Origin of the sequence: Pseudomonas maioricensis, assembly GCF_022790535.1 — a bacterium.
Taxonomy (GTDB): Bacteria; Pseudomonadota; Gammaproteobacteria; order Pseudomonadales; family Pseudomonadaceae; genus Aquipseudomonas; species Aquipseudomonas maioricensis.
Genome location: NZ_LOHG01000014.1, coordinates 57,672 through 115,099, shown reverse-complemented (window position 1 = coordinate 115,099; position 57,428 = coordinate 57,672). Strand labels below are relative to the sequence as shown.

The following is a 57,428-nucleotide window of genomic DNA, read 5'->3' as shown; positions in this document are numbered from 1 at the left end:
TACCGCCAGTGTCGGTTTCGCCCAGAGCGCGGGTCTGATCCTCGGCGGTTCGATCAGCCAGAACAACTTCCTCGGTACCGGTAACAAGGTCAGCATCGGCCTGACTCGCAGCGAATACCAGAGCCGCTACAACTTCAGCTATGTCGATCCGTACTGGACCGCTGATGGTGTGAGCCTGGGTTACAACGCATTCTACCGCACCACCGACTACGACGATCTTGATGTTGACGTTGCAAGCTATGCGGTAGACAGCCTCGGTGCTGGTATCAGCATGGGCTACCCGATTAACGAAACTTCGCGTCTGACTTACGGCCTGACCGTGCAGCAGGACGAAATCAAGACCGGTACCTACACCGTTGACGAAATCTTTGACTTCGTGGACAAGGAAGGCGACAAGTACCTGAACTTCAAGGGTTCGATCGGCTGGTCCGAGTCCACTCTGAACAAAGGTGTACTGGCGACGCGTGGTCACTCGCAAAGCCTCGTGCTGGAAACTACATTGCCGGGCAGCGACCTGTCGTTCTACAAACTCGACTACCGCGCCCAGTACTTCCACCCGATCACCGACAATTACACTCTGCGTCTGCACACAGAGCTGGGTTATGGCGACGGCTACGGTTCTACCTCCGGTCTGCCGTTCTACGAGAACTACTATGCCGGTGGCTTCAACTCGGTTCGTGGTTTCAAGGACAGCACCCTGGGGCCGCGGAGTACGCCTAGTACCGGTACCAAGCCAGGCACCGCGGCTGACCCGGACCAGGATCCACTTCCGTTCGGTGGTAACGTACTGGTTCAAGGTGGCGTAGAGGTCATGTTCCCTCTGCCGTTCATCAAAGACCAACGCTCCCTGCGTACCTCCTTGTTCTGGGACGTGGGTAACGTGTTCGACACCAACTGCAATTCCAACCGGACGCTCAACGGCAAGAAAGTTGAATGTAACGACGTCGACTTCTCCGGTATGGCCAGTTCCGTTGGTGTAGGTGTGACCTGGATTACTGCGCTCGGTCCTTTGAGCTTCGCTTTGGCGATGCCGATCAAGAAACCGGATGACGATACTGAAACCCAGGTTTTCCAATTTTCCCTTGGTCAGACTTTCTAAGCGTCTGATTTTAGATAACGACAGCGAATTCTGTAGGAGTGCATCGTGCGTAAGTTGACTCAATTGGTACTGCTGGCAACCGTTCTGGCAGCAGGCCCGGCTTTTGCCGACATGAAAATTGCCGTTCTGAACTATCAAATGGCTTTGCTTGAATCTGATGCGGCCAAGAAATACGCCGTTGATGCCGAGAAGAAGTTTGGTCCGCAGCTGACTAAACTGAAGACTCTGGAAAGCAGCGCCAAGGGCATCCAGGATCGTCTGGTAAGCGGTGGCGATAAAATGGCCCAGCCGGAGCGCGAGCGCCTTGAGCTTGAGTTCAAGCAAAAAGCCCGTGACTTCCAGTTCCAGTCCAAGGAGCTGAACGAAGCCAAAGCTGTTGCCGACCGTGAGATGCTCAAGCAGCTCAAGCCTAAGCTGGATCAGGCAGTGGAAGAAGTGATCAAGAAAGGTGCATTTGATCTGGTCTTCGAGCGCGGTGCAGTGATTGACGTCAAGCCACAGTACGACGTTACTCGCCAGGTCATCGAGCGCATGAACCAGCTGAAGTAACCTATGACCGCGACTATCAAGCTCGGCGAGTTGGCCGAGTTCCTGGGGGCCACGCTACGTGGTTCTCAGGATAAAGAAATTACCGGGCTGGCCACCTTGCAAGAGGCCGGTCCAGGTCAGGTCAGCTTCCTGGCAAATCCGCAATACCGTAAATTCCTCGTTGATACTCAAGCCGCGGCAGTGCTGTTGAAGCCTGCTGACGCGGACTCGTATGCTGGCGATGCATTGCTGGTGCCGGATCCGTATCTGGCCTATGCGCGTATTTCCCATCTGTTCGATCCTAAGCCCAAGGCCGTTGCCGGAATCCATCCGACAGCAGTCATCGCTGATGACGCTCAGATCGATCCCGCTGCGAGCATCGGTGCTTTCGCCGTGATCGAGAGCGGAGCACAGATCGCGGCAGGCGTTACCATCGGTGCCCAGTGTTTCATCGGTGCCCGGTGTGAAATCGGTGAGGGCGGCTGGCTCGCTCCACGGGTTACGCTTTATCACGACGTGCGCATCGGTAAGCGGGTGGTCATTCAGTCGGGTGCTGTTCTGGGTGGTGAAGGCTTCGGCTTTGCCAACGAGAAGGGTATCTGGCAAAAGATTGCCCAGATTGGTGGTGTTCTGATAGGCGACGATGTGGAAATTGGCGTGAATACCGCCATTGACCGCGGCGCGCTTGCTGACACCCGCATCGGCAACGGAGTGAAGCTGGATAACCAGATTCAGATCGCTCACAACGTACAGATTGGCGATCATACGGCGATGGCCGCGTGTGTAGGGATCTCCGGAAGCACCAAAATCGGCAAGCACTGCATGCTTGCTGGTGGTGTCGGGCTGGTTGGGCATATCGACATCTGTGATGGTGTTTTTATCACCGGCATGACGATGGTGACCCATTCGATTACCGAGCCAGGTTCTTACTCATCGGGGACCGCAATGCAGCCTGCAGGCGAGTGGCGTAAAAGCGCTGCACGTATTCGCAAGCTCGACGAAATGGCGCGTCGACTGCAAAAACTGGAAAAGATTGTTGAGGCAGTGACCTCAGGCGTTAATGCTTCATCAGATGGCTGATACTTTTTTCATATCAAGCGCGCACTGCCGATAAATTGCTTCCTTGATTTGCAGAGGAGTGCAGCGCAATTGCCGCGCACTCCCAATCTTGACTACAGGCTTCCCCTCGAAATGATGGACATCAACGAAATTCGCGAATACTTGCCACACCGCTACCCGTTCCTTTTGGTGGATCGTGTCGTTGAGCTCGATGTAGAGAGCAAAAGTATTCGTGCTTATAAAAACGTCAGCATCAATGAACCGTTTTTCAACGGGCACTTCCCTGCGCATCCAATCATGCCAGGTGTGTTGATCATTGAGGCGATGGCACAGGCGGCCGGTATCCTTGGCTTTAAAATGCTGGGTGCCAAACCTGCTGATGGCACACTGTATTATTTCGTGGGCTCGGACAAACTGCGTTTCCGCCAGCCTGTGCTGCCGGGCGACCAGTTGATTCTTGAAGCGAAGTTTCTCAGCTGCAAGCGTCAGATCTGGAAGTTCGAATGCCAGGCTTCGGTCGACGGCAAGCCGGTTTGCTCCGCAGAAATCATCTGTGCGGAACGTAAACTATGAGTTTAATTGACCCTCGCGCAATCATCGATCCGACAGCCGTCCTGGCTGACAATGTGGAGGTCGGCCCGTGGTCGATCATCGGAGCCGGTGTGGAAATTGGCGAGGGTACAGTGGTTGGGCCTCACGTGATCCTGCGCGGCCCGACCCGGATCGGTAAACACAATCGTATCTACCAATTCTCATCGGTAGGCGAGGACACACCCGATCTCAAGTACAAAGGTGAGGCGACGCGCCTGGTCATTGGCGATCACAACGTGATTCGTGAGGGTGTGACGATTCACCGTGGGACTATTCAGGACCGTGCTGAAACCACGATCGGCGACCACAACCTGATCATGGCTTACGCACACATCGGTCATGACAGCGTCATTGGCAACAACTGCATTCTGGTCAACAACACCGCGTTGGCGGGCCATGTGCATGTTGCGGATTGGGCGATTCTGTCCGGTTTCACCCTGGTCCATCAGTATTGCCATATTGGCGCCCATAGCTTTTCCGGTATGGGGACGGCTATTGGCAAGGACGTTCCTGCATTTGTTACCGTGTTCGGCAACCCTGCCGAAGCGCGGAGCATGAACTTCGAAGGCATGCGCCGCCGCGGCTTCACCGAAGACGCCATTCACGCGTTGCGCCGGGCCTACAAAGTGGTCTATCGCCAGGGATTGACGGTTGATCAGGCTATTGCCGACCTGGCTGAGCCTGCTGCCCAGTTTCCAGAGGTCGCTCTGTTTCTTGAGTCTATTCAAACCTCGACCCGCGGCATCACCCGCTAATCATGTCCAGCGTATTGCGTGTCGCTTTAGTGGCTGGCGAGGCGTCGGGGGATATTCTCGGCTCTGGCCTCATGCGTGCCATCAAGGCGCGTCATCCTCATGTCCAGTTCATCGGTGTCGGCGGTCCGCTGATGGAAGCCGAGGGCATGGTGTCGTACTTCCCGATGGAGCGTCTGTCGGTGATGGGGCTTGTCGAAGTGCTGGGGCGGCTGCGTGAGCTGATGGCCCGGCGCAAGCTGTTGATTCAGACCCTGATCGATCAGAAACCTGATGTCTTCATTGGTATCGACGCGCCGGACTTCACACTCAATATCGAGCTTCAGTTGCGTCGTGCCGGAATAAAGACGGTGCACTACGTCAGTCCGTCTGTGTGGGCGTGGCGGCAGAAGCGGGTCCTCAAGATTCGTGAGGGCTGCGACCTTATGTTGACGCTGCTGCCTTTCGAAGCTCGTTTTTACGAAGAGAAAGGTGTGCCGGTCAAGTTCGTTGGGCATCCGCTTGCGGATACCATCCCGCTACAGGCCGACCGTGCTGCCGCGCGCGCCGAGTTGAGCCTTGGCGATGGCCCGCTCGTTGCGTTGATGCCGGGCAGTCGCGGTGGTGAAGTGGGGCGTCTGGGCGGCCTGTTCTTCGATGCTGCCGAGCGTCTGCTGGCTGCGCGCCCTGACGTTCGTTTCGTCCTGCCGTGCGCCAGTCCGCAGCGTCGCGCGCAGATCGAACAGTTACTGGTGGGTCGCGAGTTGCAGGTGTTGCTGCTCGATGGCCGCTCCCACGTGGCGCTGGCCGCCTGCGATGCGGTATTGATCGCGTCGGGCACCGCGACACTGGAAGCACTGCTTTACAAGCGTCCAATGGTGGTTGCCTATCGTCTGGCACCGCTGACCTTCTGGATACTCAAGCGTCTGGTGAAAAGCCCTTACGTCTCGCTGCCCAACCTTCTTGCGCAGCGTCTGCTGGTGCCAGAGTTGTTGCAGGACGACGCCACCGCTGAAGCGTTGGTGCAGCAGATGCTGCCGTTGCTCGATGATGGCGCTGCGCAGACTGCGGGCTTTGACGAAATACACCGGACCTTGCGTCGCGATGCATCCAATCAGGCCGCCGAGGCGGTGTTGAGCCTGATTGGCCATTCGCCTTCACTGTGAGTTCGCGTTCAATGCAAATGGGTCTGGATTTTAATCTGGTCGAGGAACTGGTTGCTGGCGTTGATGAAGTGGGCCGTGGTCCGCTGTGTGGTGCGGTGGTAACAGCAGCAGTGATTCTCGACCCGCGCCGCCCGATTCTGGGGCTCAATGATTCGAAGAAGCTGACCGAGGCCAAACGGGAACTGCTGTTCGATGAAATCTGTGAGAAGGCGCTGTCCTGGCATATTGCCCGGGCAGAAGTCGAAGAGATCGACGAATTGAACATTCTGCACGCCACCATGCTGGCCATGAAGCGTGCTGTGGAAGGCTTGATGATCACGCCGAAGCTGGCCTTGATCGATGGTAACCGCTGCCCTCAGCTGTCTGTACCCAGTGCGCCGGTGGTGCAGGGCGACTCCAAGGTCCCGGCGATAGCCGCTGCGTCGATTCTGGCCAAGGTCAGCCGTGACCGTGAAATGGCGGCCATGGAGCTCAAGTATCCGGGTTACGGGATTGGCGGACACAAAGGATATCCAACCCCAGTGCATCTTGAGGCTCTTGCGCGCCTGGGGCCGACGCCCATTCATCGGCGTTCGTTCGGGCCTGTTCGCGCCGCTTATGCGGCTCGTGATGCAATGATTCAGTCAGCGTTGTCCTCATCGTCGATTTTCCCATTGAGCTGACAGTGGGCTGATGTTTTGCCAAAGGCCCGGTACAATCCGGGCCTTCGTTTTTGTTCTAGCGCTATAGGATCTCCATGCCGGCTTCTTTCGTTCATCTACGCCTGCACACCGAATATTCGCTGGTCGATGGCCTCGTACGGGTCAAACCGCTGGTCAAAACCCTTGCGGCCATGAATATGCCTGCCGTGGCGGTGACGGATCAGAACAACCTGTGCTCGCTGGTCAAGTTCTACAAAGCGTCCATGGGCGCCGGGATCAAGCCTATCTGCGGTGCGGACCTGTGGTTGTCGAACAAGGACGAAGACGCAGCGCTCAGCCGTATCAGCCTGCTGGTCATGAACGCCAAAGGCTATCGCAACCTGACAGAGCTGATCTCCCGTGGTTTTATCGATGGTCAGCGCAACGGCCAGATCATCATTGAGCGCGAGTGGGTGGCTGAGGCCAACGAAGGCCTGATCGCATTGTCGGCGGCAAAAGAAGGCGAGATCGGCATGGCACTGCTGGGTAACAATCCAGCCGATGCTGACCAGCTGCTGCGCGAGTGGATGGCGGTTTTTCCTGATCGTTTCTATATCGAAGTTCAGCGTACCAACCGCCCCAACGATGAAGAACACCTGCACGCTGCAGTGGCCCTGGCCGAGCGCCATGGCGCGCCGCTGGTGGCAACCAACGATGTACGCTTCATCAAGCAGGAAGATTTTGAGGCGCACGAAACCCGCGTGTGCATCGGTGAAGGCCGAGCGCTGGATGACCCGCGCCGTTCGCACAATTACAGCGATCAGCAGTACCTGAAAAGCGCCGAAGAAATGGCCGAGCTGTTCAGCGACCTGCCGGAAGCGCTGGAAAACTCGGTGGAAATCGCCAAGCGCTGCAACATTGATGTGAAGCTGGGTACTCACTTCCTGCCTGACTATCCGATTCCGGATGGCATGACCATCGACGAGTACTTCCGCAAGGTCTCGTTTGACGGCCTGGAAGAGCGCCTGGCGGTGCTTTGGCCCAAAGACACGACGCCCGACTATGAAGCCAAGCGTCAGGTTTATGTCGACCGGTTGAATTTCGAGCTGGATATCATCATCCAGATGGGATTCCCGGGTTACTTCCTGATCGTTATGGACTTTATCCAGTGGGCCAAGAGTAACGGCGTGCCGGTGGGTCCGGGCCGGGGGTCGGGCGCCGGATCACTGGTGGCCTATGTACAGAAGATTACTGACCTTGACCCGCTGGAATATGACCTGCTGTTCGAGCGGTTCCTGAACCCGGAACGGGTATCCATGCCCGACTTCGACGTCGACTTCTGCATGGATGGTCGTGACCGTGTGATTGATTACGTGGCCGAGAAGTACGGCCGCAACGCGGTAAGCCAGATCATTACCTTCGGTTCCATGGCTGCCAAGGCGGTGGTGCGCGACGTGGCGCGGGTGCAGGGCAAGTCCTACGGGCTTGCTGATCGCCTGTCGAAGATGATCCCGTTCGAAGTCGGCATGACCCTGGAGAAAGCCTACGAGCAGGAGGAGATTCTCCGCGACTTCCTCAAGGTCGATGAAGAGGCTGCCGAAATCTGGGAAATGGCGCGCAAGCTCGAAGGCATTGTGCGTAACGTTGGTAAGCACGCCGGTGGTGTGGTTATCGCCCCGACCAAACTGACTGACTTCTCGGCGATTTATTGCGACGAAGAGGGCAGCGGTCTGGTGACCCAGTTCGATAAGGATGATGTCGAGGCTGCGGGGCTGGTGAAGTTCGACTTCCTCGGTCTGCGGACCCTGACCATCATCGACTGGGCCCTGAAAACGATTAACCGTGACCGTGCCAAGGTCAACGAAGAGCCGCTGGATATCGCCTTCATTCCACTGGATGACGCACCGACCTATCAGTTGCTGCAGAAAGCCGAAACGACTGCGGTGTTCCAGCTTGAGTCGCGCGGTATGAAAGAGCTGATCAAAAAGCTCAAGCCCGACTGCCTGGAAGACTTGATCGCACTGGTTGCCCTGTTCCGTCCCGGCCCGCTGCAATCGGGCATGGTTGACGACTTTATCAACCGTAAACACGGTCGTGCCGAGCTGTCCTACCCGCACGTCGATTACCAGTACGATGGGCTGAAACCGGTTCTGGCGCCGACCTACGGCATCATTCTGTATCAGGAACAGGTGATGCAGATTGCGCAGGTCATGGCCGGTTATACCCTCGGCGGCGCGGACATGCTTCGTCGTGCGATGGGTAAGAAAAAACCTGAGGAAATGGCCAAGCAGCGAGGCGGTTTCATTGAGGGTTGCAAGACCAACAATATTGACCCGGATCTGGCGGGTAACATTTTCGACCTGGTGGAAAAATTCGCCGGTTACGGCTTCAACAAGTCTCACTCGGCCGCATATGGCCTGGTCTCCTACCAGACCGCGTGGCTGAAGGCGCATTACCCTGCACCGTTCATGGCTGCGGTACTTTCGGCGGATATGCACAACACCGACAAGGTCGTCACCTTGATCGAAGAAGTGCGGATCATGAAGCTGCGCCTGGACGCGCCCGACGTGAATACCTCCGAATACAAGTTCACCGTGAGCGAGGATGGCCGCATTATTTATGGCCTCGGCGCGATCAAAGGTGTGGGCGAAGGCCCGGTTGAGGCCATTACCGAAGCGCGTGAGGCCGGTCCGTTCAAGGATCTGTTTGATTTCTGTGCGCGGGTCGATCTCAAGCGCGTCAACAAGCGGACTCTTGATGGTTTGATTCGCAGCGGCGCGCTTGATCGCCTCGGTCCTTACTTCGAGACTGAACCTAAAGCGTATCAGGCCAACATCGACCGCAATCGCGCGGTGCTGCTGGCGTCGCTGGTGGAGGCGATTCAGGCCGCCGAGCAGACTGCACGCAGTCATGACAGCGGTCACTCGGACCTGTTTGGTGGCTTGTTCGTCGAAGAAGATACCGACGTTTATGCCAATCACCGCAAGGCCAAGGAGGGGAGTCTCAAAGACCGGTTACGCGGTGAGAAAGAGACTCTCGGCCTGTACCTGACCGGGCACCCGATTGACGAATACGAAGGCGAGATTCGCCGCTTTGCACGGCAAAGAATCATTGATCTCAAGCCTGCTCGTGATACCCAGACCGTCGCCGGCCTGATCATTGCGTTGCGGGTCATGAAGAACAAGAAGGGCGACAAGATGGGGTTTATCACCCTTGACGACCGCTCTGGACGAATAGAAGCTTCGCTGTTTGCCGAAGCGTTCCATTCGGCGCAGGCCTTGCTGCAGACTGACGCCATGGTGGTGGTCGAGGGTGAGGTCAGCAACGACGATTTCTCTGGCGGTCTGCGCTTGCGAGCCAAACGGGTGATGAGCATCGAAGATGCACGCACCAACCTGGCTGAAAGCTTGCGTCTGACCGTGCGCGCCGAAGCGCTCAAGGGCGATCGGCTGCGCTGGCTGGGCGATTTGTGCAAGCGCCATCGTGGTGCTTGTCCGATTACCCTTGATTACACAGGGCTGGATGCCAAGGCCTTGCTGCAGTTTGGCGAAGCGTGGCGAATTGATCCTGCAGACAGCTTGATTCAGGCTCTGCGTGACCAGTTCGGACGTGAGAACGTCTTCCTGCAGTATCGCTGAAACCATCAGCCCAGAATTTTTTAAACTCGACCTGAATGCGCCTGTTCCCGTAAGGTAAGGCGCTAACGGATCAACCGGCCGGCCTCTTGGCCGTCGACCCAAGACGGATGCCTATGAACCCGAATTTTCTTGATTTCGAACAGCCGATCGCTGACCTGCAAGCCAAGATCGAAGAATTGCGCTTGGTGGGTAATGACAACTCGCTGAACATCGGCGACGAAATCTCGCGACTGCAAGACAAGAGCAACACGCTGACCGAAAGCATTTTCGGCAACCTGACCAGTTGGCAGATTGCACGTATGGCGCGTCACCCGCGTCGTCCGTACACGCTGGACTACATTCAGCACATCTTCACCGAGTTTGATGAGCTGCATGGCGACCGTCACTTCTCTGACGACGCTGCAATCGTCGGTGGCGTTGCACGTCTGGAAGGTCAGCCAGTTATGGTGATCGGCCATCAGAAGGGCCGTGAAGTGCGTGAGAAGGTTCGTCGTAACTTCGGTATGCCGCGTCCTGAGGGCTATCGCAAGGCCTGCCGTCTGATGGAAATGGCCGAGCGTTTCAAGATGCCGATCCTGACTTTCATCGACACGCCGGGCGCTTACCCGGGTATCGACGCGGAAGAGCGCAACCAGAGCGAAGCCATTGCCTGGAACCTGCGGGTCATGGCGCGTCTGAAAACGCCGATCATCGCCACGGTTATCGGCGAGGGTGGTTCGGGCGGTGCGTTGGCAATCGGTGTCTGTGATCAGCTCAACATGCTGCAGTATTCCACTTACGCGGTGATCTCCCCGGAAGGTTGTGCTTCTATTCTGTGGAAAACCGCCGAAAAGGCTCCTGACGCAGCCGAAGCCATGGGCATTACGGCAGAGCGTCTGAAGGGTCTGGGTATTGTTGATAAAGTGATCAGCGAACCGCTGGGTGGTGCACATCGTGATCCTGCTGCCGCTGCACTGGCAATCCGTCAGGAATTGAGCAGCCAACTGGCAATGCTCAAAAAGCTGGACAACGATGCGCTGCTGGCTCGTCGTTATGATCGCTTGATGAGCTACGGTTTGTAATCTTTTTGTTGGAGCGAGGCTTGCCCGCGAAGGCGTAATTGCAGCTTATACATACGCTGACTGATACTCCGCTTTCGCGGGCAAGCCTCGCTCCAACAGGTTAGACGACGCCGATGTCCCAATTCAGGCCGCCCGGTCATGATCTCCCCGCCAGGCTTCTTCAAGCCCTGGCACCCTGGCGCAATGCGCCGGCCTGGCACATCGGGTTCTCCGGCGGCCTGGATTCAACTGTCTTGCTTCACCTCCTGGCCGAACTCGCAAAACGCGAAAACCTGCCTCCTCTAAACGCTATCCATGTTCACCACGGCCTGCAGGTTGTAGCTGACGCATGGCCGCTGCATTGCCAGCAGATTTGCAAGGCGCTGAGCGTTCCTTTGCAAGTCATCAGCGTGCAGGTGGAGCCCGGCGCCAGTCTTGAGCAAGCCGCGCGCGATGCGCGTTATGCCGCCTTTAGCGAGTGCCTTGCTGAAGGTGAAGTACTGTTAACCGCGCAGCATCAGGACGATCAGGCTGAAACCCTGCTGTTCCGCTTGTTGCGCGGAGCGGGGGTTCGGGGGCTGGCGGCCATTCCGGTGAGCCGCGCGTTGGGGCAAGGGTATTTGCTCAGGCCTTTGTTGAGTATTTCCCGGGACGAGCTGGAAGCTTACGCCCGTCAGCATCATTTGCAGTGGGTCGAAGATCCCAGCAACGAAGACGTCCATTATTCGCGTAACTATCTGCGCAACCAGGTGCTACCCGTATTGAAGTCCCGCTGGCCGCAGGCAGCGGCGAGTATGGCTCGCACGGCTAGCCATCTGGATGAAGCGCAGCAGCTGCTTGAGGAACTGGCCCGGGCCGATCTGGCGTCGGCGGAGTCAGCCCATGCATTCGCGTGGCTCACGCTGCCCTCGCTGTCTTTGGCTGAGCTGGCTGATCTGTCGCCCGCGCGTCAGCGCAATGCATTGCGCCACTGGCTGGCACCGCTGACCCGTCTGCCAGACAGCGGTCATTGGGCTGGCTGGGAAACGCTTCGCGACGCAGGGCAGGGAGGGCGTCCTGTCTGGCGTCTCACTGATGGCGAATTGCACCGCGATCAAGGGCGCATCTGGTGGCTTTCCGATGACTGGTTGCAGCCGATGCAAACCGCCGGGATCTGGACCGATGCGCGTCGGCCGTTGGAGCTGCCGGGTAATGGTCAGCTTTTCATTGAGGGTGACGTACCTTCTGGCGCCCTGGAGGTGCGTTATCGTCTTGGTGGGGAAATTCTGAACCTGCCCGGCCGAGGGCATCGCGACCTGAAACGGCTGCTCAATGAGTGCGAAATACCGTTATTTGTCCGCGGCCGATTGCCGCTGCTGTTCCGCGAGGGCGAGTTTTTGGCCGTGGCGAACCTGCCCGCACTCAATGTTTGCGGCCCTGAAAGCTGGATGTTGCACTGGGTGCCACCGACGAATGACCAAAGTTTGAGCTGAAAGCCCAATTCCGGTAGACTACGCTCCCTTCTTGATACAGCTTCTGTGGATCCTTTTGGATCGACATGAGTTGCCGGTTACCAACCAGTCTTTGCTGGATGATTCTTAAATGTGGCGCGCAATTGACAGGCTTTTTCAGTCAGTCCGTTTCAACGCAGCAGTTCGGGAGTTCACCGTGAATTTTGTCGGTAATCGGGGGCTTCGGCCTTCCTTCGCTTTCCCCGGCGGCTCTGACCGCTTTAACGCAGACTTCTAGGGTTTTTCATGACGCGCTACATCTTCGTCACGGGCGGTGTTGTTTCTTCATTGGGGAAAGGCATTGCCTCGGCTTCATTGGCGGCCATCCTGGAGGCGCGGGGACTTAAGGTCACCATGCTCAAGCTTGACCCCTACATCAACGTCGATCCGGGTACCATGAGCCCGTTCCAGCACGGTGAAGTGTTCGTCACCCATGACGGCGCTGAAACCGACCTGGACCTTGGCCACTATGAGCGGTTTATCCGCACTACGATGACCCAGAACAACAACTTCACCACTGGCCGTGTGTACGAGCACGTCCTGCGCAAAGAGCGCCGTGGTGATTATCTGGGCGCGACCATTCAGGTCATTCCGCACATCACCGACGAAATCAAACGCCGGATCATCAAGGGCGCAGGCGACGCCGACGTCGCTCTGGTCGAGATCGGCGGCACCGTGGGTGACATCGAATCGCAACCGTTCCTGGAAGCGATCCGTCAGTTGCGCTTCGAAGTAGGCGCCAAGCGCGCCATGCTGATGCACCTGACACTGGTTCCCTACATTGCTACCGCTGGTGAAACCAAGACCAAGCCGACTCAACACTCGGTCAAGGAATTGCGTTCCATCGGCCTGCAGCCTGATGTGTTGGTATGCCGTTCTGATCACCCGATCGATATTTCTTCGCGTCGCAAGATCGCTCAGTTCACCAACGTTGAAGAGCGTGCAGTTATCGCGCTCGAAGACGCCGACACTATCTACAAGATTCCGGGCATCCTGCACTCTCAGGGCCTGGATGATTTCGTCGTTGAGCGCTTTGGCCTGCAGTGCAACAGCGCCGACCTGTCCGAGTGGGACGCCGTCGTAGACGCCAAGCTCAATCCGGAACACGAAGTCACCATCGCCATGGTTGGCAAGTACATGGAACTGCTGGACGCGTACAAGTCGCTGATCGAAGCGATGAGTCACGCTGGCATCACCAACCGTACCAAGGTCAACCTGCGTTACATCGACTCCGAAGACATCGAGAACCAGGGCACTGCGCTGCTGGAAGGCGTTGATGCGATTCTGGTTCCCGGCGGCTTCGGTTTGCGCGGTGTTGAAGGCAAGATCACTGCTGTTCAGTTTGCTCGTGAGAACAAGGTGCCGTATCTGGGGATCTGCCTGGGCATGCAAGTAGCGGTCATCGAATACGCTCGTAACGTATTGGGCTGGAAAGACGCCAACTCCACCGAGTTTGACCGTAACGGCGCACACGCTGTTGTGGGTCTGATCACTGAGTGGGCTGACGCTACCGGCGCAGTTGAAACCCGTACTGAAAGCTCCGATCTGGGCGGCACCATGCGTCTGGGTGCTCAGGAATGTCAGCTTGAGCCAGGTTCGCTGGTGCACGATTGCTACGCCAGCGACGTGATCGTCGAGCGTCATCGTCATCGCTACGAAGTGAATAACAACCTGCTGCCGCAGTTGCTGGAAGCCGGCCTGAAAGTGTCGGGTCGCTCCGGTGATGGCGCGCTGGTAGAAGTGGTTGAAGCACCGGATCATCCATGGTTCGTGGCTTGCCAGTTCCACCCTGAGTTCACCTCGACACCTCGCGATGGCCATCCGCTGTTCAGTGGCTTCGTCAAGGCAGCACTGACTCAACACAAGAAAAATTCTTGATTCGGGAAATCCAGAACATGGCTCAGAAAACTATCCGCGTCGGCTCGATCGATATTGCCAATGACAAGCCAATGGTGCTTTTCGGTGGCATGAACGTCCTCGAGTCCCGGGACATGGCCATGCAGATCTGCGAAGAGTATGTAAGGGTTACCGAAAAGCTCGGTATCCCTTACGTGTTCAAGGCCAGCTTCGATAAAGCCAACCGCTCTTCCATGCACTCTTATCGTGGCCCTGGCCTGGAAGAGGGCATGCGGATCTTTGAAGAAGTCAAAAAGACCTTCAATGTCCCGCTGATCACTGACGTGCATGAACCAGAGCAGGCCAAAGTGGTGGCTGAAGTCTGCGACATCATCCAGCTGCCTGCTTTCCTGTCACGTCAGACCGATCTCGTCGTCGCCATGGCCCGTACGGGTGCCGTGATCAACATCAAGAAAGCCCAGTTCCTCGCGCCTCAGGAAATGAAACACATCCTGAGCAAGTGCGAAGAAGCCGGTAATGATCAGTTGATCCTCTGTGAGCGCGGCACCAGTTTTGGCTACAACAATCTGGTAGTGGATATGCTCGGCTTTGGCATCATGAAGCAGTTCAACTACCCGGTATTTTTCGATGTAACCCACGCCTTGCAGATGCCAGGCGGTCGTTCGGACTCTGCTGGCGGTCGTCGTGCCCAGGTATTGGAACTGGCGAAGGCTGGCATGAGTCAAAACCTCGCTGGATTGTTCCTTGAGGCTCATCCTGATCCGGACAATGCCAAATGCGACGGCCCTTGCGCCTTGCGTCTGGACAAGCTGGAGCCATTCCTGGCTCAGCTAAAGGCTCTGGATGAGTTGGTCAAAAGCTTCCCTGCAGTAGAAACCGCTTAAATCGGACTTCTCCGGCAGGTTAGCCTCCGGTAAAGTGCCGCACGCTTACATCCCCCGACCCCAGGTCGGGGTTTGTCGCTCTAAGGTCTGCCCTGTAATGAGCCCTTGAGCGACAGGCATTTCCCAGCTGCGTCGTTTTCGTCAATCTTGGAGTGTTTACAACAATGGCAAAAATCGTCGACATCAAAGGTCGTGAAGTTCTCGACTCCCGTGGCAATCCCACCGTGGAAGCAGATGTGCTCCTCGACAACGGCATCATCGGTAGCGCATGCGCACCGTCCGGTGCTTCAACCGGCTCGCGCGAGGCGCTGGAGCTGCGTGATGGCGACAAGAGCCGTTACCTGGGCAAGGGCGTTCTCAAGGCGGTAGCCAACATCAACGGTCCGATTCGCGACCTGTTGCTGGGCAAGGATCCGGTTGATCAGCAAGCGCTGGACCGCGCCATGATTGCGCTGGACGGTACTGAAAACAAAGCCAGCCTGGGTGCAAACGCCATCCTCGCTGTGTCGCTGGCTGCTGCCAAGGCCGCTGCCCAGGATCAGGACCTGCCGCTTTACGCGCACATTGCCAACCTGAACGGTACACCGGGGGTTTACTCGATGCCGGTTCCGATGATGAACATCATCAATGGTGGCGAGCATGCCGATAACAACATCGACATTCAGGAATTCATGATTCAGCCTGTCGGCGCCAAGACCTTCTCTGAAGGCCTGCGCTGGGGTACCGAGATTTTCCATCACCTCAAAGCTGTGCTCAAAGCCCGTGGCCTGAACACTGCCGTGGGTGACGAAGGTGGTTTTGCACCTGACCTCAACTCCAATGCCGATGCACTGGACGCTATCGCCGAAGCTGTTGCCAACGCTGGCTACAAGCTGGGTACCGATGTGACCCTGGCACTGGACTGCGCGGCAAGCGAGTTCTACAAGAACGGCAAATACGTTCTGAGCGAAGAAGGCGAGTACGACTCTGCCGGTTTTGCTGACTATCTGGCCGATCTGGTCAGTAAGCACCCGATCATCTCCATTGAAGATGGCCTGGACGAGTCCGATTGGGACGGCTGGAAAATTCTCACCGACAAGATCGGCGACAAGGTCCAGTTGGTAGGTGACGACCTGTTCGTGACTAATACCAAAATTCTCAAGGAAGGCATTGAGAAGAAGATCGGTAACTCTATCCTGATCAAGTTCAACCAGATTGGCACGTTGACCGAAACGCTGGAAGCCATTCAGATGGCCAAGGCTGCCGGTTACACCGCCGTTATCTCGCACCGTTCTGGCGAAACCGAAGACTCCACGATTGCCGATCTGGCGGTGGGCACCTCGGCAGGCCAGATCAAGACCGGTTCGTTGAGCCGTTCTGACCGTATCTCCAAGTACAACCAGCTGCTTCGCATCGAAGAGCAGTTGGGTGCCAAGGCTGTTTATCGCGGTCGTGGCGAGTTTCGCGGCTGATAGCGAGATGGTAAAAAGACAGCCGGTGCTGTGAGACTCTTCCGGTTTTCCGGAGGATTCGGCAGTATCGATGCGGACTTGCGGTAATTGAGCCTGGCGCTGCCAGGCTCAATGCCCTTAGTCCCTTTTTCGTATTGCTAGCTTCATGTTGTTGGCCCTGCTGTCTTTTTTTACTGGGTACCTGATATTCAATGCGCAGTCCTAACTGGTTGTTTCTGGTCTTGATCCTGATGCTCGCGGGCCTGCAATATCGCCTGTGGGTTGGCAACGGGAGCCTGGCGCAGGTTGCTAGCCTCAATCAGCAGATTGCCGATCAGCATGCCGAGAACGAAGCGTTGCTTGAGCGCAATCGTGTCATGGACGCAGAAGTGCTTGAATTGAAAAAAGGTATGGAGACCGTCGAAGAGCGTGCCCGTCATGAGTTGGGTATGGTCAAAGACGGCGAGACGCTTTATCAGTTGGCACAATGAAGTGGGCCCTGTGAAGCTGACCCTATGACGAAGAGCGTCCTCCCTGCCTTCTGGGCAGTGATTCCTGCCGCGGGTGTTGGTGCCCGTATGGCCGCAGACCGTCCCAAGCAGTACTTGCAACTGGGCGGCCTGACAATTCTTGAACACAGCCTTCTTTGCTTTCTCGAGCACCCCCGGCTTAAAGGGTTGGTGATCAGTCTGGCTGTGGATGATCCTTACTGGCCGGACCTGCCCTGTGCACTGGATTCGCGTATTGCGCGAGTGGATGGCGGCAAAGAGCGTGCAGATTCAGTGCTCAATGCGTTGCTGTATTTACATGCGCAAGGTGCTGGAGATGAGGATTGGGTGTTGGTTCACGACGCCGCGCGACCCAATCTTGCGCGTTCAGATCTTGATAACCTGCTAAGTGAGTTGGCCGATGACCCGGTGGGTGGGCTATTGGCGGTTCCTGCTCGCGATACGCTCAAGCGGGCTGGTTCTGACGGCCGAGTCACCGAAACCGTGGATCGCAGTTTGATCTGGCAGGCGTATACACCACAGATGTTCCGTCTCGGCGCGCTGCATCGGGCGTTGGCTGACGGGCTGGTTTCCAACGTCGCGATTACCGACGAAGCTTCCGCCATCGAATGGGCGGGGCAGTCACCCCGGCTGATCGAAGGTCGTTCCGACAATATCAAAGTCACTCGCCCCGAGGATCTTGAGTGGTTGCGCCAAAGGCGCAGCGAGTTCAATCGCTGATTAGCTAATTTTCTGCATGTTTACTGATGCTTTTGATTTTGCATTATCACGACGAACATCAACCTCAAACACACCGCGGAAATAGCGTCGGAAGGCTGAGCGCAGGTGTCGTGGTGTGGGTCGCTCGGCATGGATGCCGAGCTAGCGCCGTTGGGCCATGGTTGGCCCGTCGGCGCGTGCCCACACCACGGTAATGGAAGGCGGAACCCCCGCAGGGCGGGGGCTGACGTCGCGATAAATGGTTTCCCCCCTTTGCCGAAACAAAGGGGGTCGACCGTTAGGGCGAGACCAGTCTCAGCCGCGATGTGGGTATCGTTGAATCAATTTGATATGGGTGCCCCATATTCGCCGAATCCAGGTGCCTACCGATACTCATCCCGCATCGCCAACCCGTCTTTCAGATAATCCACCAGCTTGCGCACCTTTGGCGAAAGGTGCCGTTGCTGCGGGTACAACGCCCAGACCGCAGTGTTGGGCGGTTGATGGGGTTCCAGCAGCGAAACCAGCGCGCCGCTGTTCAAATGGCTCAGCACGTAATAATCCGGCAATTGGCACAGCCCCACGCCGTGCAGCGCAGCATCCAGCACCGCCTGCCCACTGTTGCAGCGCCAGTTGCCTTGTACTCTCTGAGAGAACTCCCGACCGTTTTGCTGAAGCAGCCAGGTATCACTGCTGCCGATCAGGCAATTGTGTCGACTTAGCTCCGACACACTATGCGGCCGACCATAACGCTCCAGATAAGACGGGGATGCGCATAAGTACATCCTTCGTGGTGCAAGGCGGGTAGCGACCAACCGGGAGTCCTGCAATCGGCCTAGACGTATGGCCAGATCAAGCCCCTCATGAACCATGTCCAGAGTGTCATTGTTCAACTGGATCTCCACCCGGATCTGCGGATAGAGGTCCATGAAACGCGTCACCAGCGGCGTGATAAATCGTTCGCCGTAGGCCACTGCACAAGTCATGCGCAGCAGGCCTTTGGGTTCGCTGGCCAGATCGCCAATCGCGCGCAAAGCTTCCTCACGTCCATCCTGCAGACGCTGGCAATGGTGCAGGAATGTCTGGCCCGCTTCAGTCAGCGCGACTCGCCGTGTGCTTCGATACAGCAGTCGGGTTTGCAGACGCTCTTCCAGCCGGGCGATCTGGCGACTGATGTGCGAGGACGAGACACCCATACGCTCGGCGGCGGCTGTGAACTGACCGCATTCAGCCACCGCGACGAACTCATCCAGGCCTTCCCAGCGATTGGTGTACATCGATTATCCCTGTTCAGCAATAATGTTTTGCTTTTGACCGGATTATTAATCAACTGGCACTGCTTTACACTCCTTCCACTGTTTTCAGCTTCTATTTTTAACTTCATTGGAGAAAGATCGATGATCAAGTCACGTGCCGCAGTTGCCTTTGCCCCTAACGAACCGTTGCAAATCGTCGAAGTCGACGTCGAAGCACCGAAGGCGGGTGAAGTGTTGATTCGCACGATTGCCACCGGTGTTTGCCATACCGACGCCTACACCTTGTCGGGTGCCGATTCTGAAGGCGTGTTCCCGTGCATTCTCGGTCACGAAGGTGGCGGTATCGTCGAAGCGATTGGCGAGGGTGTTACTTCGCTGGCAGTGGGCGATCACGTCATCCCGCTTTACACCGCTGAATGCCGCGAGTGCAAATTCTGCCTGTCGGGTAAAACCAACCTCTGTCAGAAAGTGCGCGCCACTCAAGGCAAGGGTCTGATGCCTGACGGCACTACCCGTTTCAGCTACAACGGTCAGCCGGTTTATCACTACATGGGCTGCTCGACATTCTCCGAATACACCGTGGTGCCGGAAATTTCCCTGGCGAAAATTCCGAAAGAAGCACCGTTGGAAAAAGTCTGCCTGCTGGGCTGCGGTGTCACCACTGGCATCGGTGCAGTACTCAATACCGCCAAAGTCGAGGAGGGCGCTACTGTCGCCATCTTCGGTCTGGGTGGTATCGGTCTGGCTGCAATCATTGGCGCGAAAATGGCCAAGGCCTCGCGCATCATCGCAATCGACATCAACCCGGCGAAATTCGACGTAGCCCGTGAACTGGGGGCTACCGACTTCATCAACCCTAAAGATCATGAAAAGCCGATTCAGGACGTGATCGTTGAGTTGACGGATGGCGGTGTGGATTACAGCTTCGAATGTATCGGTAACGTGAACCTGATGCGTGCTGCGCTGGAATGCTGTCACAAAGGCTGGGGCGAGTCGGTAATCATCGGCGTTGCGCCTTCGGGCCAGGAAATTGCTACCCGCCCATTCCAGCTGGTGACCGGTCGCGTCTGGCGCGGTTCGGCCTTCGGTGGCGTCCGTGGTCGTACCGAGCTGCCGAGCTATGTTGAAAAAGCTCAGAAAGGCGAAATTCCGCTGGATACTTTCATCACCCATACCATGGGTCTGGAAGACATCAACAAGGCATTCGACTTGATGCACGAAGGCAAAAGCATCCGCACAGTCATTCACTTTTAAGCAGTTGCAAGCTTCAAGCGACAAGCTACAAGAGGGTTCCGCGCCTCTTGCAGCTTGAAGCTTGTAGCTTGTGCCTGGGAGTTTACGACCATGGCTCTAGAGAATATTTCCTGCCAGAAAAGTTTTGGCGGTTGGCACAAGCGCTACAAGCATCATTCCGAGGTGCTTGGCTGTGACATGGTGTTTGCCGTTTATCTGCCGCCACAGGCGGAGCAGGGCGGTAAGTTACCGGTTCTGTATTGGCTCTCGGGCCTGACCTGTACCGATGAAAACTTCATGCAAAAAGCTGCCGCTCAGCGGGTGGCAGCAGAGCTGGGCTTGATCATTGTCGCGCCTGATACCAGCCCGCGCGGACCGGATGTTGCCGGTGATCCTGATGGTGCATGGGATTTTGGTCTGGGTGCCGGGTTCTATCTCAATGCTACGCAGCAGCCTTGGGCGAAGCATTACCGTATGCACGACTATGTAGTGAACGAGCTGCCCGCTCTGGTTGAGGAGCATTTCCCTGCTTCGCAGGCTCGCGGGATCAGTGGTCACTCCATGGGCGGTCACGGTGCTCTTGTCTGCGCATTGCGTAATCCCGGGCGCTACAAATCGGTATCGGCATTCTCACCGATTTCTAATCCGATGGATTGTCCGTGGGGCCAGAAAGCTTTTTCCCGCTACCTGGGTGAAGAGCGTTCGCGCTGGCGTGAATGGGATGCAAGCGTGCTGATTGCCGATGCACGCGAGAAGTTGCCGATGTTGGTGGACCAAGGCGATCGCGATGATTTCCTTGCTAATCAGCTTAAACCCGAGGCACTGGTTCAGGCGGCCAAAGCGGCTGGTCATCCCCTGACATTGCGTATGCAACCGGGCTATGACCACAGCTATTTCTTCATCGCCAGCTTCATCGAAGACCACCTTCGGCATCATGGCGACGCGTTGAACAGCTAAGCGTCGACAAAGTAGGTAGAATCACGCCCTGACTTTTTCCAGGGCGTTTTTTTATGCGTATTGGCCATGGCTATGATGTGCACCGTTTCGCTGAAGGCGATTTCATCACCTTGGGTGGCGTGCGCATCGCGCACCGTTTCGGTCTGCTTGCCCATTCCGATGGCGATGTACTGTTGCACGCCTTGAGCGATGCACTGCTCGGCGCCGCAGCGCTGGGTGATATCGGCAAGCATTTCCCTGACACCGATCCGCAGTTCAAAGGTGCTGACAGCCGTGCGCTGTTGCGCCACGTATTGAGTCTGGTGCGGGGCAAAGGCTGGAAAGTCGGCAACGTAGACGCAACGATTGTCGCTCAGGCGCCCAAAATGGCTCCCCACATCGAATCCATGCGTGCATTGATCGCCGAGGATCTCCAGATCGATCTGGATCAGGTAAACGTCAAGGCCACCACGACTGAAAAGCTTGGCTTTGCCGGTCGCGAAGAAGGCATCGCGGTTCACGCCGTCGCGCTGTTGCTGTCCGCATGACCGAAGTAGAACTGCTCGGTCCGCAAGCGTATGGTCCGCCGCTGGGGAGTGCGGTGCTCAAAGAGACTGCCGAAGATTTTCAGGTCGACGAAGTCCTTGATATCCCGTTGTCCGGCGACGGTGAGCACCTCTGGTTGTGGGTCGAAAAACGCGGCCTCAACACTGAAGAGGCAGCCCGTCGCCTGGCCCGTGCTGCTGGCGTACAGCTCAGGACTGTCAGCTATGCCGGCCTCAAGGATCGTCAGGCGTTGACCCGGCAGTGGTTCAGCATCCAGTTGCCGGGCAAGGCCGACCCTGATTTGAGCTCGGCAGAAAACGAAACACTGAAAATTCTCAAGAGCACCCGACACAAGCGCAAGCTACAGCGCGGTGCTCATGCGGCAAACGGCTTCACCCTGCGTCTGACCCGGTTGAACGCCGACAAGGAAGCGCTGAACATTCGCCTTGAGTCGATCGCCAAGGCGGGGATCCCCAACTACTTTGGTGCCCAGCGCTTTGGGTATCAAGGTGGCAATCTGGGTGAGGCGCGTAGCTACGCCATGCGTCAGGCGTTGCCGGAACAGCGGGCAGTGCGTTCCCGGTTGCTGTCCACGGCCCGCAGTTATCTTTTCAATCAGGTGCTTGCTGCCCGTGTCGCAGATGGTTCCTGGCAGGTTGCGCAAGTCGGTGATCTGCTGGCTTTCACCGACAGCCGTAGTTTTTTTCCGGCTGGCGTGGATGAGTGCAATGATCCGCGACTCGCGATTCTTGATCTGCATCCGACTGGCCCGCAATGGGGAGAAGGCCCATCGCCAGCCTCCGGAGCCACGGCAACGCTGGAGAATGACGTCGCCAATCGTGAGTCTGCACTGCGCGACTGGCTGACGAGAGCGGGAATGGAGCACGAACGGCGCATCCTGCGACTGCCCATTGGGCGGTTGACGTGGCATTATCCCGAGCCTGACATTCTGCAACTGGAATTCGTCCTTCCGCCCGGATGCTTCGCCACTGTACTGGTGCGCGAACTTGTTGATCTGGCGCCGGTTGGGCAGACGGACAGCTCATGCGTATTCTGATTTCTAACGATGATGGGGTCGCCGCGCCCGGTCTCGCCGCCTTGTATGCGGCGCTGGCCGATTACAGCGAGTGTGTGGTGATCGCCCCCGATCAAGACAAAAGCGGCGCCAGCAGCTCGCTGACGCTCGACCGCCCTTTGCATCCTCATGCATTGGCGAACGGTTTCATCAGCGTCAATGGCACGCCGACCGATTGCGTGCACCTGGGGCTGAACGGGTTGCTGGAAGTGCAACCGGACATGGTGGTGTCGGGGATCAACCTGGGCGCTAATCTGGGCGACGACGTTTTGTATTCCGGGACAGTGGCCGCAGCCCTTGAGGGGCGGTTCCTGGAGAAACCTTCGTTTGCCTTTTCGTTTCTGTCGCGTCAGCCGGATAACCTTGCCACCGCAGCGCATTATGCGCGCGTGTTGGTCGAGGCTCATGAACAGCTCGATTTGCCGCCTCGCACAGTGCTGAACGTGAATATTCCAAATCTGCCGCTTGACCGTATCCGGGGCATCCAGTTGACCCGGCTTGGGCATCGGGCGCGAGCCGCAGCGCCGATCAAGGTAGTCGATCCTCGTGGACGCGCCGGCTACTGGATCGCGGCGGCAGGTGACGCTGAGGATGGCGGCGCCGGGACAGACTTTCATGCAGTGATGCAAGGCTATGTTTCAATCACTCCCTTGCAGCTGGATCGTACTTACCAGGACGGGTTCGCTAGCCTGAACAAATGGCTGGAGGGCCTTCTTTGATGTCTCGCGAGCAAGATGATCTGTTACGTCGTGGAATCGGGATGACCTCCCAGCGGACTCGAGAACGTCTGATTCAACGTCTTTACGAGGAAGGGCTTTCCAACGCGCAGGTGCTGGAAGTCATTCGCAAAACGCCACGGCATTTGTTTGTCGATGAAGCTCTGGCTCATCGAGCCTATGAAGATACAGCGCTCCCGATCGGCCACAACCAGACGATTTCACAGCCTTACATGGTGGCGCGCATGAGCGAGCTGCTGTTGGCGGCAGGTCCTCTGGACAAGGTGCTGGAGATCGGAACCGGTTCCGGCTACCAGACCGCTGTCCTTGCGCAACTAGTCGAGCGGGTGTTCTCGGTTGAGCGAATCAAGGTATTGCAGGATCGCGCCAAGGAACGTCTGGTCGAGCTTAATCTGCGTAATGTGGTATTCCGCTGGGGTGATGGTTGGGAAGGTTGGCCTGCACTGGCACCCTACAACGGAATCATCGTGACCGCCGTCGCAACGGATGTACCTCAGGCGCTGCTTGACCAACTGGCACCTGGAGGGCGGCTGGTGATCCCGGTGGGGTCAGGCGAAGTACAGCAATTGATGCTGATTGTGCGTGAGGAAAACGGGTTCTCCCGGCATGTGCTTGGCGCCGTGCGCTTTGTACCTTTGCTCAATGGTCCGCTGGCTTGATAGCTGTTCACTGAATTCTGGGGAATGCGGCCTGTCTATCTCATGGCATCAAGGGCCAGTCTCTGGAATGAACCCGTGACACGGCTATTCTGATCGCATCAATTTGATTCAGAACAGTTAAGCAGTAGCTGCCAGTCGTTATTACGGCACAATAGGCATCTTTAATTCAGTCACCAGTAAAGGGAGTGGCGGGTGAGTCGCACAGTCATTCGGCAGCGTAGTTATTCAACAAGTTTTCAGCGGCTGGTGATTGGCATTGCGCTCAGTGTCCTCTTGGTCGGATGCTCCAGCTCGCCCTCCGGTGGCGTGCGTGTGGTCGATCGTAATAACAATGCTGCGCCTCAACGTCCGACGGTGACGACAGGGCAATACGTTGTCCGTCGCGGTGACACGCTCTTCTCCATCGCCTTCCGTTACGGCTGGGATTACAAGGCGCTGGCGGCACGTAACCAGATTCCAGAGCCCTATACGATTCGTCCGGGTCAGACGATTCGCTTTGACGGCCGTTCAAATTCAACATTTTCAACGGTTGCGGCAGCGCCGGGAGGTGTGCGCCCACCTGTTGCTTCCACAACGACTTCGACCACAACCAGCCCTTCTGGCTCGGTAAAAACCACGGTTATTTCCAAGCCAGTGACGGTTGTTCCTCCTCCGGCGAACGAGTCAACAGGGCCCGCCGGGCCGTCTCCGAAAGGCTGGACATGGCCGTCTAACGGCGTTTTGATCGGGAAATTTTCTTCAAACGGTAGTTTGAATAAAGGCATTGATATCGCTGGAGATTTGGGACAGCCTGTTTTGGCTGCGTCTGATGGGTCGGTGGTTTACGCCGGGAGTGGCTTGCGGGGCTACGGCGAATTAGTCATCATCAAACACAGCGATACCTACGTCAGTGCTTACGGTCACAACCGTAGGCTGTTGGTACGGGAGGGGCAACAGGTCAAGGCAGGGCAGACGATTGCCGAGATGGGGTCAACAGGAACTGACCGGGTGAAGTTGCATTTTGAGATTCGCCGCCAGGGCAAACCTGTAGATCCGCTGCAATTCCTGCCGCGTCGTTGATTGTTGCCAGCCTGTTCCTAGCGTAGAGGGACAGGCTCAAGCGTTGCCATGGAATTGGCGTCGCTGGAGCTTGAGGTCGAACTCACCAAAGGACTATAACAATGGCTCTTAGCAAAGAAGCGCCGGAGTTTGACATCGACGATGAGGTTCTCCTTATGGAGGCCGGCATCGTTCTGGAATCGGAGCTTGAAGCGGACGAGAAGCAGACCCCTGCTGCCTCTGCGCCCCGTACCAGAGCAAAAAACTCCACATCGCTCAAACAGCACAAATATATCGACTACACCCGGGCGCTTGATGCTACCCAGTTGTACCTCAATGAAATCGGGTTTTCCCCGCTGCTTTCTCCGGAAGAAGAAGTCCATTTTGCGAGGCTCTCGCAAAAGGGTGATCCGGCTGGTCGTAAGCGCATGATTGAAAGCAACTTGCGACTGGTGGTGAAAATTGCCAGACGTTATGTCAATCGTGGGTTGTCGTTGCTGGACCTGATTGAAGAGGGCAACCTCGGGCTTATCAGAGCGGTCGAAAAATTCGATCCGGAACGTGGATTCCGTTTCTCAACCTACGCAACATGGTGGATTCGTCAGACCATTGAGCGTGCGATCATGAATCAGACCCGAACCATTCGGCTGCCTATTCATGTCGTCAAAGAACTCAACGTCTATTTGCGGGCTGCCCGTGAATTGACGCAAAAACTCGATCACGAACCCTCTCCTGAAGAAATCGCCAACCTGCTTGAAAAGCCGGTGGGTGAGGTCAAGCGCATGCTTGGTCTGAATGAGCGCGTTTCCTCTGTCGATGTTTCTCTCGGTCCGGACTCCGACAAGACATTGCTCGATACCCTGACCGATGATCGCCCCACCGATCCTTGTGAGTTGCTGCAGGACGATGATCTTTCACAGAGCATCGACCAATGGCTCTCAGAGCTGACTGACAAGCAGAGAGAGGTCGTGATACGGCGTTTCGGCTTGCGTGGTCATGAGAGCAGTACGCTTGAAGATGTAGGGCTGGAAATCGGTCTTACTCGTGAGCGTGTCAGACAGATCCAGGTTGAGGGCCTCAAGCGCTTGCGTGAGATCCTTGAAAAGAACGGGCTATCCAGTGAATCACTGTTTCAATGATGTGAATGTTCACAAAGATAAACGGTAAGTTTATCTTTCGCGCCACAAAAAACACTCCGTTAAGGGGTGTTTTTTTTGGTCTGAAGTTAAAGACGGGTTCGGCGCCGCTCATTAACGTCGTTTGGCTTATACGTAAGTTATCCGGATGCTTTCGACGTCAGTCATTACTTACACAGGCTGTAAGCCTTTGCGAAATACAATGCACAACATTGACCTGTGCGGATGTAGTAGTTCTCTAACCCTATGAAATGAAAGACGTTTAATTTATGTCCGTGATGCGCTGAGAGATCTTGAAAGATTTTGGCTACTTGCCCTCTGCGCAGAAAACACTACTATCAGAACTGTGTCTACGGATGGACGCAGGCCGTCAAGGATGACAGTCAAGGACATCGCAGGACGCGATTCATCAGGATGATGAAAGGGATTAAAAGGATTAAGGAAAAAATGTGGGCGGGTCATACCGCCCCTTTTTTCGTCTGGAGAAAAGTATTATCCCGGATAAACAGGCAGGCACAAAAAAGCCCCGCGAGGGGCTCTCTTGAACAGCCTGGACGCTTAACGTTCCAGGTCTGCGATCTTGCCGGTTTTGCCATCCCACTCTGCTGCGTCAGCCAGGGCGTCTTTCTTCTCGGTGATGTTCGGCCAGACGTCCGCGAGCTCGGCGTTGAGCTCGATGAAGTTTTCCATCCCTGCAGGGATCTCATCCTCCGAGAAAATGGCCTGAGCGGGGCATTCAGGCTCGCAAAGCGCACAGTCAATGCACTCATCCGGGTGAATCACCAGGAAGTTCGGGCCTTCGTAGAAGCAGTCCACCGGACAGACTTCTACACAGTCGGTGTATTTGCACTTGATGCAGTTGTCGGTGACGACGAAGGTCATTTCTAATTCTCTCCTCAGGCGGCGACAGCAGAGCCCTTCGGTATAGGGTTGCCAGGTTCGGGAAGTCTCCCGCGCCGTGTGAAACACATGCATTAGGTAAACGGCGCTGAATGCAGATCGACTGCACGCACGGCGTTCGACCCTGGGTTCGCTACGTCTCACGCGGCTCGGATCAGCTGCTCAGCCAGGCTAAAAGCTGTCAGCGTCTCAAACCGCGCGGGATTCTAACAGCTTGTTACGGTTCTCGTTAGATGCGAGTTTGCAGTGCATATAACAACTCTAGCGCCTGACGCGGCGTGACATCGTCGAGTTTGGCTCTGGAAAGCTCTTCGAGCACCGGGTGTGGCAGGCTCGCGAACATGTCGCTTTGCTGGGGCGCAGCGGGTTTTCCAGGTTTTGGACGAGGCTGTTCGTGGGGCAGGCTGGTGGTCTCCAACCGGTGTAAATGCTCCTTCGCCCGGCCAATCACTTTCGCCGGAACCCCCGCCAATTGGGCGACAGCCAGGCCATAGCTCTGGCTGGCAGGCCCTGGCAGAACCCGGTGCAGGAACACAATTCGCTCGTTGTGCTCGGTCGCATTGAGGTGCACATTGGCGACCAGCGGTTCGCTTTCCTGCAGCACGGTCAGCTCGAAATAGTGGGTGGCGAACAGCGTGTAGGCGCGTAACTGGGCGAGACATTCTGCCGCAGCCCATGCCAGAGACAGCCCATCAAATGTGCTGGTGCCGCGTCCAACCTCGTCCATCAGCACCAGACTGCGATCAGTGGCGTTGTGCAGGATGTTGGCCGTTTCGCTCATTTCGACCATGAACGTCGAACGCCCGCCTGCGAGGTCATCGCTGGAGCCGATTCGAGTGAAAATCCGGTCCACCAGTGACAGCTCGCAGCTTGCCGCTGGCACGAAGCTACCGATGTGGGCCAGCAACACGATCAGTGCGGTCTGGCGCATATAGGTCGACTTACCGCCCATGTTCGGGCCGGTGATGACCAGCATTCGGGTCTTGTCATCAAGGTCCAGATCGTTGGCCACGAACGGCGAGGTCAGCACCTGTTCCACGACCGGATGCCGACCCTGGTCGATGCGCATACAAGGCTCATCGACGAACTGCGGGCAGTTCAGGTCCAGGTTCAGGGCGCGTTCGGCCAGGTTGCTCAGCACATCCAGCTCGGCCAGTGCCGAGGCGGTGTCCTGCAGCGGCGCGAGATGGCCGATCAGGTCCTCAAGCAATGCTTCGTAAAGCATTTTCTCGCGAGCCAATGCCCGGCTTTTGGCTGACAACGCCTTGTCTTCGAACTCTTTCAGTTCCGGCGTTATGAAGCGCTCGGCACCCTTCAGGGTTTGCCGACGGATGTAGTCTGCGGGCGCCTGTTCGGCCTGTTTGCTCGGCAATTCAATGAAGTAGCCGTGAATCCGGTTGTAGCCGACTTTCAGATTGGCCAATCCGGTACGGGCTTTTTCACGGGCCTCAAGGTCAATCAGGAACTGCCCGGCGTTTTCGCTTAGCGACTGCAGCTCGTCCAGCTCAGCGTCATAACCCGTTTTAAGAACCCCGCCGTCGCGGATCACCGCTGGCGGGTTATCAATGACGGCTCGTTGCAGCAAATCGGCCAGCTCCGGATAGACGCCGGTGACCTTGGCCAGTTGCTGCAAATGCGGCGCTTCCAGTTCGGCCATTGCCGTTTGCAATTCGGGCAACGCACTCAGGGCGTCGCGCAGGCGAGCGAGGTCGCGTGGCCGGGCATTGCGCAGACCGATGCGGGCAAGGATTCGCTCGATATCGCCGATTTCCTTCAACTGTGGCTGCAGGTTTTCGAAGCGATAACGCTCAAGCAGGCACTTGATTGAGGATTGCCGTGCCTTGAGGATCGACAGGTCGCGCAAAGGACGATTCAACCAGCGGGTCAGAAGGCGCGTACCCATTGCGGTCTGGCAGCGATCTACCACCGACTGCAAGGTGTTGTCGCGACCACCGGCCAGGTTGGTGTCCAGTTCGAGGTTGCGTCGGGTGGCACCGTCGAGGATGACCGTATCGTCAAGACGCTCATGACGCAGGCTACGCAGGTGCGGCAGGGCAGTACGCTGGGTTTCTTTGGCGTAGCCCAGCAGGCAACCGGCAGCACCGATCGCCAGGGTCAGGTTTTCGCAGCCAAAGCCTTTCAAGTCCTGAGTCGAGAACTGCTGGCAAAGACTTTTGAGTGCCGAGTCACGCTCGAAATCCCACGGCGCGCGGCGGCGTGATCCTCGACGTTTTTCAGCAGGCAGACCTTGTGGCCAGTCATCGGGGATGAGCAGCTCCACGGGGTTGATACGCTCAAGTTCAGCCAGCAGGTTCTCCCAGCCCTTGATTTCGAGCACGCTGAAATTGCCACTGGTGATGTCCATCACCGCCAGGCCGAACAGGCGTTCGTCACCCAGTACCGCAGCAATCAGATTGTCGCGGCGCTCGTCGAGCAGGGCCTCATCGCTGACAGTGCCGGGAGTGATGATGCGCACGACTTGTCGATCAACCGGGCCTTTACTGGTCGCTGGATCACCGACCTGCTCGCAGATCACCACTGACTCGCCGAGCTTGACCAGCTTGGCCAGATAGCCTTCAGCCGCGTGATAAGGAATCCCGCACATAGGGATGCTCTGACCGGCAGACTGGCCCCGCGCTGTCAGGGTGATATCCAGCAATTTGGCGGCTTTCTTCGCATCTTCGTAGAAAATTTCGTAGAAATCGCCCATGCGATAGAACATCAACTGGTCAGGATGCTGATTCTTCAGCCGCCAGTACTGTTGCATCATCGGGGTGTGTGAAGAGAAATCGGAAATTGCTTTATTCATCAGATAGTTAGGCAAGTTCGTTGGAAGAGTGGGGCAAAGTCGGAGGCGAACCCGATAACCCTTCTGGGGCTAACTGGCCGGTAAGTCCGTGTGTTTTGCGATGGGCGCAAGATTACCACGCGAGGCTTCGCTACGCAGGTCTGCTGCAAGTCGGCTGATTCGTCACCGAGCGTTTCCGGACGGCCACAGAGGTGAAATCGCTGTATAGACTTTGCTGCGTCGCCTCTCAATCCCGAGCAGGCGTTTATGTAAAAGGAATTTTATATGGCTAACAAACGCGGAAGGGATTCCGGAAGCGGGCGTTTCATTCCCATCGAGGAGGCCCGGCGACGCCCGAAGGAAACAACGGTTGAAACCATCAAGAAGCCGCACTGCCCGAAAACCCGGGATAAATGACGCATACATGAGGGCGGTCGCGATCAGGCCGCTCTCTGCTTGCACCTTCGAAGCGCTCGTGTACGGTGTTGGTTTACTCGCCTTTCCAAAGGAAGAGCATCTTGGATGAAATCACCCGGCTTGCCGCCACCCTTGGCAAGCATCTGCAATCGATCAACGCGCAGGTCAGCACCGCCGAGTCCTGTACCGGCGGCGGCATCGCCGAAGCGATTACCCGGATACCCGGCAGTTCGGCCTGGTTCGAGGCGGGTTATGTCACTTACTCCAATCACCAGAAAACCCTCCAGTTGCAAGTACCGACCGAGTTGTTTGCCCGCGTCGGTGCGGTCAGCGAAGAGGTGGTGCGCGCGATGGTGTCGGGTGCGCAACGTCATAGCGGTGCAGGATTTGCTGTCGCGGTCAGTGGCGTCGCCGGGCCCGATGGCGGCTCGGTCGAGAAGCCGGTCGGCACTGTATGGTTGTGCTGGGGCGTGGGTGAAAAGCTGATTTCACGGCGCGAACAGTTCGCCGGAGACCGTGACGAGGTGCGCCGACAAACGGTGAAAGCCGCGCTAGAGGGGCTGATCCGGCTTGTCAGTGCAGAAATACCAACTCGGGGGTAGGCGAGCGCTCAACCCTGTGGAATAATACTGTCTACTTATACAGGTGTTGTGGCCGTCAGGCCCCTAATTGAATTTGATTACGTGAGGACTTCAATGGACGACAACAAGAAGAAAGCCTTGGCTGCGGCCTTGGGTCAGATCGAGCGTCAATTCGGTAAAGGTGCCGTAATGCGCATGGGTGACCATGACCGCCAGGCGATTCCTTCTATCTCCACCGGTTCACTCGGGCTCGATATCGCGCTGGGTATCGGTGGTTTGCCGAAAGGCCGGATCGTTGAAATCTATGGTCCTGAGTCTTCCGGTAAAACGACGCTGACGCTGTCGGTTATCGCCCAGGCCCAGAAAATGGGTGCAACTTGTGCGTTCGTCGATGCCGAGCACGCGCTTGATCCAGAATACGCAGGCAAGCTGGGCGTCAATGTTGACGACCTGCTGGTTTCGCAGCCCGATACCGGTGAGCAGGCACTGGAAATCACCGACATGCTGGTGCGTTCCAATGCAATCGACGTCATCGTTGTCGACTCCGTTGCCGCTCTGGTGCCGAAGGCTGAAATCGAAGGCGAAATGGGTGACATGCACGTGGGTCTGCAGGCTCGTCTGATGTCTCAGGCGCTGCGCAAGATCACCGGCAACATCAAAAACGCCAACTGTCTGGTTATCTTCATTAACCAGATCCGTATGAAGATCGGTGTAATGTTCGGTAGTCCGGAGACCACCACTGGTGGTAACGCGCTGAAGTTCTACGCTTCGGTCCGTCTGGATATCCGTCGTACCGGTGCAGTTAAAGAGGGCGACGAAGTCGTCGGCAGTGAAACCCGTGTCAAAGTCGTCAAGAACAAGGTGGCCCCGCCGTTCCGTCAGGCCGAGTTCCAGATTCTTTACGGCAAGGGTATCTACCTCAATGGCGAGATCATTGATCTGGCCGTACTGCATGGTTTCGTAGAGAAGTCCGGTGCATGGTACAGCTACCAAGGCAGCAAAATCGGCCAGGGTAAAGCCAACTCGGCCAAGTTCCTGGCGGATAACCCGGAAGTTGGTGCCACCCTTGAGAAGATGATTCGTGAGAAGCTGCTGACTCCAGGTGTTGATACCAAATCCGAAGCCTCTCGTGCACCAGCGCCTGCTGATGACATGGCTGAAGCTGACGTTGATCTCTGATAGATCATGTCGGTTGTACTCGATACACCTGTCGCCGTAAGGCGCACCGCAATGGACCTGCTCGCACGACGCGAGCACGGTCGTGTCGAGCTGACGCGCAAACTGCGTCAGCGCGGCGCAACTCCTGAACTCATCGAACCTGCTCTCGACCGCCTTGTTGAAGAAGGGCTGTTGTCAGAAGCGCGCTACCTCGAAAGTTTCGTCTCTTACCGTGCACGCTCGGGCTATGGTCCTGCGCGTATTCGCGAGGAGCTGAATCAGCGTGGATTGCAACGCGCGGAAATCGAACAGGCGATTCGGGAGTGTGGTTTTGATTGGCAGGAAAAGCTGCATGAAATCTGGCAGCGCAAGTTCGCCGGGCAGTTGCCCGCAGACGCGCGGGAACGTGCCAGGCAAGGTCGTTTCTTGAGTTACCGTGGTTATCCAATGGATATGATTGGCCGCCTGCTGAGCGGCCGTGGCGAGGACGACTGATCCTCAGGATTCTTTTGACGACTCGGATTCTCGGGTTTTCAGCTTTGCTGCTGGTTGAACCCAGTTTTCCGACAGGTTGATGTAGTCGACCAATTCCCGCAGCCGCCCTTGATTACGTCCACTGAAACTAAACACCAAGCGCGTCAGATGGCTAAAATCAGCCTCGTGTTCTTCACCCTGATAAGCATGTTGCTGAAAGTCTTCTGCCAGACGCAGGTCGGCGAATGCCTCTTGCATATGCGCAATGGCTTGCTCGGTGAGCGGGTGATGCATGCGCAGGATGAACTTGTTCTTCAGCCAGCGGCTTGAATGGAAGTTGCTGTAGAACTGATCGATTTCCTCAACTGCTTCTTCGGCGCTGTAGACCAGGCGCAGTAGCTTCATGTCATTTGGCAGAATGTAGTGATTTTCTTCCAGCTGACTTTTGATGAAGTCCAGCGCGCTCTGCCAGAAGCTTCCTCCTGGCACGTCCAGTAGCACGATAGGCACCAGTGGACTTTTCCCGGTCTGAATCAGTGTCAGTACTTCCAGAGCTTCATCAAGCGTGCCGAAACCACCTGGGCAAAGCACCAGCGCATCGGCTTCTTTGACAAAGAACAGCTTGCGCGTAAAGAAGAAGTGGAAGGGCAGCAGGTTGCCTGTGCCCTCGACCGTGGCGTTAGCGTGCTGCTCGAACGGCAAAGTGATGTTGAAGCCCAGGCTGTGATTCAGCCCGGCGCCTTCATGGGCTGCGGCCATGATGCCGCCGCCCGCGCCGGTGATGACCATCAGATCCGCTTTGGCCAGCAATGCGCCAAGCTCCTTGGCCAGCGCATACAGTGGATGTTCAACGGGGGTGCGGGCGGAGCCGAAGACCGTCACCTTGCGGCGCCCGCGGAACTGCTCAAGCACTCGAAAGGCATTGTCCAGTTCGCGCAAGGCTTGCAGGGTGATTTTTGCGTTCCAGCGATTGCGATCGTCCTGGGCCATGCGCAATACGGTCAGCATCATGTCGCGATAGAGCGGAAGGTTTGGACTGTTGGGGGCTACCAGATTGATCTGTTCTTCGATCTTGCTGGTGAGGTCTTTACCGTTACTTTGAAAGTGGCTGCTCAGCAGGTCATTAGGGACATAAGGCATTAAGGGCTTCTCCGTGCGCGAAATCATCGCTCCAGCTCGCACCGTCGTCTGAAGCGTGACGCTTATTCCAATTCGATAATGTGCCTAGCCTGCATGGAACTGGCAACGTTTGTTTATGGCATTAAATTTCCGCTGTTCAAGCTAGTGGGAAATAGAGGGTACACAGAGCACTGGCAGGCAGTGACGGCGAATCGGTAGGAGCTGCTGAAGGCTGCGAATATCTGCGCGTCGGAAATAACGCTTTCGCAGCCTTAGAGAACGATGTCTGTAGGAGCAGCCACTCGCTCCAACACTATTAAAACCAATGTCTACGCAGGCACCATCGCAAACCCGATGCCAACGCGGTGCTGTGGGAGCCGGGCTTGCCCGCGATGCGGGCACCTCGGTGTGTCAGTTGAATCGAGTCGCCCTTATCGCGGGCAAGCCCGGTTCCCACATGGCAGCTCCTCAGGACGAGGGCTGGTGCGTTCTTACTTCTTGACCGAACAGTCGCTGGCCTTGAATACCTGACTGGTTACCGGACGATTAGTCTTGTACTCGGTGAACTGATACTTGAGTACTGCTCCCTTGCTCATCAGTTGGCGGTAGCCATTGTTGTGGCAAACGCTATTGCCCAACTGGTTGCGTACCGCGTCAGGATTGGCACGCATCTGCTGGGCCTGGCCCGCGCGAACGCTCAAATGGTTGATCAACTGATTGCCCTCAACCGTGTAACCCTGATCAAGAATGTCCTCGTTGATGGCCCTCGGTGTGCCGACGCTGCTTTCCTTCGCAACTTTTTCAAGCATTTTGCTCAGTTCGAAATCCTGCTTCGACGCCGCCTGGGCGCAGAACGGAACAGCGAGCAGCAACATGAGGGTGGGGACGGTAAGGCGCAGCATTAAATTCTCCTGATTCAGTGACTGGCCCGTTGGACCGGTGACTTGCAAGTATGTTCAGCAGGCAGCAGGGCTGGATGTGCATGAACGATGGCGAAGTATAAGGATGACGCGCATTGAAAGCGATTCGTCCATCGACAGCGCGGGCCGGACAGGACGTGGCTCTGTTAAACTGCGCAGACTTTTCAGCCCGCCGAGTTATCGCAGTGTTCACGCTTCCCTTTCATCGACGCATGCCATTATGAGTCACGCCGTTTCTCGCCTGCGCGATCGCCGTCTGGCGCAGAGTACCAAGCCGTTTATTGCACGTGGGTCGCGCGCGCCACGCTGCAATCAGTGTCGAGTGATCCCCGAGTACTGCCTGTGTGGGTGGAAGCCAAATGTGGCGACCAATTCGGCCATGTGTCTGCTCATGTACGACACTGAGCCGCTTAAGCCGACCAATACCGGCTGGCTGATTGCGGACGTTGTCGATGACACTCATGCATTTGGCTGGTCGCGCATAGAGGTCGATGAGCAGTTGCTGGCATTGCTGGATGACCCACAATGGCAGCCCTATATTGTTTTCCCGGGCGAGTTTGTGGCTCCGCAACGGGTGGTCAACCAGGTCATTCCGGAAGAGGGCAAGCGTCCGCTCTTCATCTTGCTGGATGCGACCTGGCCCGAAGCGCGCAAGATGTTTCGCAAAAGCCCTTACCTTGAACGGTTTCCGGTGCTCAGCCTTGAGCCGGAACAGATGTCCCGCTATCGCCTGCGCCGCTCGAAGCGTGATGATCATTTTTGCACGGCGGAAGTCGCGGCATTGTGTCTGGAGCTGGCCGGTGATACGCAAGCCAGCGGGGTGCTTGATGCTTATCTGGATGTGTTTACTGCTCACTATCTGGGCGCTAAGTATCAAAAAAGCATTGATTCGGATGATGTCTCTCACACCCATCTGAAGGCTTTTCTCTGAGTTGATATTGCGCCTTCGCGAGTGAGGCGCAGATGTGTGCGAAATAACCTCTGTTTGCTGCCGGGTTAATGCTTGACCACCCCGGTTTCGCTGGGCATGCTGGCGCCGCATAAAGGCCCGGACGGTTGTTTTTCGCAGACTGAGGTTCGCGCTGCGTATTGATGCGACACGTGTTTGCTGGCATTTGCCAATGCCTTGCTGGGCGCTGAATGGATCGGCGCCCACTTATAAGTACAGGACCACCCCATGACTTACGAAATCCTGATTGCCGATGACCATCCGCTGTTCCGCAGCGCGTTGCATCAGGCATTGAGCCTTGGCCTCGGTCCTGATGTGAGACTCGTGGAGGCGGAGAGCATTGCCCAGCTTGAAGCGCGTCTGGATGAGAAGTCTGACTGGGATCTGGTCCTGCTGGACTTGAATATGCCGGGTGCTTATGGCTTTTCCGGTCTGGTCCTGTTGCGTGGCCAGTATCCGCAGATTCCGGTGGTGATGGTGTCCGCGCAGGAAGAAGCCGCCATTGTTGTCAGGTCTCGAGAGTTTGGTGCCAGTGGCTTCATCCCCAAGTCCAGCCCGTTGGAGACCATTCAGCAGGCCGTGCGCAAGGTACTTGAAGGCGATGTCTGGTGGCCGCCGCAGGCTAACGAAGCCGTGAGTGTTTCTGATGAAGCCAAAGCCGCCAGCGCGGGTCTGGCAAGTCTCACGCCTCAGCAGTTCCGGGTATTGACCATGGTCTGTGAAGGATTGCTGAACAAGCAGATTGCCTATGAGCTGACTGTGTCCGAGGCAACGATCAAGGCCCATGTCACGGCGATATTTCGCAAGCTGGGTGTGCGGACACGAACTCAGGCTGCGCTGCTTCTGCAACAGCTGGAATCGATTTCTCCAAACGGATAACTCTGGACCACCCAACGTTCACAATTTTTTGATCTGTCCTGAATTAGCTTCCATCATCTTTTTTGCACAGCAGCCTATCTATGTCTCCTTTCAAAGGCCAAACGGGCCTGAAACGTATCCTGAATGCCGCCGGTTATTCTTTCGATGGTCTGTCTGCCGCTTTCAAGGGTGAAGCCGCTTTCAGGCAATTGGTGCTTCTCAACGTAGTGCTGGTGCCACTGGCTTTTATCGTCGATGTGAGCAAGGGCGAGCGCGCGTTATTGATCGCGGTGTGCCTGCTGGCATTGATCGTAGAACTGCTCAATTCGGCGGTTGAAGCGGCCATCGATCGCATTTCCCTGGATTTGCATCCTCTTTCGAAAAACGCCAAAGACATGGGCAGCGCTGCCCAGATGGTCTCGTTGACCATGATCGCTGCTGTATGGCTGTTGATCCTGTTCGGCTGAATCACCTAGTACATGCTTGGCAGCACGATTTCATCGCTGCGCTGGACGCCTTCAGTCAACGAGCGGCACAGGTCGAGAAACTCGCGCATGGCAGAGGTCTGATACTTCTGCTTGTGCCAGATGAAATAGAACTCTCTGGAAAGATCCAGCTCCGGCGTTTCAACTGCCACCAGGCTGCCGCGTCGAATCGCATCCCGCAGCGCCAGTCGCGATATGCAGCCGATCCCCAGGCCTGATTCGACGGCACGTTTGATGGCCTCGGTATGCTCAAGCTCCAGGCGTACATTCAGTGCATTGCGATGATGACGCATCGCCTGATCGAACGTAAGGCGGGTTCCTGAGCCCTGTTCACGCAGGATCCAGGCTTCCTGGGTCAGTTCGTCGAGGCTGGCATGTCCGCGTTTGGCCAGTGGGTGCTGAGGGGCGCAGAAAACGACCAGTTCGTCTTCGACCCAGCGTTGCACTTCAATGTCAGCGTGCGTGCAATCGCCTTCAATCAGACCCAGATCAATTTCGTAGTGTGCGACCTGCTGCACGATGTGAGCGGTGTTCTGTACATGCAGCTTGACCTGGCTCTCCGGGTGACGCTGCATGAAACTGCCGATCAACAGCGTCGCCAGGTAATTGCCGATGGTCAGCGTGGCACCTACCGCCAGTGAGCCGAAACCGGATTTACCATTGAGCAAGTCCTCGATCTCTTTGGCCTGGTCCAGCAGGGCAACCGCTTGGGGCAGTAACTGACGTCCGGTGGCATTCAGGCTCAGGCGTTTACCCGCCCGGTCGAACAACTGGCAGCTGGACTGTCGCTCCAGTTCGGTGATGGACGTGCTGGCGGCCGATTGGGACAGCGATAGCAGGATCGCCGCCCGGGAAACGCTTTCCTGTTGGGCGACGGCTACAAAAACCTGAAGTTGACGTAAAGTAAATCGCATATCTATATAACCGATAACCTATATCTTAATAATTCAGTTAACAGATATTGTGCTTCCCACTAGAATATCGCGCAATAGCGTTCCTACCCGGCGCAAGCGAATCTCAGGAGTTTTCACGTAAATGAGCAACATGAACCACGAGCGTGTTCTAAGCGTCCACCACTGGAACGACACACTCTTCAGTTTCAAGTGCACCCGCGATCCAGGTCTGCGTTTCGAGAACGGTCAGTTCGTCATGATCGGTCTGCAGCAGCCAAACGGGCGCCCGCTCATGCGTGCCTATTCGATCGCCAGCCCCAACTGGGAAGAGCATCTCGAATTCTTCAGCATTAAAGTGCCTGATGGTCCCCTGACTTCGCAATTGCAACACTTGAAGGAAGGCGATGAGATCATCATCAGCAAAAAGCCTACGGGCACGCTGGTACTCGACGACCTCAAGCCGGGCAAGCATCTTTATCTGCTGAGCACGGGTACCGGTCTGGCGCCGTTCATGAGCGTTATTCAAGACCCTGAAACCTATGAGCGTTTTGAAAAAGTCATTCTGTGCCACGGCGTACGCTATGTGAATGAGGTCGCTTATCGCGAATTCATCACCGAACACCTGCCACAGAACGAGTTCTTCGGCGACGCGCTGCGCGACAAGCTCATCTACTACCCGACCGTTACTCGCGAGCCTTTCGAGAACGAAGGTCGTCTGACTGATCTGATGCGTAGCGGCAAGTTGTTCAGCGATATTGGTCTGCCACCGATCAACCCTCAGGACGACCGCGCCATGTTGTGCGGTAGCCCAAGCATGCTCGACGAAACCAGCGAAGTGCTCAACAGCTTCGGTCTGACGGTTTCTCCGCGTATGCGTGAGCCAGGCGACTATCTGATCGAGCGTGCATTCGTCGAGAAGTAAGGGCCGAAATTACGGGGTGGGGTGTGTTCGCACACTCCGCTGATGTGACAAAAAAACCGCCTGGGGGTCACGGACCGGGCGGTTTTTTTGTGGGCGTAGATAAGTCGCCTGGTCAGGCGTTCCCCGGCACCACTTCGAGCACCTTGATGACACCAGGCTCTGGATAGTGCCAGCGTACGTCCAGATCCCAGAACTGTGCACCGTAGCGGCGTTCTGGAGTGGGTGTCTGATAGGCCGGGCGTGGATCCTGCGCCAGGCATTGCTCAATCAGTTCGATCAGCGGTTCATTCAGGCGCATGCCGTGCGCATGAGCCTGCTTCAAGGCTGACTCATCCCAACTCACAGGGATGAGGTCTGGTGCGGCACTGGCCATGTTATTGAAGGCGGTCGACACGTTGTCGGCGTAAGGCACATAGGGCTTGATGTCCAGCACCGGTGTGCCGTCCAGCAAGTCGATGCCCGATAAGTACAGGCGTCCGGCTTCAACCTTGTCCAGTTTGACCACAGACTGGCCGATCCCGTTAGGACGATGCGTGGCGCGGGTCGCAAACACGCCCATCGATTGATTACCGCCCAGCCTGGGGGGGCGTACTTTCAGGCGTGGCTTTTCTTCCAGCGCCAGATGAAAGAGGAATAGCAACCAGACATGACTGACCTGCTCCAGGCCTTGTACCGCATCCCCCTGATCGAACGGCGCTACCAGTTCCAGCACACCGCGCGCCGCCGGGGCCAGTTGTGGCTGGCGTGGGATGGCGAACTTCTCCTTGAAGCAGGAGCGGACAAAGCCGATAGGGGAGACGGTGTAGGAGTCAGTCATGGATGAGCGGAATCAGGCATCCGGTAGGAGCGAACTTGTTCGCGAGGCGCTGTATCGCATAACACCGCCTCGCGAACAAGTTCGCTCCTATCGGGTGCATATACTGACTCAGAGTCAATGCGGTCAAGGGCGAACCCGCAGGGTCAAACCCTTGAGGAAGTTACGCAGCAACTGGTCGCCACACGTGCGGTAGTTGCTGTGGCCGAACTTGCGGAACAGGGCACTCAGCTCAGGCTTGGAGACCGGGAACTCAACCGATTTGAGGATCGCATGCATGTCCTCTTCCTTCAGTTCGAAGGCTACGCGCAGCTTCTTCAAAACGGTGTTGTTGGTGACCGGCAGTTCGACAGGCTGCGGCGCGCGGCTATCGTCCTTGCCACGCTTGAAGATCACCAGGCCATCAAGGAAATGCGCCATGATTTCATCGCTGCAATTCAGATAGCCTTCTTCATCGTCCTTCTTGGTAAAAGCGATAACGTCTGCTTTGGAGACTTCAAAACCGCCGAGCCTGGTGATGTCGACAATTTTGCCGTCGCTGATATCAAGCATGTAGCGCACGCTGCGCAGTACGTCGTTGTTCATCATGATTGGGTAAATCCTGGTAAGGCTGGGGTCACGCTGCAGGAAAGGATCCAGCAGCATTGAACTGAATCAGAACTTCTCTTTGGAAGTCATGTAGCGCCATTGGCCTTCGGGCAACTTGCCCATGGACACGCCGCCGATGCGGATGCGACGGACTGAAACGATCTTCAGGCCAACGGCTTCACACATCTGGGCGATGACGCCGGGTTGAGGGTTTTTCATCGCAAAGCGCAGACGGTTCTCGCTCTGCCAGCTGGCTTTGACCTTGGGCAATTCCGTGCCTTTGTAAGTCATGCCGTGATTGAGCCGGTTGAGACCGTGAGCAACCATCTCGCCGGAAATTTCCACCACGTACTCTTGTTCGATCTTGCTGCGATCATCCGTGAGCTTGCGCAAGATCTTCCAGTCCTGGCTGAACACCATCAGGCCGCTGGCATTGGCCTGCAGCGTCGAGATGGGTTCAAGGCGCAGAAAGTGTCCTTTGAGAGGGCGTTTGCCAAAGCTGTGTTCTTCCGAAAGGCTACCAGGCGTGATCAACGCCAAGGCGTCGGCTTCACTCAGAGTGGCCGGCTTGTGGAAGATGATGGTGACAGGTTCGGGGGCATCGGCTTTGGCTTCGCGATCAAGCACAACCGTTTCGGTATCGACCTTGAACTGCGGTTCATCGATGACTTTACCGTCCACGGTGACCCAGCCGCCCTCGATATACAGCTCAGCCTCCCTGCGGGAGCAGCCGGTCAGCTCGATCAGGCGTTTGGAGAGGCGGATGGGTTCTGACATGACAAAAAGCCGTTACTTGAGAGAAAGGCCGACATTGTACCCGTGCCCGCCCGGTTAATCGCGGCAACATTGCAAATGGTGCGTAATCGGGTCGCTGTCCTCATGGCTGAAGCCACTTCCATCAAACAAAATATTGAATGCATTCTTGTAGGAGCTGCCGAAGGCTGCGATTGCATTTCCCCCCAATACACCGCAATCGCAGCCTTCGGCAGCTCCTACGGGGGGCTTAGTTATCAAAATCGCTGCTCCAGCCTCATCCGCAACATCGGATACGGCTGGCCAAGCCCGTCGACTTCCGAACGGCTGATCACTTCAAAACCCTGCTTGAGGTAAAAGCCCAACGCCTGTGGATTCTGTTCGTTGACGTCCAGCTCGCGGGTCCTGAAGTGTTTGATGCTGTAATCCAGTAGCTGTTTGCCCAGCCCTTGGCCGCGATGATCGGCGTCGATGAACAGCATCTCCAGCTTGCCGATGCTGACCCCGGCGAAGCCCGTGATATTCAGGTGCGAATCCCGGGTGCAGAACAGCGTCACGGTATCCAGATAATGGGTCAACAGCAGCTCCTTAAGCTGCGCGATATAAGCATCGGGCAAAAAGTCATGCGTCGCGCGGACAGCGCTTTCCCAGACTTGAATCAACTGCGGATAGTCATTTTTATCAGCCGTGGAAATCGCCGGATGTTGCATGGGGGGTTGGCTCCATTGAAGGTCGCTTTGTGTTTCTGGCACATCGCTAAAGCGATGCGTTGTTCCGTGGCAAACATGGACCCTGTAGGAGTGAGCTTGCTCGCGATAGCGTCAGGCCAGACGCTAATTCTCAGCAGGTCTAAATCGCGAGCAAGCTCACTCCTACAGGTCCAATATCTGCCGCGAGACAGCGTTGTGTCAGGGACACGGGGGCGATTTTCTACAGAAAAGGCATTTCACTTAAAGGATTAGCTGTTCGATTGGCGGCAGTGCACACGGACTAGCTTAGCCCTTCGAAGCCAAAAAAAGCCCCGCCGTTTGAAGGGCGGGGCTTTTTTATGGCGTCAGATCAAGCAAGCGTCAGAGCGTTTCGGCCCAGAGATCGTACTCATCGGCGTCGGTGACGCGGCACATGACCTTGTCGCCAGGCTTCAAAGTGCTGTTGTCATTCAGAGCGATGAACACATTGCCGTCGATTTCCGGAGCATCGAAGAAGCAGCGGCCTACAGCGCCTTGCTCGTCGACTTCGTCAATCAGCACTTCGATTTCCCGGCCGATTTTCATCTGCAGGCGGGCAGCGCTGATGGCTTGCTGGTGAGCCATGAAACGGTCCCAACGGTCCTGTTTGACGTCGTCTGGCACGATCGCCGCGTCCAGCAGGTTGGCCGGTGCGCCTTCAACCGGCGAGTACTGGAAGCAGCCGACGCGGTCGAGTTGCGCTTCAGTCAGCCAGTCCAGCAGGTACTGGAAGTCTTCTTCAGTTTCGCCGGGGAAGCCGACGATGAAGGTTGAACGGATGATCAGGTCCGGGCATTGCTCACGCCAGTTCTTGATACGGGCCAGAGTCTTGTCTTCGAAGGCCGGACGCTTCATCAGTTTGAGCACTTTCGGGCTGGCGTGCTGGAACGGGATGTCCAGGTACGGCAGGATTTTCCCGGCGGCCATCAGCGGGATCAGCTCATCAACGTGCGGGTACGGGTAAACATAGTGCAGGCGGACCCATACACCCATTGAGCTCAGTGCCTGACACAGCTCGGTCATGCGCGTCTTGACCGGGGCACCGTTCCAGAAGCCAGTGCGGTACTTGACGTCGACGCCGTAGGCGCTGGTGTCCTGAGAGATCACGAGCAGTTCTTTTACGCCAGCCTTGACCAGACGCTGGGCTTCGTCGAGCACATCGCCCACCGGGCGGCTGACCAGTTTGCCGCGCATCGACGGGATGATGCAGAAGCTGCAGCTGTGATTGCAGCCTTCGGAAATCTTCAGGTACGCGTAGTGGCGTGGGGTCAGTTTGACGCCCTGAGGGGGGACCAGATCGATCAGCGGGTTGTGATCGAGCTTCGGAGGCGCTGCATCATGAACGGCGTTGACCACTTGTTCGTATTGCTGCGGGCCGGTAACGGACAGCACGCTTGGGTGTACGTCACGGATCACGCTTTCATCAACGCCCATGCAGCCGGTGACGATGACCTTGCCGTTCTCTTTGATAGCGTCGCCAATCACTTCCAGCGATTCGGCCTTGGCGGCATCGATGAAACCGCAGGTATTGACCACAACGACGTCGGCGTCCTGGTAAGTCGGTACGACTTCGTAGCCTTCCATGCGCAGCTGGGTAAGGATGCGCTCGGAGTCGACCAAGGCTTTTGGGCAACCCAGACTTACAAACCCGACCTTCGGGGCGGATGGCGTGGTGACGGTGGACATTGACTAACCTCGGCGGAGATGTGGGCTTCGGCATATAACCGAGGCAACAGCTGGGCGCTGGTATCCGGAACCGGATTCGTGCGCCTCTGATCAAAAAGTGCGCAATTCTAGCGATCAGCCCGGCGATTGACCAGCGTTATGCAGAGAATTACGACGAGTGCTGCGCTATGCTTCGCGTCGTTACGAAATATGTCGGTTTTTCCGATGTCGGTCGCACGCATTAAGTATTGGCGACTCAAAGCACTATCGCGTGTTGTTGCAGTTAAAGCCTCGGTTTCCGGAGTGGTAAATGAGTCAAGCAAGCAGTCAGGCTGAGACCGGGCATCCAGTGTCAAAACCACTCGCGCTATTGATGGCTGCGGTGGGCGTGGTTTATGGCGATATCGGCACCAGTCCGCTGTACACCCTCAAGGAAGTGTTTCAGGGCGGATATGGCGTGGACGTCACTCATGACGCAGTGCTTGGCATTCTGTCGCTGATCTTCTGGTCGCTGATCTGGGTCGTCTCCTTCAAATACATGGTCTTCATCCTGCGCGCCGACAACCAGGGGGAGGGCGGCATTATGGCGCTCACCGCACTGGCTCGGCGGGCCACTATCAAGTATCCGAAACTGCAGATGACCATGGTGGTTTTCGGTTTGTTTGGTGCTGCGCTGTTTTATGGCGACAGCATGATCACTCCGGCGATTTCCGTGCTGTCTGCGATGGAAGGACTTGAGCTGGCCTTTGACGGGATCGAGCATTGGGTTGTGCCGATGGCATTGGTGGTGCTTGTCGCGCTGTTCCTGATCCAGCGTCATGGCACCGCGCGTATTGGCGTGCTGTTCGGTCCGGTGATGGTGACCTGGTTTGTGGTGCTCGGGCTCTTGGGCATCAACGGCATCGTGCATCAGCCTGAAGTGTTGCATGCAATGAACCCGGTCTGGGCGGTCCGCTTCTTTATCATTCACCCGGGGATCGGTGTCGCGATCCTTGGCGCTGTAGTGCTGGCGTTGACCGGTGCCGAAGCGTTGTACGCGGATATGGGGCATTTTGGTCGCAAGCCGATTGCCCGGGCATGGTTCGCGCTGGTTCTTCCTGCACTGGTGCTCAACTACTTCGGTCAGGGCGCGCTGGTTCTGGAGAATCCAGAGGCTGCTCGTAACCCGTTTTATCTGCTGGCGCCCAGCTGGGCTTTGCTGCCGCTGATCGGCCTGTCGACCCTGGCGACGGTGATTGCCTCGCAGGCGGTGATTTCCGGGGCGTTCTCCATGACGCTGCAGGCCATTCAGCTCGGCTACATCCCGCGCATGTACATTCAGCACACGTCCAGTGATGCGCAAGGCCAGATCTACATTGGTGCGGTGAACTGGTCGTTGATGGTGGGGGTAATTCTCCTGGTGCTGGGCTTCGAGTCCTCGGGCGCGCTGGCTTCGGCTTATGGTGTCGCAGTCACCGGGACGATGTTCTGTACCACCATTCTGGTTTCGTCCGTGATGCTGCTGCTCTGGAAGTGGCCTGCCGTTCTGGCGGTGCCGCTGTTGTTGGCGCTGCTGTTCGTGGACAGCTTGTTCTTTGCTGCCAACGTTCCGAAAGTGATCCAGGGGGGCGCGTTTCCGGTCATTGCCGGGGTGGTGCTGTTTATCCTGATGACCACCTGGAAGCGCGGCAAGCAATTGCTGGTTGACCGCATCGACGAAGGCGGGCTGCCGCTGCCGATCTTTATCAGCAGCATTCGTGTCCAGCCACCTCATCGGGTGCAAGGGACAGCGGTGTTTCTGACTGCCCGCAGCGATGCAGTGCCTCATGCCCTGTTGCACAACATGCTGCACAACCAGGTGCTGCATGAGCAGGTGGTGCTGTTGACGGTGGTCTATGAAGACACTCCAAGGGTTCCGGCGCAGCAACGTTTTGAGGTTGAAGCCTACGGGGAAGGCTTCTATCGCGTGATCCTGCATTTCGGTTTCATTGATGAGCCGGATGTACCGGCCGCGCTCGGCCTTTGTCATCTGGATGAGCTGGATTTCAGCCCGATGCGTACGACTTATTTCCTGAGTCGTGAAACCGTGATCCCGTCAAAAATGGTCGGTATGGCCCGATGGCGCGAAGCGCTGTTTGCTTTCATGCTGAAGAATGCCAACGGCAATCTGCGCTTCTTCAAGTTGCCCTTTAACCGGGTGATCGAGTTGGGGACGCAGGTTGAGATGTAATTCCCAGTGAGACCTTTGCGCCTATATCGCGGGCAAGCACCGCTCCTACAGAATCAATGCAATCTATATGTGGGAGCGGTACTTGCCCACGATGGGCGATAAGGGCTGGAGAGTGGCCTGAGGCCCCCAACAAAAAATCCCCGCAGCCTCACAGCTGACGGGGATTTTTTTGTACTGCCGTAAATCAGCTTACTGCGCTGTAGCCTTGCCTTGACGCTTATTGATGAAAGCAATCAAGCGCTTGGCCAGCGCCGGGTAGTTTTCGTCAAAGTGGTGACCACCCGGCAATTGCAACTTCTCGCCGACAGCGGTGGTGTCGGTGCAGCCGCTTTCCTTGGTCTCTTCGACGCCATAGACGCACAGTACTTTTTCACCGGGCAATTTAGCCATTTCCGGACCGGTTTGCAGATCCTTGCCCGCCGCGCCTAGCCAGCCGTCAACGCGGATTTCGAAGCTGCCCGTGCGAGCGAAGGCCAGCAGGATCATGCCGTCAACGCGCTCCTGATCCTCTTGTGGCAAGCGGTTGTAAACGGCAGGCAGGACGTCCGCGCCAAATGAGTAACCCGCGAGGATGAAGCGCTTGGCGCCCCATTTCTGGCGATAGTGCTGCATCAGTTCGGTCAGGTCAGCGGCTGTCTGCTCAGGAGATTTGTGTTCCCAGTAGTAGCGCAGGACATCGATACCCACCACTGGATAGCCCATGCCAGCCATGTCCCCGGCAACGACTTTGTCCAGATCACGCCAGCCGCCGTCACCGGACAGGAACAGCGTTACAGTGTCGGAGGGTTGCGCAGCAGGCACCTCTACGACAGGGATACCCAGACCGCCACCTTTGTCATCCTCGCCAACCAGTTTGCGGCGCAGCTCGCTGTTGAGGACCTGTGGCAGCTTGATGTCGTAGTCGCTGATGCTGGTGTCGGCGTTGGCTTGATCGCGCACGAACGCTGCAGGCTCGTCGTCTGGCGCGTCGTTCCACGCGACCATCCAGTGACCGTGCGGGGCGGTCTTGGGCAATGGTACATCACAGATAACCGGCGGCGTTTCATCGGGCTCAAGCGCCTTGACCGGCTGAGAGGGCACTTCCAGATAGAAACCTACTGAAATAGCCTCCGCCTTGTCGTTGTTCTGCCCCGCGAGCCAGCGCCAGGCCAGGGTTGCCCCCGGGCCAATACCGGCTACGACTGTTGGCGCTTCATCGAGCTTGCCCAGAGCTTCATTGAAGGTCTTCTGCTGCAGGGTGCAGTCGTCCTTTGGCAATACAACCTGAATGATCCGGGCGGAAGCGTCCTGACTCAGGGCCTGCAATTGTTTGTCAGACAACAGGTCGTCGGCGGTCACGGCCAGCGCAACCCGAACTTTGGCCCGGTTGCCAGGCGTTACGCTGATCACCGCTGAACCGTCGCTCAATGCGGAGCGCTCCAGTGTTGCGGGTGGGGCGGGGCGGCTCCACAACCAGACCCCAAGAACCAGAACCAAAACAATCAGCAGTGCTGCGAGCAAAATGCGCCGGTAGCGTTGAATCATCAGCGTTTCACCAATCCAGTCAGGCCGCCCGCAATCAGGGCGGCGGTGTCAGCCAGTGCCACCAGCGGATCGAGTCCGGCGGGCACGGCCATATAACGAGGTTCCCAGTCAGGCTGGAATTTGTCTTTGAAGCGGCGCAAGCCCTGGAAGTTGTAGAGCTGTTCGCCACGACGGAACACCATCGAGCCCAGGCGCTGTGTCAGGGGCGCGCCCCGGCGTGGTTGCAGGCCCGATAGCGGCACCATGCCCAGGCTGAAGCGTTCGTAGCCGTGCTCTTTGTAATACAGAATCAGCCCGACCATCATGAACTCCATGGTCAGCTTCGGAGCATCAGGGTGAGCGCGCATCAGGTCCAGGCTGGCCAGATCATGACGCGATGTCTCAAGCAGGTTGGAGAACGCTACCGGCTTGCCTTCGAAGTGGATGATCGCGATGCGGAAATGCTTGAGGTACTCAGGGCTGAAGCGGCCCAGTGAGAAGCCTTTTTCGCGCACATTTTTGCCTGTCAGCCAGGCATCGGAAATGACTTTCAGTTCATCCAGTGGTGCCTGACCTGCTTCATAGATTTCCAGCGACAAACCATCACGTCCGCCCCGGTTCCAGGTGTAGCGCAGGTCTTTCATCTCCTTGCCTTTGGCTTCGATGTCGAAGCGCCGCAGGTTGACCCGCGCCTCTTCACCCAACTTGATCGCAGTCAGGCCGATGTCCATGTAGAACGGCAGATTTTCCGCGCGGACCTGATAGAACACAGGGCGGGCGTGGTGCACGTCACACAGGTCGCGAAATTGCCAGATCAGCTCGGCGCGTTGCTGGGTCGGGCCGATCGGGTCATAGAGGGCAACGAGGCTGCGGCCGCGATGGGCGTACATCAGAAATGCGTTGCCCTCGGGATGCAGTAGAACGGCTTTATCGCCGGTCAGCACCAGTCCGCCATCAGGCTGTGACGATGCATTGAGGATCTCGGCGGCTTTGGCCAGCTCTGAGGCGTCCGGGAGTTTGATCACCGGTCGTGCGGTGCGCAGCAGCCAGGTCAGCGAAACAATGATCAACAATACAGCGCTACCCAACGCAGAGCGCAGCCCGCGAGGTGCATCCGCATCCAGAGTGAACTGCCACCACAACTGATGGCTGTAAGGCACGTCCTGATAGGCGAACAGCAGGAGCCAGAACGATGCCCCCAGTACGCAGAGGGTGGCCACCAGATACAGCGGCGAGAAGGGCAGCTCCAGCAGGCGACTTGGCCGGTAGAACGAGCGGCGGAAAATGGCCAGCAGCGCCGCAGTCAGGATCAGCAAGGTGGCCTCTTCATAGTCGAAGCCTTTAAGCATCGACAGTGCAGCGCCTGCCAATAGCAGAATAACCGTCAGCATCCATGCGGCCGAGAGGCGGCGTCGCAGCCCTTGAGCCAGCAGCAGACACAGAACGCCAATAAGGCTGGCGCCAAAGTGTGAAAGGTTAATCAGGCGGTGAGGGATGAGAAAGCCGAGATCCTCAAGACGGGTGTCGATTTCGGGCGTCGCACCGGAAAACAACAGCACAACGCCGGAAAGGAACACCAGTAGCGCGAGGATCGGTGCGGCGAGACCGGATGCGACGCGCATCGCCTGTTTGGTCGGTAGCAGGCGCTGACCTTCTGTGAACAAAAGCACCAGGCACGCCAACAACAGTGGCAGGACGACGTAAATCATCCGGTACAGCAGCAATGCGGCAGCCAGCGGCGCCGCGCCCAATTCGTTAGCGAAGGCTGCGAGCAGGATCGCCTCGAAAACGCCCACGCCGCCCGGTACATGGCTAAGCACACCTGCGGCCAGCGCCAGCAGGTAAATCAGCATGAAGGCCCCGAATGGTGGCGACTGTGGCAGCAGTAGATAGAGGACAGTGGCTGCCGCTGCGACATCCAGTGCAGTGATCACCAGTTGCATCAGCGTCAGGCGCACGCCAGGCAGGCGCAGGGTGCGGCGTCCGGCACGCACCAGCAGGGTGTGGGGGATCGTCTGCTCTGGTAGTCGGCGGCGATAAACTGCAATGGCCAGCACGGCTGTCAGCACTAGAACGCCGATTGCAATCGCTGCCAGCAGGTCTACAGGTGTATGCAGCGCAAGGGATGCTCCGGACAGGTTGCTCAGGGTCGCCAATGCTGCCAGCGGTGGCAGCGCGCAGCCGAGCGACAAGCTGGCGAACAGCGTCATACGGGCAACTTCTACCGCGCCGATGCCTTTGCGGGAGTACAGTCGATAGCGCACCGAGCCGCCGGACAGCATTGACAGGCCTACCGCGTTACCAATAGCGAATGCTGTAAAGCCGCCAAGTGCGAGGGTTTTGTTAGGCAGATTAACGCCTGCGTAACGGCTGGCGGAAAACTCATAGCCGAGCAGAATGACGAAGCCGATTGCTGTTGCGAGCAGGGCGCCCGCCAAAGACGGCCCCGGTACGCTCAGCAGTGAGTCTTGCAGTGCATAGAGATCGAGCTCGCTCAACATATGTCGGCAAGCGATCAAGGCCACGGCGAATAGCAAAAGCGTGACGCCCAGCCCGATTGGCTGGCGGTATTTACTCAACAGCTCCAGCCACTGGAGGCGAGCAGGTTGGATAGGTTGATTCGCCGTAACTGCTTCGTTCGGTTCTGACGGGTTAGCGCGCATCAATCACTCCTTGGATCGTGCGCGACAGAATGGAGGTATACAGCCAAGTTACCAATCCCTACGCAAAAAATATTTCGAGATGTTAGCGCGTCATCGTCTAACGAGCGAATGCAGCCTGTGCGTTCATGGAGCTGTTCAGCAACAGTTCAGCTATTAAACAGCTATCGGCAGACGGCTGTAAAACTGTCGGGTTTTGTAATATTACGTTACAAGGAGGGCGTTTGGTGGGGTGGGGTGGACGGAAATTGCTTTCTGCGCCAGAGGCTTGCGTTACTTTTCAGGCGCGCACAAAAAAGGCCACTCTTTCGAGTAGCCTTTTTCGATGTTTGGTTGCGGGAGCCGGATTTGAACCGACGACCTTCGGGTTATGAGCCCGACGAGCTACCAGACTGCTCCATCCCGCGTCTGTGTGGCGGCATTCTACAGCCGAACGGCGAGGTGTCAACCATTAATGTGAAAAGTCGACAAAACAGGTCGATTTGTGTGGTTGGAGATTTAAGTCCCGGACCTGCAAAGAGTTTTGGTGGTGCTTGCCGACAGCTGTGCAAGACGAGCCGTGAAGGGTGGGGCTAATCCGCAAGGCTGCCCCTATTTCTGTAGGAGTTGCCGAATGCTGCGATCGCGGTGCGCCAGGATGAATGCTTCGCAGCCTTCGGCAGCCCCTACAGATGGTCGTATTTTCTGCTCAAACGACAGGCACAAAAAAGGCCACTCTTTCGAGTAGCCTTTTTGATGTTTGGTTGCGGGAGCCGGATTTGAACCGACGACCTTCGGGTTATGAGCCCGACGAGCTACCAGACTGCTCCATCCCGCGTCTGTGTGGCGGCATTCTACAGAGGATCGCAGGGGTGTCAATTGTTAATTCAAAAAAATTGCTTTTCCTTCAATTGGTTAGCGTAGGTTGTTGACCGTGCGGACAGGCTGTAAGCACTGCCAGGCGGGGCTGTCAGCCAATATCCAGGGTCATTCTGAAGAGGGTTTGCGTCAGTTTTCCGTTAGACCGGCACATCACCAGATGTCACATGTCGACACGAGTGAGATACTGGCCGACCACGTCTCTCGCAAAACTCTTACATGACGCAGCGAAAAATCATCCATGTTGACTGTGACTGCTTCTATGCAGCCATCGAAATGCGCGATGACCCTCGGTTGGCCAATAAGCCGCTGGCCGTGGGGGGCTCTGCGGACAAGCGAGGCGTCATTGCAACCTGCAACTATGAGGCAAGGGCTTACGGCGTGCGTTCGGCGATGTCTTCGCGGCATGCCTTGAAGCTTTGTCCGGACCTGACCATCGTCAAGCCTAGAATGGATGCCTATAAGGAAGCATCCAAAGAAATCCAGACCATCTTTCGTGATTACACCGACCTTATCGAGCCCTTGTCGCTGGATGAGGCTTACCTGGATGTGTCCGATGCGGGCCATTTTTCCGGCAGCGCAACGCGTATCGCGCAGGACATTCGGCGGCGGGTGTCCAACCAGCTGCATATCACGGTCTCGGCTGGCGTCGCGCCTAACAAGTTTCTGGCCAAAATCGCCAGCGACTGGAAGAAACCCAATGGCCTGTTTGTGATCACTCCGGATCAGGTCGAGGATTTTGTCGCGCAATTACCCGTCAGTAAGTTACACGGCGTTGGCAAAGTGACCGCCGACAAACTGGGTCGATTGGGGATTATCAGTTGTACCGATTTGCGTGACTGGAAAAAGCTGGCACTGGTGCGAGAGTTTGGCTCGTTCGGCGAGCGCTTGTGGGGGTTGGCTCGTGGGATTGATGAGCGGCCCGTGCAAAATGACAGCAGGCGTCAGTCGGTGAGCGTGGAAAATACGTACCACACGGATCTTCCTGATTTGGCCAGTTGCCTGGAAAAACTTCCGGAGCTGCTGGAAACACTGAACGGGCGAATAGAGCGGATGGAGGGGCAATACCGACCTGGCAAACCGTTTGTGAAGGTGAAGTTTCACGATTTCACCCAGACGACACTTGAGCAGGCAGGGATTGGTCGGGATCTGGACAGCTTCGAGCATCTGCTGACGCAGGCGTTTGCCCGGGGCGGCAAGCCGGTCCGTTTGCTGGGGATTGGTGTGCGTCTGCATGATTTGCGAAAAGCACATGAGCAGTTGGAGCTGTTTGCGCGCTGACCGCGCCTTATCGCGAAGCAAACAGGTTACTCGTAGGAGCTGCCCAAGGCTGCGAAGGCGTTGTGTCAGGATAAATGCTTCGCAGCCTTGGGCAGCTCCTACAGAAAAACAGAGCGTTTCAGGTCACTTTTCAGCGCCTGGATCCGCTACCAGTCGACCCGCATCCTTGGCCAGTGCTTTCAAAAATTCCTGCTGCAGTTGCGGATCGTCACGGGTCATCTCGATCAGGCTTTGTTCGAGATCGCTGGCTTCCTCTTCCAGGCCGAGATCCGAAAGGCGTTTGACCCGATAGACCCACTGACTGACCTCGTCATCTTCCAGGTCGTCATAAATAAGTCCGTGGGCTTCAATCAATTTACCGCGCAGTGTCCGACTGACCGCCAGGTCTGCGTTGGCGTGGGTATTGTCCTGCTCGTCTTCAGCGCTCAGATACAGGCGCGTGACATGGCTCAGGTCCTGTTCGGCGAAGGGGCTATCCAGCAGGCTCAGGCGTAATACGCCGTTGCGATCAGTCGTGAGTTCGTGGCTCTGGGAACCCGCTTTGACCAACACCGGGCGTTCACTCCATGGGAGCGTCGAGTTTTCGATTCTTTTATCCCGCTGGACTTCGTTGATCCCGGCCAGGTTTTGTTGGGCACGACCGTGGGACGGGGCGTTCATGAAGGGGTTCAGTCCGGCAACGCCGTAGTTGATCCAGTCCTTGGTCACGCTATCCGGTAGACGGCCCAGTGCAAAGACGTTGACGACGTTTGCGCCAACACCCGCAACGACCGCCACTGCGCCGAGGGGGATCTCGTAGATTTCCCGCCATGGCTGATAGGGGGTGTATCGATCGTAAAGACGGGTTACTTCAAATTCGGTGACCTCAAAGGTCCTGTGTTCGTGAATGCGCACACGTCGTTGTGGTAGCTCAAGAGTCTTGGGCTCACCGAGGTCGATCTGTACGTTGTGCGAGAGCAATTTGCGCTCGATACGTTCTTCGTGCTCGCTGCGTTGCGACAGTTGATTGGCGCAGCCGCTGACCAGGGATACGCAAAGAATCACGCAGCCTAGGTTAAGGGGGGATCGCTTGAACATGAGATCTCTTGCGAATTAAGGCAGGTGATGACTGAAACGATGGCGCTCACCCTTTGGTGAGCGCCATCAAGACTCAGCGACGAACGCGGCCCTGGATGAAGGACAGTACCTCGGCAACCGGCAAGGCCTGGGCTTCGGACTCGGTCCGGCTCTTGTATTCCAGATTGCCTTCGGCCAGACCGCGATCGCTGACCACGATGCGATGCGGGATGCCGATGAGCTCCATGTCCGCGAACTTGTTGCCCGGACTGGTTTTCTTGTCACGGTCATCGAGCAGCACTTCGTAGCCCGCAGCGGTCAGCTCGGCATACAGTTTATCGGTCGCTTCGCGGACTGCTTCGGTTTCGTAACGCAGTGGTACCAGCGCGATCTGGAAGGGTGCCAGGGTGTCATTCCATATAATGCCGTTCTCGTCACTGTTCTGCTCGATTGCAGCAGCAACCACACGGGATACGCCGATGCCGTAGCAACCCATGGACAGGTTGACCGGTTTGCCGTTTTCGCCCAGTACCTGACACTTCATGGCTTCGCTGTACTTGGTGCCCAGCTGGAAGATGTGGCCGACCTCGATACCGCGTTTGATTTCGAGAGTGCCTTTGCCATCCGGACTTGGGTCGCCAGCTACTACGTTACGCAGATCGGCTACGGCCGGAACCGGCAGGTCGCGTTCCCAGTTAACGCCAAAGTAGTGCTTGTCATCGATGTTTGCACCAATGGCAAAGTCGCTCATCAGCTCAACCGAGCGGTCGATGATGCAAGGCAGCGGCAGATTCAGCGGGCCCAGCGAGCCAGCACCGGCACCAATAGCAGCACGCAGTTCGGCTTCGGAGGCCATGACCAGCGGGCTTGCGACCTGCTCGAGTTTGGCGGCTTTGATTTCGTTCAGTTCGTGATCGCCACGAATGATCAGGGCAATCAGCTTGCCTTCTTCTGCGGCGTGGACCACCAGAGTCTTGATGGTTTTTTCGATTGGCAGATTGAAGCCTTCCACCAGTTGCGCAATGGTCTTGGCATCCGGGGTATCGACCAGGCGCAACTCTTCAGTTGCAGCGCCACGGCTGGTTTCGCGTGGCACGGCCTCGGCTTTCTCGATGTTCGCGGCGTAATCGGAGCCATCGCTGAACACGATATCGTCTTCGCCGGACTCGGCCAGTACGTGGAACTCGTGGGAGCCTGCACCACCGATCGAGCCGTTATCAGCCTCGACTGGACGGAATTTCAGGCCCAGACGCGAGAACACGTTGCAGTACGCCAGGTGCATACGGTCGTAGGTGACCTGCAGTGAGGCGTGATCAGCGTGGAACGAGTAGGCGTCCTTCATGACGAACTCGCGGCCGCGCATCAAGCCGAAGCGCGGACGGATCTCGTCACGGAATTTGGTCTGGATCTGGTACAGGTTGATCGGCAGCTGTTTATAGCTATTAAGCTCATTGCGGGCCAGATCGGTGATGACTTCTTCATGGGTCGGGCCCAGACAGAAGTCACGGTTGTGCCGGTCTGTCAGGCGCATCAGTTCAGGACCGTACTGTTCCCAGCGGCCGGATTCCTGCCACAGTTCTGCTGGCTGAATGCCTGGCATCAATACTTCCAGCGCGCCAGCAGCGTCCATTTCTTCGCGAACGATGACTTCGACCTTGCGCAATACGCGCAAGCCCATGGGGAGCCAGGTGTACAGGCCGGAAGCGAGTTTGCGAATCATGCCGGCACGCAGCATCAGCTGGTGACTGACCACGACCGCATCGGAAGGGGTTTCTTTCTGTGTGGCGAGCAAAAATTGACTGGTGCGCATGGTAGGCCGTTGTCGGTTGCTGAGACTGGAAATGACTGGGCATTGTACGGGCAGCATTTATCCCCGTACAGGCCAACGCCGTTACAGGTGAGTTGCGAAAATGCTTTTGCCCTTGAATGAAAAAGCCCGGCCGAAGCCGGGCTTTTCATATAACGAGAGACTGTACTGCGATTACAGGACCGAGATCGGGTAGTCGACAATCAGACGGAACTCGTTGATGTCGCCTTCACCCTGATCGTCGTTGGCGCGGTGCCATGCTTGACGGATGCGGAACGACAGGTCTTTGGCTGGACCAGCCTGAACAACGTATTTGGCTTCGAAGTTGGTTTCGTGGTGCTTGCCATCTGCGCCATAAAGCGGTGCGCCAGCGCTGGTGCGGTAGGCGGAGTTAGCTGAAAGGTTGGTGCCGTCGATGTCATAACCTTTGATGTAACGGGTCATGAAGCTCAAGCCCGGTACGCCGTATGGAGACATGTTCAGGTCGTAGCGAGCTTGCCAGGATTTTTCACCCGGACCGTTGAAGTCGGAGTACTGAATCGAGTTATTCAGGAAAATCGAGTCGCCGCCCTTGTTGTTGTCGCCGATACCGATGTAATCGAATGGTGTATCACCATTGATCTTCTGGAAAGCAAGGGTGACGGTGTGAGCCGCTGCGAACGAGTAGGCAACAGAGCCAGAGAAAGCCGTGTTGCTGATGTCGCCAGCTTTCGCGCTACCGGCGTCGGTGGTGCGATAGATGTTGGCATCAAAAGCCAGGGACTGGGAGTCAGTCAGTGGCAACGCGTAGTTCACGTTGGCGTAGTACTGGTTCCAGATATCTTCCAGTTTGGCGCCGTACAGCGCGACACCGAGATTGTCCGTGATGGCGTACTTGCCGCCCACGAAGTCAGCGGTTTTCGCTTCAACGCCTGCGTAGTTGGCGTAGATACCGCCACTGTGGCTGGTATCGTCCTGGCTGGTGCCAGAGTAGAAGTGACCTGCTTCAACATCAAGGCCGGCAATTTCGCTGCTTTGCAGGCTGATACCGCTAGCGGTCTGTGGCAGCAAGCGGGAGCCGCCGACTGCAAACACTGGGCTGGTCGGCTGCATATCGCCAACTTTCAGCTCGGTTTTCGAAACGCGGAACTTAACGGCGCCACCGGCTTTGCCGAAGCTATCTTCGTTTTCTCCCTGGCTGTTAGTCACCAGGTTGCCCGAACCGGAGTATTTGTCCTGACCGTCCAGCTTAAGGCCGAAATAGCCAAAGGCTTCAACGCCGACACCGATTGTGCCTTGGGTGTAACCGGTACTGAAGTTACCCCAGAAACCTTGGGTCCAGTCTTTGTCGTCAACGTTGGTGTCTTTTTTGTCGCGGTTGAAATAATAGTTGCGAGCCTTCAGATCCAGCGTGCTGCCCTCAATGAAACCCTTGGCATCGGCCTGGTCACTGACGAACGGTGCTGCCGTTGCCAATTGAGTGCTGGCTGCAGTAACGGCCAGTGCGATTGCGCTCCACTTCATCACTCTCATCGTGACTTGCTCCTTTGGTTTTTAAGAGAAGAGTACTGCCGTCCACCTGTTTTTTTATCTGGACGGCTCTTTCTTTTTGTGTCGGCGAAATCTATATCACGCCGGCATGGGTGGCGATAGTTACAGACCTGACCTTGCAAAATCTTTACGGCGTTGTCGCAAACGATTACTGCTGTGTCGTAAATACATAGTTTTCATGCAACTACTGCTGTACTTCGAATGCATGAGCATAGAGTTAAAAAGTCTATGCACTACGTCTGTTTCCTCCATGGACCGCCTCTTCGCATCTTGCCTGATTGCTGTTTTTTCTTCTGATCCGCCAGAAGTGCATGCAATCTTGCTCAGTAACATAGCAACAACCGTGCACAAAGCTTAGCGGAATGAGAAAAAAATGTGAAAAAATTAGCATTCACCTTCGAATTGCTTTCTAAAGTACTGAATTTGAACATAAAAAATAAAATTATTTTTTTTGAATTTGCGAGCTTTTGCCGTCCTGACCGAGGGCTTGGTCGTCGGTCGCGTTACCTGTGAAGGTGCAATTTGAGTAGCCCAGGCGTTAATGGTGGGTTTGTAGGTGCGAGGTGGGTCGTTTTGGTGCGTTGGCAATTCCTCGTGCATTACGGTGGGCCTTGGGCGCGGCTGGTAAATAAGGTGTAGCGTCGCTTCGTTTCATTTATATGACGTATTGCGTTTTTGGGGGCTCCAGTCCGGTGTTATCGGTTGCATATCTGTAGGGATATGTAACAGGTGTCATAATGATGGCTCGTGAAGTGTTGTGCATAAATGGGGCGTCAGGAACGTCGGCCGATGCTTAATGGTGCGCGGTCGCCGGGCGCAAGCTCGGGGGAGGGCGCGCGAATCATCACGCAGTAAACCGGTCACAAGAAGGTAAACCCGTGAAGTTGTGGTTGTTCCCGAGTATCCTGTCAGGTAGTGCGCGACGGTTTAAAAATACAAGTCTGTGCAAATGCTCACCTGTAGACCAGGAGTTATATCGTGTTCGTTCTGGATTCACGCTTGCAAGAAGATGCATTGTTCATTGGCGACTTCCCGTTGTGCCGGCTGCTCTTGTCCAATGATTCAAATTACCCCTGGTTCATTCTGGTGCCGCGACGCCCTGATATTTCCGAAGTTTTCCAGCTGGATGCCAGCGATCAGTTGCAGTTGTGGACAGAGACTACTGCCTTCTCTGAACTGCTCAAGGAGCTGTTCAACGCCGATAAGCTCAACGTGGCTGCCCTCGGTAATGTCGTCAGCCAGCTTCACATGCATGTCATCGTGCGGCGAAAAACCGACATCGCGTGGCCGGCGCCGGTGTGGGGCAAGCATCCTGCCCAGCCTTATACCGCGCAGGAGTTCTCGCTGATCAGGGATGATCTGCGAAAGGTACTGGTCAGCAATTTCACCTTTGCGGAGCAGTCATCATGACTCTTGAAGCACGAGTAACCGATCTGGAGAGTCGACTGGCTTTTCAGGACGATACGATTCAGGCGCTTAATGACGTGCTTGTTACCCAGCAGCGGGCACTGGACCGCTTGCAGCAGCAGATGGCAGCCATGCTCAAGCGTCAGGA

The 57,428-nt window shown here is 56.6% G+C and carries 51 protein-coding genes and 2 tRNA genes (2 of these 53 cut by a window edge); 35 read left to right on the top strand and 18 right to left on the bottom strand.

What is annotated here, in order from left to right:
- The 15 genes from bamA to ispD all read left to right on the top strand — a co-directional run.
- Window positions 1-1,099: the final stretch of an outer membrane protein assembly factor BamA gene (gene bamA, locus AUC61_RS20470; protein ID WP_122665208.1), read on the top strand. 1,274 nt of this gene lie to the left of the window's left edge; the window shows 1,099 of its 2,373 coding nt (coding positions 1,275-2,373); its start codon lies off the left edge, out of view; the stop codon is at window positions 1,097-1,099.
- A gap of 45 nt (window positions 1,100-1,144) precedes the next feature.
- Window positions 1,145-1,648 (top strand): OmpH/Skp family outer membrane protein, encoded by a 504-nt coding sequence (locus AUC61_RS20465; RefSeq protein WP_027898803.1) that lies wholly within the window; start codon window positions 1,145-1,147, stop codon window positions 1,646-1,648.
- 3 nt (window positions 1,649-1,651) lie between these two features.
- Entirely contained in the window at window positions 1,652-2,707 is a 1,056-nt protein-coding gene (gene lpxD / locus AUC61_RS20460) for a UDP-3-O-(3-hydroxymyristoyl)glucosamine N-acyltransferase (protein ID WP_243247965.1), read from the top strand.
- Window positions 2,708-2,818: 111 nt separating this feature from the next.
- Window positions 2,819-3,259, top strand: coding sequence for a 3-hydroxyacyl-ACP dehydratase FabZ (gene fabZ / locus AUC61_RS20455; RefSeq protein WP_122665206.1), 441 nt, complete (start codon window positions 2,819-2,821; stop codon window positions 3,257-3,259).
- Window positions 3,256-4,032: an acyl-ACP--UDP-N-acetylglucosamine O-acyltransferase gene (gene lpxA, locus AUC61_RS20450; protein ID WP_243247964.1), complete on the top strand. Its 777-nt coding sequence runs from the start codon at window positions 3,256-3,258 to the stop codon at window positions 4,030-4,032. Before fabZ ends, lpxA begins: the two co-directional genes overlap by 4 nt.
- Window positions 4,033-4,034: 2 nt before the next feature.
- On the top strand, window positions 4,035-5,174 hold the full coding sequence (gene lpxB / locus AUC61_RS20445; RefSeq protein WP_243247963.1) for a lipid-A-disaccharide synthase: 1,140 nt from the start codon (window positions 4,035-4,037) through the stop codon (window positions 5,172-5,174).
- 11 nt (window positions 5,175-5,185) lie between these two features.
- On the top strand, window positions 5,186-5,836 hold the full coding sequence (gene rnhB / locus AUC61_RS20440) for a ribonuclease HII (RefSeq protein WP_243247962.1): 651 nt from the start codon (window positions 5,186-5,188) through the stop codon (window positions 5,834-5,836).
- 74 nt (window positions 5,837-5,910) lie between these two features.
- Window positions 5,911-9,432 carry a DNA polymerase III subunit alpha gene (gene dnaE / locus AUC61_RS20435; RefSeq protein ID WP_243247961.1) on the top strand — a complete coding sequence of 1,174 codons (3,522 nt, stop codon included), beginning with the start codon at window positions 5,911-5,913 and terminating at the stop codon, window positions 9,430-9,432.
- A gap of 113 nt (window positions 9,433-9,545) precedes the next feature.
- Complete coding sequence (locus AUC61_RS20430) at window positions 9,546-10,493, top strand: acetyl-CoA carboxylase carboxyltransferase subunit alpha (protein ID WP_243247960.1); 948 nt, start codon at window positions 9,546-9,548, stop codon at window positions 10,491-10,493.
- 113 nt (window positions 10,494-10,606) lie between these two features.
- On the top strand, window positions 10,607-11,944 hold the full coding sequence (tilS, locus tag AUC61_RS20425) for a tRNA lysidine(34) synthetase TilS (RefSeq protein WP_243247958.1): 1,338 nt from the start codon (window positions 10,607-10,609) through the stop codon (window positions 11,942-11,944).
- A gap of 264 nt (window positions 11,945-12,208) precedes the next feature.
- Complete coding sequence (locus tag AUC61_RS20420; protein WP_095093583.1) at window positions 12,209-13,840, top strand: CTP synthase; 1,632 nt, start codon at window positions 12,209-12,211, stop codon at window positions 13,838-13,840.
- A gap of 17 nt (window positions 13,841-13,857) precedes the next feature.
- The gene (gene kdsA, locus AUC61_RS20415; RefSeq protein WP_027898794.1) at window positions 13,858-14,703 is read left to right on the top strand and encodes a 3-deoxy-8-phosphooctulonate synthase; all 846 of its coding nucleotides are present in this window, start codon (window positions 13,858-13,860) and stop codon (window positions 14,701-14,703) included.
- A 164-nt stretch (window positions 14,704-14,867) separates the two neighbouring features.
- Window positions 14,868-16,154 (top strand): phosphopyruvate hydratase, encoded by a 1,287-nt coding sequence (gene eno, locus AUC61_RS20410; RefSeq protein WP_087273932.1) that lies wholly within the window; start codon window positions 14,868-14,870, stop codon window positions 16,152-16,154.
- A gap of 191 nt (window positions 16,155-16,345) precedes the next feature.
- Complete coding sequence (gene ftsB, locus AUC61_RS20405; RefSeq protein WP_122665198.1) at window positions 16,346-16,624, top strand: cell division protein FtsB; 279 nt, start codon at window positions 16,346-16,348, stop codon at window positions 16,622-16,624.
- 24 nt (window positions 16,625-16,648) lie between these two features.
- A complete protein-coding gene (gene ispD, locus AUC61_RS20400; protein WP_243247957.1) occupies window positions 16,649-17,362 on the top strand; it encodes a 2-C-methyl-D-erythritol 4-phosphate cytidylyltransferase in 714 nt (237 codons plus the stop codon).
- A 362-nt stretch (window positions 17,363-17,724) separates the two neighbouring features.
- On the opposite strand, the gene AUC61_RS20395 is transcribed toward ispD, so the two are convergent.
- A complete protein-coding gene (locus tag AUC61_RS20395; protein ID WP_243247956.1) occupies window positions 17,725-18,618 on the bottom strand; it encodes a LysR substrate-binding domain-containing protein in 894 nt (297 codons plus the stop codon).
- 120 nt (window positions 18,619-18,738) lie between these two features.
- On the opposite strand from AUC61_RS20395, the gene AUC61_RS20390 reads away from it, so the two are divergent.
- From AUC61_RS20390 to rpoS, 8 genes are all read left to right on the top strand, one after another.
- A complete protein-coding gene (locus tag AUC61_RS20390; RefSeq protein ID WP_243247955.1) occupies window positions 18,739-19,851 on the top strand; it encodes an S-(hydroxymethyl)glutathione dehydrogenase/class III alcohol dehydrogenase in 1,113 nt (370 codons plus the stop codon).
- 90 nt (window positions 19,852-19,941) lie between these two features.
- Entirely contained in the window at window positions 19,942-20,787 is an 846-nt protein-coding gene (fghA, locus tag AUC61_RS20385; protein WP_243247953.1) for an S-formylglutathione hydrolase, read from the top strand.
- Window positions 20,788-20,840: 53 nt separating this feature from the next.
- On the top strand, window positions 20,841-21,314 hold the full coding sequence (ispF, locus tag AUC61_RS20380) for a 2-C-methyl-D-erythritol 2,4-cyclodiphosphate synthase (protein WP_243247950.1): 474 nt from the start codon (window positions 20,841-20,843) through the stop codon (window positions 21,312-21,314).
- Entirely contained in the window at window positions 21,311-22,369 is a 1,059-nt protein-coding gene (truD, locus tag AUC61_RS20375; RefSeq protein WP_243247948.1) for a tRNA pseudouridine(13) synthase TruD, read from the top strand. Before ispF ends, truD begins: the two co-directional genes overlap by 4 nt.
- A complete protein-coding gene (surE, locus tag AUC61_RS20370) occupies window positions 22,357-23,106 on the top strand; it encodes a 5'/3'-nucleotidase SurE (protein WP_122665191.1) in 750 nt (249 codons plus the stop codon). Before truD ends, surE begins: the two co-directional genes overlap by 13 nt.
- A 41-nt stretch (window positions 23,107-23,147) precedes the next feature.
- Window positions 23,148-23,783 carry a protein-L-isoaspartate(D-aspartate) O-methyltransferase gene (locus tag AUC61_RS20365; RefSeq protein WP_205505009.1) on the top strand — a complete coding sequence of 212 codons (636 nt, stop codon included), beginning with the start codon at window positions 23,148-23,150 and terminating at the stop codon, window positions 23,781-23,783.
- Window positions 23,784-23,975: 192 nt separating this feature from the next.
- Window positions 23,976-24,842 carry a peptidoglycan DD-metalloendopeptidase family protein gene (locus AUC61_RS20360; RefSeq protein ID WP_243247947.1) on the top strand — a complete coding sequence of 289 codons (867 nt, stop codon included), beginning with the start codon at window positions 23,976-23,978 and terminating at the stop codon, window positions 24,840-24,842.
- 101 nt (window positions 24,843-24,943) lie between these two features.
- The gene (rpoS, locus tag AUC61_RS20355) at window positions 24,944-25,960 is read left to right on the top strand and encodes an RNA polymerase sigma factor RpoS (RefSeq protein ID WP_122665188.1); all 1,017 of its coding nucleotides are present in this window, start codon (window positions 24,944-24,946) and stop codon (window positions 25,958-25,960) included.
- Window positions 25,961-26,515: 555 nt separating this feature from the next.
- Here the strand turns inward: rpoS and fdxA are convergent.
- Both fdxA and mutS read right to left on the bottom strand, forming a co-directional pair.
- The gene (gene fdxA, locus AUC61_RS20350; protein WP_122665187.1) at window positions 26,516-26,839 is read right to left on the bottom strand and encodes a ferredoxin FdxA; all 324 of its coding nucleotides are present in this window, start codon (window positions 26,837-26,839) and stop codon (window positions 26,516-26,518) included.
- 247 nt (window positions 26,840-27,086) lie between these two features.
- Complete coding sequence (gene mutS, locus AUC61_RS20345; protein WP_243247973.1) at window positions 27,087-29,654, bottom strand: DNA mismatch repair protein MutS; 2,568 nt, start codon at window positions 29,652-29,654, stop codon at window positions 27,087-27,089.
- A 276-nt stretch (window positions 29,655-29,930) separates the two neighbouring features.
- Here mutS and AUC61_RS26450 point away from each other — a divergent pair, with 276 nt between their 5' ends.
- The 4 genes from AUC61_RS26450 to recX all read left to right on the top strand — a co-directional run bounded on the left by AUC61_RS26450 (window position 29,931) and on the right by recX (window position 32,296).
- Window positions 29,931-30,062, top strand: coding sequence for a hypothetical protein (locus AUC61_RS26450; protein ID WP_279291103.1), 132 nt, complete (start codon window positions 29,931-29,933; stop codon window positions 30,060-30,062).
- A 101-nt stretch (window positions 30,063-30,163) separates the two neighbouring features.
- On the top strand, window positions 30,164-30,664 hold the full coding sequence (locus AUC61_RS20340; protein ID WP_243247946.1) for a CinA family protein: 501 nt from the start codon (window positions 30,164-30,166) through the stop codon (window positions 30,662-30,664).
- A gap of 93 nt (window positions 30,665-30,757) precedes the next feature.
- Window positions 30,758-31,822, top strand: a complete 1,065-nt coding sequence (recA, locus tag AUC61_RS20335) for a recombinase RecA (protein WP_122665184.1) — start codon at window positions 30,758-30,760, stop codon at window positions 31,820-31,822.
- A gap of 6 nt (window positions 31,823-31,828) precedes the next feature.
- Entirely contained in the window at window positions 31,829-32,296 is a 468-nt protein-coding gene (recX, locus tag AUC61_RS20330) for a recombination regulator RecX (RefSeq protein ID WP_243247945.1), read from the top strand.
- Window positions 32,297-32,299: 3 nt separating this feature from the next.
- Here the strand turns inward: recX and AUC61_RS20325 are convergent, their stop codons facing one another.
- Together AUC61_RS20325 and AUC61_RS20320 are read right to left on the bottom strand one after the other, a co-directional pair.
- On the bottom strand, window positions 32,300-33,415 hold the full coding sequence (locus tag AUC61_RS20325) for an LOG family protein (RefSeq protein WP_243247944.1): 1,116 nt from the start codon (window positions 33,413-33,415) through the stop codon (window positions 32,300-32,302).
- Window positions 33,416-33,885: 470 nt separating this feature from the next.
- On the bottom strand, window positions 33,886-34,296 hold the full coding sequence (locus AUC61_RS20320) for a quorum-sensing-regulated virulence factor family protein (protein ID WP_243247943.1): 411 nt from the start codon (window positions 34,294-34,296) through the stop codon (window positions 33,886-33,888).
- A gap of 238 nt (window positions 34,297-34,534) precedes the next feature.
- Between AUC61_RS20320 and AUC61_RS20315 the strand changes: the two genes are divergently transcribed.
- The 3 genes from AUC61_RS20315 (at window position 34,535) to AUC61_RS20305 (ending at window position 36,588) form a co-directional block, all read left to right on the top strand.
- The gene (locus AUC61_RS20315; protein ID WP_243247942.1) at window positions 34,535-35,245 is read left to right on the top strand and encodes a tRNA-uridine aminocarboxypropyltransferase; all 711 of its coding nucleotides are present in this window, start codon (window positions 34,535-34,537) and stop codon (window positions 35,243-35,245) included.
- 246 nt (window positions 35,246-35,491) lie between these two features.
- On the top strand, window positions 35,492-36,142 hold the full coding sequence (gene erdR, locus AUC61_RS20310; RefSeq protein ID WP_122665179.1) for a response regulator transcription factor ErdR: 651 nt from the start codon (window positions 35,492-35,494) through the stop codon (window positions 36,140-36,142).
- Window positions 36,143-36,222: 80 nt separating this feature from the next.
- Window positions 36,223-36,588 (top strand): diacylglycerol kinase, encoded by a 366-nt coding sequence (locus tag AUC61_RS20305; protein WP_243247941.1) that lies wholly within the window; start codon window positions 36,223-36,225, stop codon window positions 36,586-36,588.
- A gap of 5 nt (window positions 36,589-36,593) precedes the next feature.
- Here AUC61_RS20305 and AUC61_RS20300 read toward each other — a convergent pair whose 3' ends face one another.
- Window positions 36,594-37,520 carry a LysR family transcriptional regulator gene (locus tag AUC61_RS20300; RefSeq protein ID WP_122665177.1) on the bottom strand — a complete coding sequence of 309 codons (927 nt, stop codon included), beginning with the start codon at window positions 37,518-37,520 and terminating at the stop codon, window positions 36,594-36,596.
- A 121-nt stretch (window positions 37,521-37,641) separates the two neighbouring features.
- Between AUC61_RS20300 and fpr the strand changes: the two genes are divergently transcribed.
- The gene (fpr, locus tag AUC61_RS20295) at window positions 37,642-38,421 is read left to right on the top strand and encodes a ferredoxin-NADP reductase (RefSeq protein ID WP_122665176.1); all 780 of its coding nucleotides are present in this window, start codon (window positions 37,642-37,644) and stop codon (window positions 38,419-38,421) included.
- A 112-nt stretch (window positions 38,422-38,533) separates the two neighbouring features.
- Here fpr and tsaA read toward each other — a convergent pair whose 3' ends face one another.
- From tsaA to rimO, 5 genes are all read right to left on the bottom strand, one after another.
- A complete protein-coding gene (tsaA, locus tag AUC61_RS20290) occupies window positions 38,534-39,238 on the bottom strand; it encodes a tRNA (N6-threonylcarbamoyladenosine(37)-N6)-methyltransferase TrmO (protein ID WP_243247940.1) in 705 nt (234 codons plus the stop codon).
- A gap of 123 nt (window positions 39,239-39,361) precedes the next feature.
- Complete coding sequence (locus tag AUC61_RS20285) at window positions 39,362-39,823, bottom strand: YehS family protein (protein WP_243247939.1); 462 nt, start codon at window positions 39,821-39,823, stop codon at window positions 39,362-39,364.
- 66 nt (window positions 39,824-39,889) lie between these two features.
- Window positions 39,890-40,600 carry an rRNA pseudouridine synthase gene (locus AUC61_RS20280; RefSeq protein ID WP_243247938.1) on the bottom strand — a complete coding sequence of 237 codons (711 nt, stop codon included), beginning with the start codon at window positions 40,598-40,600 and terminating at the stop codon, window positions 39,890-39,892.
- A 233-nt stretch (window positions 40,601-40,833) separates the two neighbouring features.
- On the bottom strand, window positions 40,834-41,286 hold the full coding sequence (locus tag AUC61_RS20275) for a GNAT family N-acetyltransferase (RefSeq protein ID WP_243247937.1): 453 nt from the start codon (window positions 41,284-41,286) through the stop codon (window positions 40,834-40,836).
- Between the two features lie 360 nt (window positions 41,287-41,646).
- Window positions 41,647-42,990, bottom strand: coding sequence for a 30S ribosomal protein S12 methylthiotransferase RimO (rimO, locus tag AUC61_RS20270; RefSeq protein WP_243247936.1), 1,344 nt, complete (start codon window positions 42,988-42,990; stop codon window positions 41,647-41,649).
- A 289-nt stretch (window positions 42,991-43,279) separates the two neighbouring features.
- On the opposite strand from rimO, the gene AUC61_RS20265 reads away from it, so the two are divergent.
- The gene (locus tag AUC61_RS20265; RefSeq protein WP_243247935.1) at window positions 43,280-45,178 is read left to right on the top strand and encodes a potassium transporter Kup; all 1,899 of its coding nucleotides are present in this window, start codon (window positions 43,280-43,282) and stop codon (window positions 45,176-45,178) included.
- Window positions 45,179-45,367: 189 nt separating this feature from the next.
- On the opposite strand, the gene AUC61_RS20260 is transcribed toward AUC61_RS20265, so the two are convergent.
- The 4 genes from AUC61_RS20260 to AUC61_RS20245 form a co-directional block, all read right to left on the bottom strand.
- A complete protein-coding gene (locus AUC61_RS20260) occupies window positions 45,368-46,702 on the bottom strand; it encodes a virulence factor family protein (RefSeq protein ID WP_243247934.1) in 1,335 nt (444 codons plus the stop codon).
- Window positions 46,702-49,344 (bottom strand): bifunctional lysylphosphatidylglycerol flippase/synthetase MprF, encoded by a 2,643-nt coding sequence (gene mprF, locus AUC61_RS20255; RefSeq protein ID WP_243247933.1) that lies wholly within the window; start codon window positions 49,342-49,344, stop codon window positions 46,702-46,704. The genes AUC61_RS20260 and mprF overlap by 1 nt, the downstream gene beginning before the upstream one ends.
- A 327-nt stretch (window positions 49,345-49,671) precedes the next feature.
- Window positions 49,672-49,748: transfer RNA gene (locus tag AUC61_RS20250), tRNA-Met, on the bottom strand.
- A gap of 333 nt (window positions 49,749-50,081) precedes the next feature.
- Window positions 50,082-50,158: transfer RNA gene (locus AUC61_RS20245), tRNA-Met, on the bottom strand.
- 260 nt (window positions 50,159-50,418) lie between these two features.
- Between AUC61_RS20245 and dinB the strand changes: the two genes are divergently transcribed.
- A complete protein-coding gene (gene dinB, locus AUC61_RS20240; RefSeq protein WP_243247932.1) occupies window positions 50,419-51,480 on the top strand; it encodes a DNA polymerase IV in 1,062 nt (353 codons plus the stop codon).
- 123 nt (window positions 51,481-51,603) lie between these two features.
- On the opposite strand, the gene AUC61_RS20235 is transcribed toward dinB, so the two are convergent.
- From AUC61_RS20235 to AUC61_RS20225, 3 genes are all read right to left on the bottom strand, one after another.
- Window positions 51,604-52,557 (bottom strand): hypothetical protein, encoded by a 954-nt coding sequence (locus AUC61_RS20235; protein WP_243247931.1) that lies wholly within the window; start codon window positions 52,555-52,557, stop codon window positions 51,604-51,606.
- Window positions 52,558-52,630: 73 nt separating this feature from the next.
- Window positions 52,631-54,346 carry a proline--tRNA ligase gene (locus AUC61_RS20230; RefSeq protein ID WP_243247930.1) on the bottom strand — a complete coding sequence of 572 codons (1,716 nt, stop codon included), beginning with the start codon at window positions 54,344-54,346 and terminating at the stop codon, window positions 52,631-52,633.
- A 171-nt stretch (window positions 54,347-54,517) separates the two neighbouring features.
- A complete protein-coding gene (locus AUC61_RS20225) occupies window positions 54,518-55,855 on the bottom strand; it encodes an OprD family porin (RefSeq protein WP_243247928.1) in 1,338 nt (445 codons plus the stop codon).
- A 996-nt stretch (window positions 55,856-56,851) separates the two neighbouring features.
- Between AUC61_RS20225 and AUC61_RS20220 the strand changes: the two genes are divergently transcribed.
- Both AUC61_RS20220 and AUC61_RS20215 read left to right on the top strand, forming a co-directional pair.
- A complete protein-coding gene (locus AUC61_RS20220; protein ID WP_243247927.1) occupies window positions 56,852-57,283 on the top strand; it encodes an HIT family protein in 432 nt (143 codons plus the stop codon).
- Window positions 57,280-57,428, top strand: the 5' portion of a protein-coding gene (locus tag AUC61_RS20215; RefSeq protein WP_243247926.1) for a SlyX family protein. It continues 58 nt past the right edge of the window; only the first 149 of its 207 coding nucleotides appear in the window; it begins with the start codon at window positions 57,280-57,282; the stop codon falls past the right edge of the window. Before AUC61_RS20220 ends, AUC61_RS20215 begins: the two co-directional genes overlap by 4 nt.

Excerpts from the sequence above, each read along its gene's own strand:
- lpxD (WP_243247965.1), top strand. The coding sequence starts at position 1,652 with ATGACCGCGACTATCAAGCTCGGCGAGTTGGCCGAGTTCCTGGGGGCC.
- fabZ (WP_122665206.1), top strand. The coding sequence starts at position 2,819 with ATGATGGACATCAACGAAATTCGCGAATACTTGCCACACCGCTACCCG.
- lpxA (WP_243247964.1), top strand. The coding sequence starts at position 3,256 with ATGAGTTTAATTGACCCTCGCGCAATCATCGATCCGACAGCCGTCCTG.
- lpxB (WP_243247963.1), top strand. The coding sequence starts at position 4,035 with ATGTCCAGCGTATTGCGTGTCGCTTTAGTGGCTGGCGAGGCGTCGGGG.
- rnhB (WP_243247962.1), top strand. The coding sequence starts at position 5,186 with ATGCAAATGGGTCTGGATTTTAATCTGGTCGAGGAACTGGTTGCTGGC.
- dnaE (WP_243247961.1), top strand. The coding sequence starts at position 5,911 with ATGCCGGCTTCTTTCGTTCATCTACGCCTGCACACCGAATATTCGCTG.
- AUC61_RS20430 (WP_243247960.1), top strand. The coding sequence starts at position 9,546 with ATGAACCCGAATTTTCTTGATTTCGAACAGCCGATCGCTGACCTGCAA.
- tilS (WP_243247958.1), top strand. The coding sequence starts at position 10,607 with ATGTCCCAATTCAGGCCGCCCGGTCATGATCTCCCCGCCAGGCTTCTT.
- AUC61_RS20420 (WP_095093583.1), top strand. The coding sequence starts at position 12,209 with ATGACGCGCTACATCTTCGTCACGGGCGGTGTTGTTTCTTCATTGGGG.
- kdsA (WP_027898794.1), top strand. The coding sequence starts at position 13,858 with ATGGCTCAGAAAACTATCCGCGTCGGCTCGATCGATATTGCCAATGAC.
- eno (WP_087273932.1), top strand. The coding sequence starts at position 14,868 with ATGGCAAAAATCGTCGACATCAAAGGTCGTGAAGTTCTCGACTCCCGT.
- ftsB (WP_122665198.1), top strand. The coding sequence starts at position 16,346 with ATGCGCAGTCCTAACTGGTTGTTTCTGGTCTTGATCCTGATGCTCGCG.
- ispD (WP_243247957.1), top strand. The coding sequence starts at position 16,649 with ATGACGAAGAGCGTCCTCCCTGCCTTCTGGGCAGTGATTCCTGCCGCG.
- AUC61_RS20395 (WP_243247956.1), bottom strand. The coding sequence starts at position 18,618 with ATGTACACCAATCGCTGGGAAGGCCTGGATGAGTTCGTCGCGGTGGCT.
- AUC61_RS20390 (WP_243247955.1), top strand. The coding sequence starts at position 18,739 with ATGATCAAGTCACGTGCCGCAGTTGCCTTTGCCCCTAACGAACCGTTG.
- fghA (WP_243247953.1), top strand. The coding sequence starts at position 19,942 with ATGGCTCTAGAGAATATTTCCTGCCAGAAAAGTTTTGGCGGTTGGCAC.
- ispF (WP_243247950.1), top strand. The coding sequence starts at position 20,841 with ATGCGTATTGGCCATGGCTATGATGTGCACCGTTTCGCTGAAGGCGAT.
- truD (WP_243247948.1), top strand. The coding sequence starts at position 21,311 with ATGACCGAAGTAGAACTGCTCGGTCCGCAAGCGTATGGTCCGCCGCTG.
- surE (WP_122665191.1), top strand. The coding sequence starts at position 22,357 with ATGCGTATTCTGATTTCTAACGATGATGGGGTCGCCGCGCCCGGTCTC.
- AUC61_RS20365 (WP_205505009.1), top strand. The coding sequence starts at position 23,148 with ATGACCTCCCAGCGGACTCGAGAACGTCTGATTCAACGTCTTTACGAG.
- rpoS (WP_122665188.1), top strand. The coding sequence starts at position 24,944 with ATGGCTCTTAGCAAAGAAGCGCCGGAGTTTGACATCGACGATGAGGTT.
- fdxA (WP_122665187.1), bottom strand. The coding sequence starts at position 26,839 with ATGACCTTCGTCGTCACCGACAACTGCATCAAGTGCAAATACACCGAC.
- AUC61_RS26450 (WP_279291103.1), top strand. The coding sequence starts at position 29,931 with ATGGCTAACAAACGCGGAAGGGATTCCGGAAGCGGGCGTTTCATTCCC.
- recA (WP_122665184.1), top strand. The coding sequence starts at position 30,758 with ATGGACGACAACAAGAAGAAAGCCTTGGCTGCGGCCTTGGGTCAGATC.
- recX (WP_243247945.1), top strand. The coding sequence starts at position 31,829 with ATGTCGGTTGTACTCGATACACCTGTCGCCGTAAGGCGCACCGCAATG.
- AUC61_RS20325 (WP_243247944.1), bottom strand. The coding sequence starts at position 33,415 with ATGCCTTATGTCCCTAATGACCTGCTGAGCAGCCACTTTCAAAGTAAC.
- AUC61_RS20320 (WP_243247943.1), bottom strand. The coding sequence starts at position 34,296 with ATGCTGCGCCTTACCGTCCCCACCCTCATGTTGCTGCTCGCTGTTCCG.
- AUC61_RS20315 (WP_243247942.1), top strand. The coding sequence starts at position 34,535 with ATGAGTCACGCCGTTTCTCGCCTGCGCGATCGCCGTCTGGCGCAGAGT.
- erdR (WP_122665179.1), top strand. The coding sequence starts at position 35,492 with ATGACTTACGAAATCCTGATTGCCGATGACCATCCGCTGTTCCGCAGC.
- AUC61_RS20305 (WP_243247941.1), top strand. The coding sequence starts at position 36,223 with ATGTCTCCTTTCAAAGGCCAAACGGGCCTGAAACGTATCCTGAATGCC.
- AUC61_RS20300 (WP_122665177.1), bottom strand. The coding sequence starts at position 37,520 with ATGCGATTTACTTTACGTCAACTTCAGGTTTTTGTAGCCGTCGCCCAA.
- fpr (WP_122665176.1), top strand. The coding sequence starts at position 37,642 with ATGAGCAACATGAACCACGAGCGTGTTCTAAGCGTCCACCACTGGAAC.
- tsaA (WP_243247940.1), bottom strand. The coding sequence starts at position 39,238 with ATGACTGACTCCTACACCGTCTCCCCTATCGGCTTTGTCCGCTCCTGC.
- AUC61_RS20285 (WP_243247939.1), bottom strand. The coding sequence starts at position 39,823 with ATGATGAACAACGACGTACTGCGCAGCGTGCGCTACATGCTTGATATC.
- AUC61_RS20280 (WP_243247938.1), bottom strand. The coding sequence starts at position 40,600 with ATGTCAGAACCCATCCGCCTCTCCAAACGCCTGATCGAGCTGACCGGC.
- AUC61_RS20275 (WP_243247937.1), bottom strand. The coding sequence starts at position 41,286 with ATGCAACATCCGGCGATTTCCACGGCTGATAAAAATGACTATCCGCAG.
- rimO (WP_243247936.1), bottom strand. The coding sequence starts at position 42,990 with ATGTCCACCGTCACCACGCCATCCGCCCCGAAGGTCGGGTTTGTAAGT.
- AUC61_RS20265 (WP_243247935.1), top strand. The coding sequence starts at position 43,280 with ATGAGTCAAGCAAGCAGTCAGGCTGAGACCGGGCATCCAGTGTCAAAA.
- AUC61_RS20260 (WP_243247934.1), bottom strand. The coding sequence starts at position 46,702 with ATGATTCAACGCTACCGGCGCATTTTGCTCGCAGCACTGCTGATTGTT.
- mprF (WP_243247933.1), bottom strand. The coding sequence starts at position 49,344 with ATGCGCGCTAACCCGTCAGAACCGAACGAAGCAGTTACGGCGAATCAA.
- dinB (WP_243247932.1), top strand. The coding sequence starts at position 50,419 with ATGACGCAGCGAAAAATCATCCATGTTGACTGTGACTGCTTCTATGCA.
- AUC61_RS20235 (WP_243247931.1), bottom strand. The coding sequence starts at position 52,557 with ATGTTCAAGCGATCCCCCCTTAACCTAGGCTGCGTGATTCTTTGCGTA.
- AUC61_RS20230 (WP_243247930.1), bottom strand. The coding sequence starts at position 54,346 with ATGCGCACCAGTCAATTTTTGCTCGCCACACAGAAAGAAACCCCTTCC.
- AUC61_RS20225 (WP_243247928.1), bottom strand. The coding sequence starts at position 55,855 with ATGAGAGTGATGAAGTGGAGCGCAATCGCACTGGCCGTTACTGCAGCC.